The organism is Streptomyces macrosporus (assembly GCF_039533145.1).
Lineage (GTDB): Bacteria > Actinomycetota > Actinomycetes > Streptomycetales > Streptomycetaceae > Streptomyces > Streptomyces macrosporus.
This window is the reverse complement of sequence record NZ_BAAASZ010000031.1, coordinates 1-57,503: the sequence shown is the minus strand read 5'-3', so window position 1 is coordinate 57,503 and position 57,503 is coordinate 1. Positions and strand designations below refer to the sequence as shown.

Annotated in this window: 48 protein-coding genes, 1 pseudogene and 1 riboswitch (1 of these 50 running past the window's edge); of the genes and pseudogenes, 30 read left to right on the top strand and 19 right to left on the bottom strand. The window is 72.8% G+C overall.

Going from position 1 to position 57,503, the window contains the following annotated elements:
- The 4 genes in view from hutU to hutI are tightly spaced (at most 56 nt apart) and all read left to right on the top strand, a layout consistent with a single transcriptional unit that may run on beyond the window.
- Nucleotides 1-1,426 carry the 3' portion of a urocanate hydratase gene (gene hutU / locus ABD335_RS22200; RefSeq protein WP_344326352.1) on the top strand. Its footprint begins 281 nt before the window's first position, so only the last 1,426 of its 1,707 coding nucleotides appear in the window; the start codon falls outside the window, past its left edge; its stop codon occupies nt 1,424-1,426.
- Between the two features lie 56 nt (nt 1,427-1,482).
- A complete protein-coding gene (locus ABD335_RS22195) occupies nt 1,483-2,673 on the top strand; it encodes an allantoate amidohydrolase (RefSeq protein ID WP_344326859.1) in 1,191 nt (396 codons plus the stop codon).
- Nucleotides 2,664-4,061: a formimidoylglutamate deiminase gene (locus ABD335_RS22190; protein WP_344326349.1), complete on the top strand. Its 1,398-nt coding sequence runs from the start codon at nt 2,664-2,666 to the stop codon at nt 4,059-4,061. The genes ABD335_RS22195 and ABD335_RS22190 overlap by 10 nt, the downstream gene beginning before the upstream one ends.
- Nucleotides 4,061-5,275 carry an imidazolonepropionase gene (gene hutI / locus ABD335_RS22185; protein WP_344326347.1) on the top strand — a complete coding sequence of 405 codons (1,215 nt, stop codon included), beginning with the start codon at nt 4,061-4,063 and terminating at the stop codon, nt 5,273-5,275. Before ABD335_RS22190 ends, hutI begins: the two co-directional genes overlap by 1 nt.
- A gap of 117 nt (nt 5,276-5,392) precedes the next feature.
- Here hutI and ABD335_RS22180 read toward each other — a convergent pair whose 3' ends face one another.
- Nucleotides 5,393-6,319 carry an RNA polymerase sigma factor SigF gene (locus tag ABD335_RS22180; protein ID WP_344326345.1) on the bottom strand — a complete coding sequence of 309 codons (927 nt, stop codon included), beginning with the start codon at nt 6,317-6,319 and terminating at the stop codon, nt 5,393-5,395.
- Nucleotides 6,320-6,566: 247 nt separating this feature from the next.
- Between ABD335_RS22180 and ABD335_RS22175 the strand changes: the two genes are divergently transcribed.
- The gene (locus ABD335_RS22175) at nt 6,567-6,950 is read left to right on the top strand and encodes an STAS domain-containing protein (protein ID WP_344326343.1); all 384 of its coding nucleotides are present in this window, start codon (nt 6,567-6,569) and stop codon (nt 6,948-6,950) included.
- A gap of 186 nt (nt 6,951-7,136) precedes the next feature.
- Nucleotides 7,137-7,652, top strand: a complete 516-nt coding sequence (locus tag ABD335_RS22170; RefSeq protein ID WP_344326340.1) for an ATP-binding protein — start codon at nt 7,137-7,139, stop codon at nt 7,650-7,652.
- Between the two features lie 248 nt (nt 7,653-7,900).
- Here the strand turns inward: ABD335_RS22170 and ABD335_RS22165 are convergent, their stop codons facing one another.
- Nucleotides 7,901-9,400, bottom strand: a complete 1,500-nt coding sequence (locus tag ABD335_RS22165) for a peptide MFS transporter (protein ID WP_344326339.1) — start codon at nt 9,398-9,400, stop codon at nt 7,901-7,903.
- Nucleotides 9,401-9,814: 414 nt separating this feature from the next.
- Here ABD335_RS22165 and ABD335_RS22160 point away from each other — a divergent pair, with 414 nt between their 5' ends.
- Together ABD335_RS22160 and ABD335_RS22155 are read left to right on the top strand one after the other, a co-directional pair.
- The gene (locus ABD335_RS22160; protein ID WP_344326337.1) at nt 9,815-10,492 is read left to right on the top strand and encodes a response regulator transcription factor; all 678 of its coding nucleotides are present in this window, start codon (nt 9,815-9,817) and stop codon (nt 10,490-10,492) included.
- A 45-nt stretch (nt 10,493-10,537) separates the two neighbouring features.
- The gene (locus ABD335_RS22155) at nt 10,538-11,824 is read left to right on the top strand and encodes an ATP-binding protein (protein WP_344326334.1); all 1,287 of its coding nucleotides are present in this window, start codon (nt 10,538-10,540) and stop codon (nt 11,822-11,824) included.
- On the opposite strand, the gene ABD335_RS22150 is transcribed toward ABD335_RS22155, so the two are convergent.
- Complete coding sequence (locus ABD335_RS22150; protein ID WP_344326332.1) at nt 11,753-12,256, bottom strand: GtrA family protein; 504 nt, start codon at nt 12,254-12,256, stop codon at nt 11,753-11,755. The genes ABD335_RS22155 and ABD335_RS22150 overlap by 72 nt on opposite strands.
- A 147-nt stretch (nt 12,257-12,403) precedes the next feature.
- On the opposite strand from ABD335_RS22150, the gene ABD335_RS22145 reads away from it, so the two are divergent.
- The 4 genes from ABD335_RS22145 to ABD335_RS22130 all read left to right on the top strand — a co-directional run bounded on the left by ABD335_RS22145 (nt 12,404) and on the right by ABD335_RS22130 (nt 17,042).
- Nucleotides 12,404-13,543: a 5-(carboxyamino)imidazole ribonucleotide synthase gene (locus ABD335_RS22145; protein WP_344326330.1), complete on the top strand. Its 1,140-nt coding sequence runs from the start codon at nt 12,404-12,406 to the stop codon at nt 13,541-13,543.
- On the top strand, nt 13,540-14,091 hold the full coding sequence (purE, locus tag ABD335_RS22140) for a 5-(carboxyamino)imidazole ribonucleotide mutase (RefSeq protein WP_344326327.1): 552 nt from the start codon (nt 13,540-13,542) through the stop codon (nt 14,089-14,091). Before ABD335_RS22145 ends, purE begins: the two co-directional genes overlap by 4 nt.
- Before the next feature lies 1 nt (nt 14,092).
- On the top strand, nt 14,093-15,289 hold the full coding sequence (locus tag ABD335_RS22135) for a dipeptidase (RefSeq protein ID WP_344326325.1): 1,197 nt from the start codon (nt 14,093-14,095) through the stop codon (nt 15,287-15,289).
- Between the two features lie 324 nt (nt 15,290-15,613).
- Nucleotides 15,614-15,783: riboswitch (cyclic di-AMP (ydaO/yuaA leader) on the top strand.
- A gap of 5 nt (nt 15,784-15,788) precedes the next feature.
- Nucleotides 15,789-17,042, top strand: a complete 1,254-nt coding sequence (locus tag ABD335_RS22130; protein ID WP_344326324.1) for a transglycosylase family protein — start codon at nt 15,789-15,791, stop codon at nt 17,040-17,042.
- Between the two features lie 154 nt (nt 17,043-17,196).
- Here the strand turns inward: ABD335_RS22130 and ABD335_RS22125 are convergent, their stop codons facing one another.
- Nucleotides 17,197-17,580: a VOC family protein gene (locus tag ABD335_RS22125; protein ID WP_344326321.1), complete on the bottom strand. Its 384-nt coding sequence runs from the start codon at nt 17,578-17,580 to the stop codon at nt 17,197-17,199.
- A gap of 110 nt (nt 17,581-17,690) precedes the next feature.
- On the opposite strand from ABD335_RS22125, the gene ABD335_RS22120 reads away from it, so the two are divergent.
- Nucleotides 17,691-18,254, top strand: a complete 564-nt coding sequence (locus tag ABD335_RS22120; RefSeq protein WP_344326319.1) for a CGNR zinc finger domain-containing protein — start codon at nt 17,691-17,693, stop codon at nt 18,252-18,254.
- A gap of 214 nt (nt 18,255-18,468) precedes the next feature.
- Here ABD335_RS22120 and ABD335_RS22115 read toward each other — a convergent pair whose 3' ends face one another.
- Nucleotides 18,469-19,809, bottom strand: coding sequence for a UDP-glucose dehydrogenase family protein (locus tag ABD335_RS22115; RefSeq protein WP_344326316.1), 1,341 nt, complete (start codon nt 19,807-19,809; stop codon nt 18,469-18,471).
- A gap of 169 nt (nt 19,810-19,978) precedes the next feature.
- On the opposite strand from ABD335_RS22115, the gene ABD335_RS22110 reads away from it, so the two are divergent.
- Nucleotides 19,979-21,157: an acyl-CoA dehydrogenase gene (locus ABD335_RS22110; protein WP_344326314.1), complete on the top strand. Its 1,179-nt coding sequence runs from the start codon at nt 19,979-19,981 to the stop codon at nt 21,155-21,157.
- 175 nt (nt 21,158-21,332) lie between these two features.
- Here ABD335_RS22110 and ABD335_RS22105 read toward each other — a convergent pair whose 3' ends face one another.
- Nucleotides 21,333-22,514 carry an LCP family protein gene (locus ABD335_RS22105; protein ID WP_425583710.1) on the bottom strand — a complete coding sequence of 394 codons (1,182 nt, stop codon included), beginning with the start codon at nt 22,512-22,514 and terminating at the stop codon, nt 21,333-21,335.
- Between the two features lie 121 nt (nt 22,515-22,635).
- On the opposite strand from ABD335_RS22105, the gene ABD335_RS22100 reads away from it, so the two are divergent.
- Entirely contained in the window at nt 22,636-23,187 is a 552-nt protein-coding gene (locus ABD335_RS22100) for an acyl-CoA thioesterase (protein WP_344326312.1), read from the top strand.
- A 51-nt stretch (nt 23,188-23,238) separates the two neighbouring features.
- Here ABD335_RS22100 and ABD335_RS22095 read toward each other — a convergent pair whose 3' ends face one another.
- Nucleotides 23,239-24,846 carry an LCP family protein gene (locus tag ABD335_RS22095; protein ID WP_425583709.1) on the bottom strand — a complete coding sequence of 536 codons (1,608 nt, stop codon included), beginning with the start codon at nt 24,844-24,846 and terminating at the stop codon, nt 23,239-23,241.
- 147 nt (nt 24,847-24,993) lie between these two features.
- Between ABD335_RS22095 and ABD335_RS22090 the strand changes: the two genes are divergently transcribed.
- Nucleotides 24,994-26,046 carry a glycosyltransferase family 2 protein gene (locus ABD335_RS22090; RefSeq protein ID WP_344326309.1) on the top strand — a complete coding sequence of 351 codons (1,053 nt, stop codon included), beginning with the start codon at nt 24,994-24,996 and terminating at the stop codon, nt 26,044-26,046.
- Between the two features lie 259 nt (nt 26,047-26,305).
- Here the strand turns inward: ABD335_RS22090 and ABD335_RS22085 are convergent, their stop codons facing one another.
- The 7 genes and pseudogenes from ABD335_RS22085 to ABD335_RS22055 form a co-directional block, all read right to left on the bottom strand.
- A complete protein-coding gene (locus ABD335_RS22085) occupies nt 26,306-26,578 on the bottom strand; it encodes a hypothetical protein (protein ID WP_344326307.1) in 273 nt (90 codons plus the stop codon).
- A 74-nt stretch (nt 26,579-26,652) separates the two neighbouring features.
- Entirely contained in the window at nt 26,653-27,072 is a 420-nt protein-coding gene (locus tag ABD335_RS22080; protein WP_425583715.1) for a spore-associated protein, read from the bottom strand.
- A 145-nt stretch (nt 27,073-27,217) separates the two neighbouring features.
- Nucleotides 27,218-27,340 (bottom strand): annotated as a pseudogene (locus ABD335_RS22075) (IS5/IS1182 family transposase); the annotation flags it as partial.
- 347 nt (nt 27,341-27,687) lie between these two features.
- Entirely contained in the window at nt 27,688-29,412 is a 1,725-nt protein-coding gene (locus tag ABD335_RS22070; RefSeq protein WP_344326303.1) for an LCP family protein, read from the bottom strand.
- Between the two features lie 37 nt (nt 29,413-29,449).
- Entirely contained in the window at nt 29,450-31,285 is a 1,836-nt protein-coding gene (locus ABD335_RS22065; RefSeq protein ID WP_344326301.1) for an LCP family protein, read from the bottom strand.
- Between the two features lie 233 nt (nt 31,286-31,518).
- Nucleotides 31,519-32,754: an LCP family protein gene (locus ABD335_RS22060; RefSeq protein ID WP_425583708.1), complete on the bottom strand. Its 1,236-nt coding sequence runs from the start codon at nt 32,752-32,754 to the stop codon at nt 31,519-31,521.
- Between the two features lie 194 nt (nt 32,755-32,948).
- The gene (locus tag ABD335_RS22055) at nt 32,949-33,719 is read right to left on the bottom strand and encodes a TIGR03089 family protein (RefSeq protein WP_344326298.1); all 771 of its coding nucleotides are present in this window, start codon (nt 33,717-33,719) and stop codon (nt 32,949-32,951) included.
- Nucleotides 33,720-33,856: 137 nt separating this feature from the next.
- Here ABD335_RS22055 and ABD335_RS22050 point away from each other — a divergent pair, with 137 nt between their 5' ends.
- The gene (locus ABD335_RS22050) at nt 33,857-35,251 is read left to right on the top strand and encodes a peptidoglycan recognition protein family protein (RefSeq protein ID WP_344326297.1); all 1,395 of its coding nucleotides are present in this window, start codon (nt 33,857-33,859) and stop codon (nt 35,249-35,251) included.
- Nucleotides 35,252-35,427: 176 nt separating this feature from the next.
- The gene (locus tag ABD335_RS22045; RefSeq protein ID WP_344326296.1) at nt 35,428-36,378 is read left to right on the top strand and encodes a DNA-3-methyladenine glycosylase family protein; all 951 of its coding nucleotides are present in this window, start codon (nt 35,428-35,430) and stop codon (nt 36,376-36,378) included.
- A 21-nt stretch (nt 36,379-36,399) separates the two neighbouring features.
- Here the strand turns inward: ABD335_RS22045 and ABD335_RS22040 are convergent, their stop codons facing one another.
- From ABD335_RS22040 to ABD335_RS22030, 3 genes are all read right to left on the bottom strand, one after another.
- Nucleotides 36,400-37,764, bottom strand: a complete 1,365-nt coding sequence (locus ABD335_RS22040) for a coenzyme F420-0:L-glutamate ligase (protein ID WP_344326295.1) — start codon at nt 37,762-37,764, stop codon at nt 36,400-36,402.
- Complete coding sequence (gene cofD / locus ABD335_RS22035) at nt 37,761-38,723, bottom strand: 2-phospho-L-lactate transferase (protein ID WP_344326294.1); 963 nt, start codon at nt 38,721-38,723, stop codon at nt 37,761-37,763. Before cofD ends, ABD335_RS22040 begins: the two co-directional genes overlap by 4 nt.
- A 94-nt stretch (nt 38,724-38,817) precedes the next feature.
- Complete coding sequence (locus ABD335_RS22030; RefSeq protein WP_344326293.1) at nt 38,818-39,339, bottom strand: cysteine dioxygenase; 522 nt, start codon at nt 39,337-39,339, stop codon at nt 38,818-38,820.
- Between the two features lie 692 nt (nt 39,340-40,031).
- Here ABD335_RS22030 and ABD335_RS22025 point away from each other — a divergent pair.
- From ABD335_RS22025 to ABD335_RS22015, 3 genes are all read left to right on the top strand, one after another.
- Nucleotides 40,032-40,295: a WhiB family transcriptional regulator gene (locus ABD335_RS22025; protein ID WP_003950432.1), complete on the top strand. Its 264-nt coding sequence runs from the start codon at nt 40,032-40,034 to the stop codon at nt 40,293-40,295.
- 342 nt (nt 40,296-40,637) lie between these two features.
- Complete coding sequence (locus ABD335_RS22020) at nt 40,638-44,423, top strand: glycosyltransferase (RefSeq protein WP_344326244.1); 3,786 nt, start codon at nt 40,638-40,640, stop codon at nt 44,421-44,423.
- On the top strand, nt 44,420-45,958 hold the full coding sequence (locus tag ABD335_RS22015; protein WP_344326242.1) for a DUF5719 family protein: 1,539 nt from the start codon (nt 44,420-44,422) through the stop codon (nt 45,956-45,958). The genes ABD335_RS22020 and ABD335_RS22015 overlap by 4 nt, the downstream gene beginning before the upstream one ends.
- Nucleotides 45,959-46,053: 95 nt before the next feature.
- Here the strand turns inward: ABD335_RS22015 and ABD335_RS22010 are convergent, their stop codons facing one another.
- Entirely contained in the window at nt 46,054-46,521 is a 468-nt protein-coding gene (locus tag ABD335_RS22010; RefSeq protein ID WP_425583707.1) for a metallopeptidase family protein, read from the bottom strand.
- Nucleotides 46,522-46,865: 344 nt separating this feature from the next.
- Between ABD335_RS22010 and ABD335_RS22005 the strand changes: the two genes are divergently transcribed.
- From ABD335_RS22005 to ABD335_RS21970, 8 genes are all read left to right on the top strand, one after another.
- Complete coding sequence (locus ABD335_RS22005; protein WP_344326238.1) at nt 46,866-47,258, top strand: DUF3499 domain-containing protein; 393 nt, start codon at nt 46,866-46,868, stop codon at nt 47,256-47,258.
- Nucleotides 47,259-47,310: 52 nt separating this feature from the next.
- Nucleotides 47,311-48,672 (top strand): phosphomannomutase/phosphoglucomutase, encoded by a 1,362-nt coding sequence (locus ABD335_RS22000; protein WP_344326236.1) that lies wholly within the window; start codon nt 47,311-47,313, stop codon nt 48,670-48,672.
- Between the two features lie 133 nt (nt 48,673-48,805).
- Complete coding sequence (locus tag ABD335_RS21995) at nt 48,806-48,976, top strand: Trm112 family protein (protein ID WP_344326235.1); 171 nt, start codon at nt 48,806-48,808, stop codon at nt 48,974-48,976.
- A gap of 27 nt (nt 48,977-49,003) precedes the next feature.
- Nucleotides 49,004-50,173 carry an SIS domain-containing protein gene (locus ABD335_RS21990; RefSeq protein WP_344326233.1) on the top strand — a complete coding sequence of 390 codons (1,170 nt, stop codon included), beginning with the start codon at nt 49,004-49,006 and terminating at the stop codon, nt 50,171-50,173.
- A 62-nt stretch (nt 50,174-50,235) separates the two neighbouring features.
- Nucleotides 50,236-51,471, top strand: coding sequence for a mannose-6-phosphate isomerase, class I (manA, locus tag ABD335_RS21985; protein ID WP_344326231.1), 1,236 nt, complete (start codon nt 50,236-50,238; stop codon nt 51,469-51,471).
- A 58-nt stretch (nt 51,472-51,529) separates the two neighbouring features.
- Nucleotides 51,530-52,495, top strand: a complete 966-nt coding sequence (locus tag ABD335_RS21980; protein ID WP_344326229.1) for a cation diffusion facilitator family transporter — start codon at nt 51,530-51,532, stop codon at nt 52,493-52,495.
- A gap of 432 nt (nt 52,496-52,927) precedes the next feature.
- The gene (gene ahcY / locus ABD335_RS21975; RefSeq protein ID WP_344326227.1) at nt 52,928-54,397 is read left to right on the top strand and encodes an adenosylhomocysteinase; all 1,470 of its coding nucleotides are present in this window, start codon (nt 52,928-52,930) and stop codon (nt 54,395-54,397) included.
- An 84-nt stretch (nt 54,398-54,481) separates the two neighbouring features.
- Complete coding sequence (locus tag ABD335_RS21970; protein ID WP_344326225.1) at nt 54,482-55,096, top strand: hypothetical protein; 615 nt, start codon at nt 54,482-54,484, stop codon at nt 55,094-55,096.
- Nucleotides 55,097-55,100: 4 nt separating this feature from the next.
- Here ABD335_RS21970 and ABD335_RS21965 read toward each other — a convergent pair whose 3' ends face one another.
- Complete coding sequence (locus tag ABD335_RS21965) at nt 55,101-56,060, bottom strand: RDD family protein (protein ID WP_344326223.1); 960 nt, start codon at nt 56,058-56,060, stop codon at nt 55,101-55,103.
- A gap of 132 nt (nt 56,061-56,192) precedes the next feature.
- Between ABD335_RS21965 and ABD335_RS21960 the strand changes: the two genes are divergently transcribed.
- Nucleotides 56,193-57,200: a stage II sporulation protein M gene (locus tag ABD335_RS21960; RefSeq protein ID WP_344326221.1), complete on the top strand. Its 1,008-nt coding sequence runs from the start codon at nt 56,193-56,195 to the stop codon at nt 57,198-57,200.
- Nucleotides 57,201-57,503 lie beyond the last annotated feature (303 nt).

Sequence of the window (57,503 nt, the reverse complement as noted above, 5' to 3'; positions counted from 1 at the left end):
GTGGGCGCCGCGCGTGCTCATCGCCAACTCCAACCTGGTGGGCGACTGGGCCACCTGGGAGGAGTTCCGTCGCCTGGAGGCCCTCGGGCTCACCATGTACGGCCAGATGACGGCCGGGTCCTGGATCTACATCGGCACCCAGGGCATCCTCCAGGGCACCTACGAGACCTTCGCCGCCGTCGCCGCCAAGCGCTTCGGCGGCTCCCTGACCGGGACGATCACCCTCACCGCCGGACTCGGCGGCATGGGCGGCGCCCAGCCGCTCGCGGTCACCATGAACGGCGGCGTCGCGCTCTGCGTCGACTGCGATCCGCGCGCCATCGAGCGCCGCATCGAACACCGCTACCTCGACGTGCGCGCCGACTCCCTCGACCACGCCCTGACCCTCGCCACCGAGGCCCGCGACGCCCGTCGTCCGCTGTCGATCGGCGTGCTGGGCAACGCCGCCGACGTGGTGCCCCGCCTGCTGGAGATGGGCGCGCCCGTCGACATCGTCACCGACCAGACCTCCGCCCACGACCCGCTGAGCTACCTGCCGCTGGGCGTCGACTTCGCGGACATGGCCTCCTACGCGGCCGAGAAGCCCGCCGACTTCACCGCGCGGGCGCGGGAGTCGATGGCCCGTCACGTGGAGGCCATGGTCGGCTTCATGGACGCCGGCGCCGAGGTCTTCGACTACGGCAACTCCATCCGCGGCGAGGCGAGGCTCGCCGGGTACGAGCGGGCCTTCGCCTTCCCCGGCTTCGTGCCCGCCTACATCCGACCGCTGTTCTGCGAGGGCAAGGGCCCCTTCCGGTGGGCCGCGCTGTCCGGCGACCCGAAGGACATCGCGGCCACCGACCGCGCCGTCCTCGACCTCTTCCCCGAGAACGAGTCCCTGGCCCGCTGGATCCGGCTGGCCGGGGAGCGCGTGCGGTTCCAGGGCCTGCCCGCCCGCATCTGCTGGCTCGGCTACGGAGAGCGGGACAAGGCGGGGGAGCGCTTCAACGACATGGTGGCCTCCGGCGAGCTGGCCGCCCCGATCGTCATCGGCCGCGACCACCTGGACTGCGGCTCGGTGGCCTCCCCCTACCGCGAGACCGAGGCCATGCTCGACGGCTCCGACGCCATCGCCGACTGGCCGCTGCTCAACGCCATGGTGAACGTGGCCTCCGGCGCCTCCTGGGTCTCCATCCACCACGGCGGCGGCGTCGGCATGGGTCGCTCGATCCACGCCGGCCAGGTCACCGTCGCCGACGGCACGCCGCTGGCCGCCGAGAAGATCCGCCGGGTGCTCGTCAACGACCCGGGCACGGGCGTCATCCGCCACGTCGACGCCGGATACGAACGCGCCGAGGAGGTCGCCGCCGAGCGCGGCGTCCGCGTCCCCATGCGCGAGGACGGGCCGGGCGGGGACGGGACGGGCGGGGACGGGAGCGCCGCGTGACCCCCGCACCGGCCTCCGCCCCCGCGCCGTGGCGGCGGGGCGCCTCCTTCCACGCGATGTGGCGGGACCTGCTGCCCATCGGACGGTCCCCCGGCGGGGGCTACCGGCGCCACGCCTGGACCGACGCGGACGCCGAGTGCCGCGCCTGGTTCCGGGAACAGGCCGTCGCGCGCGGCCTGGCGTACGAGGTGGACCGCAACGGCAACCAGTGGGCCTGGCTCGGCGACGGGGCCGCCGGGGACGCCGTGGTGACCGGCTCCCACCTGGACTCCGTGCCCGACGGCGGCGCCTTCGACGGCCCCCTCGGCGTGGTCTCGGCCTTCGCCGCCCTCGACGACCTCCACGAGCGGGACGCGCGTCCCACCCGCCCGCTGGCCGTCGTCAACTTCGTCGACGAGGAGGGCGCCCGCTTCGGCCTCGCCTGCGTCGGCTCCCGGCTGACCACCGGCGGGCTCACCGCGGAGCGGGCCCGCGCACTGCGGGACGCCGAGGGCACCAGCCTGCCCCGGGCCATGGAGCGCGCCGGACACGACCCCGACGCCATCGGCGCCGACCCCGAACGGCTCGCCCGCGTCGGCGCGTTCGTCGAACTCCACATCGAGCAGGGCCGCAACCTCGCCGTCGCCCCCGGCGACCACCCGGTGGGCGTCGCCTCCGCGATCTGGCCGCACGGCCGGTGGCGGTTCGACTTCCACGGCGAGGCCAACCACGCCGGGACCACCCGCCTGGAGGACCGCCGCGACCCGATGCTGACCTACGCCAACACCGTGCTGGCCGCCCGGAAGAAGGCCCGGCTGGCCGGGGCGCTGGCCACCTTCGGCAAGGTCGCCGTCGAACCGGGCGGCGTCAACGCCATCGCCTCCCTGGTCCGCGGCTGGCTCGACTCCCGCGCCCCCGACGAGGAGACCCTCGCCGCCGTGGTCGCCGAGATCGAGCGCGCGGCCGTCGAACGCGGGACGCGCGACGGGGTGCGCGTCACGGTCACCCGCGAGTCCTTCACCCCCGTCGTGGAGTTCGCCCACGACCTGCGCGACCGTCTGGCCCGCCTGCTCGGCGGCGCGCCCGTCCTGCCCACCGGGGCGGGCCACGACGCGGGCATCCTGTCCACCGCCGTCCCCACCGCCATGCTCTACGTGCGCAACCCCACCGGCGTCTCGCACTCGCCCGCCGAGTTCGCCGAGGAGGACGACTGCGCCGCCGGAGTGCGGGCACTCGCCGACGTACTGGAGGACCTGGCATGCCGGTGACCCCGACGCACCCGACGGCCCCCGCGCCGCCCGGGGCCGTGTACTGGGCCGAACACGCCTGGATCGGCGGCACCGTCGAGCCGGGCGCGGTGATCGAGACGGCCGGCGGCCGGATCGCCGCCGTCCGCACCGGGGTGCCCGTCCCGCCGCCCGGGGCCGAGCCGCTGCGCGGCCTGACCGTGCCCGGACTGGCCAACGCCCACTCCCACGCCTTCCACCGCGCCCTGCGCGGCACCGTCCAGATCGGCTCCGGGACGTTCTGGACCTGGCGCCGGGTGATGTACTCCGTCGCCGACCGCCTCACCCCCGAGAGCTACTTCGCCCTGGCCCGGGCCACGTACGCCGAGATGGCGCTGGCCGGCATCACCTGCGTGGGCGAGTTCCACTACCTCCACCACGCCCCCGGCGGCGTGCCCTACGACGACCCCAACGCCATGGGGCACGCCCTGATCGCGGCCGCCGGCGAGGCCGGCATCCGCATCACCCTCCTGGACACCTGCTACCTGGCCTCCGGCATCCTCAGCGCGCGCCGCGGCAAGGCCCCCGACCGCCACCAGCTCCGCTTCAGCGACGGCGACGCCACCGCCTGGGCCGAGCGGGCCTCCGCCCTGGAGGCGGCGAAGGCGGACCACGTCCGGGTCGGCGCGGCGATCCACTCCGTGCGGGCCGTGCCCGCCGCCGAGATGGGCACCGTCGCCGAGTGGGCCCGGGAGCGGGGCGCGCCCCTGCACGTCCACCTCTCCGAGCAGCCCGCCGAGAACGACGCCTGCCTGGCCGTCCACGGCCGCACCCCCGCCCGGCTCCTGGCCGACCACGGCGTGCTGGGCCCCGACACCACCGCCGTCCACGCCACCCACCTCACCGACACCGACATCGCCCTCCTCGGCGAGACCCGCACCCGGGTGTGCGTGTGCCCCACCACCGAACGCGACCTCGCCGACGGCATCGGCCCGGCCGTCGACCTGATGCACGTCGGCTCGCCGCTGTGCCTGGGCAGCGACAGCCACGCCGTGATCGACCTGCTGGAGGAGGCCCGCGCCCTGGAGTTGGACGAGCGGCTGCGCAGCCGCGCCCGCGGCCACTGGACCGCCGCCCAACTGCTGCGCTTCGCGGGAGAGTCCGGCCACGCCGCCCTGGGCTGGCCCGAGGCCGGGCGGCTGGAGGCCGGTCGGCTCGCCGACTTCACCACGATCGCCCTGGACTCGGTGCGCACCGCGGGCCCCCCGCCCCGGCTGGCGGCCCAGTCCGCCGTGTTCGCGGCGACCGCCGCCGACGTACGCCACACGGTCGTCGGCGGTCGCCATGTGGTGCGCGACGGAGTACACCAGAGCGTGCCGGACGTCCCCGCGGCCCTGGCGGACGCCATCCAGCAAGGAGCAGCCCGCTGATGACCACCACCACGACCGCCCCCCTCGCCGCCGCCACCAGCACCCTGGTCACCAACATCGCCACCCTGGTCACCAACGACCACGACGCCGTCGAGGACGCCGAGGACGGCCTCCTCGGACTGGTCCGGGACGCGGCCGTCGTCATCGCCGGCGACCGCGTCGCCTGGGTCGGCGCGGCGGACCGGGCGCCCGCCGCCGACAACCGCGTCGACGCGGGCGGCCGGACGCTGCTGCCCGGCTTCGTCGACTCCCACTCCCACCTGCTCTTCGCCGGCGACCGCGGCGAGGAGTTCGCCGCCCGCATGTCCGGCCGCCCCTACACCGCGGGCGGCATCCGCACCACCGTCGAGGCCACTCGCGCCGCCCCGGACGAGCGGCTCGCCGCGAACCTCGTCCGCCACGTCCGCGAGGCGCTGCGCCAGGGCACCACCACCCTGGAGACCAAGTCGGGCTACGGCCTCACCGTCGAGGACGAGGCCCGCGCGCTGCGGATCGCCGAGGAGCACGTGGACGAGGTCACCTACCTCGGCGCCCACGTCGTCCCGCCCGAGTACGCCGACGACCCGGCCGGCTACGTCGACCTCGTCACCGGCCCGATGCTGGACGCCTGCGCCCTGCACGCCCGCTGGGTGGACGTCTTCTGCGAGCGGGGCGCCTTCGACGGCGACCAGGCCCGCGCGATCCTCACCGCCGGGATGGCCCGCGGACTCGTCCCGCGCGTCCACGCGGGCCAGCTCGGCCCCGGCCCCGGCGTCCGGCTCGCCGTCGAACTCGACGCGGCCTCCGCCGACCACTGCACCCACCTGACCGACGCCGACGTCGACGCCCTGGCGAACAGCCGCACGGTCGCCACCCTGCTGCCCGGCTGCGACTTCTCCACCCGCGCGCCCTACCCCGACGCGCGCCGCCTGCTGGACGCGGGCGTCACCGTCGCGCTGTCCACCGACTGCAACCCGGGCTCGTCGTACACCAGTTCCATGCCCTTCTGCGTGGCCCTCGCCGTCCGGGAGCTGGGGATGACGCCCGACGAGGCCGTCTGGGCCGCCACCGCGGGCGGTGCCGCCGCCCTGCGCCGCATCGACATCGGGCGCGTGACGCCCGGCGCGCGCGCCGACCTCGTGCTCCTGGACGCCCCCTCGCACGTCCATCTGGCCTACCGGCCCGGCGTCCCGCTGGTGGCGGCCGTCTGGCAGCGCGGCACGCGCGTGCTGTGACTTTTCTCATGGTCCGGTCCCGCGGTCCGACCGCGGGGGCGGCCCGGGAACGGCCCGGGCCGCCCCGGCAGGTGCCGGGGCGGCCCGATGGGTCGGTGCGCGGGGCGCCGGCGGGGATCACTCCTCGACCAGCAACCCCTTGCGGAGTTTGCCCAGCGTCCGCGAGAGCAGACGGGAGACATGCATCTGGGAGATCCCCAGTTCCTCGCCGATCTCGGACTGGGTCATGTTCGCCACGAAGCGCAGGGAGAGGATTCTGCGGTCGCGCGGCGAGAGCTCGGCGATCAGCGGCTTGAGGGACTCCACGTACTCGATGCCCTCCAGCCCGTGGTCCTCGTAGCCGATGCGGTCCGCGAGGGCGCCCTCCGTCTCGTCCTCCTCGGGCTGGGCGTCGAGCGAGCTGGCGGTGTAGGCGTTGCTGGCCGCCATCCCCTCGATCACCTCGTCCCGGGAGATGCCCAGCCGGTCGGCGAGTTCGCCGACGGTGGGGGAGCGGTCGAGCTGCTGCGCGAGCTCGTCGCCGGCCTTGGCCAGGTCCAGGCGGAGCTCCTGGAGGCGGCGCGGGACGCGCACGGACCAGGAGGTGTCGCGGAAGAAGCGCTTGATCTCTCCGACGATCGTCGGCATCGCGAAGGTCGGGAACTCGACCCCGCGTCCGATCTCGAAGCGGTCGATCGCCTTGATCAGCCCGATGGTGCCGACCTGGACGATGTCCTCCATGGGTTCGCTGCGGGAGCGGAACCGGGCGGCGGCGAACTTCACCAGGGCGAGATTGAGCTCGACGAGGGTGTTGCGGACGTACGCGTACTCGTGCGTGCCCTCCTGCAGCGTCGCCAGACGCTCGAAGAGGGTCTTGGACAGGGCTCGCGCATCCAGCGGCCCCACCTCGTCGTACGGCGGGATGTCGGGGAGCCGGAGCCGGTCGGAAAGGCGCTCGGCCTGTTCCGGGCTCACCTCCGGAAGCCCGCTCCCGGTGTGTTCGGGCGAGACGATCGACGACGCGGTGGGCGATTCGTCGAGCCGGGGTGACATGGTGTCCTCCATCGTTCTCGGCATATGGCTGCCGAAGCCGTTCCTGCACTACGGGGTGCGGCGCCTCCAAAGCCGACGTGTTTTCGGGGTTTCTCCTACGCCTACCTGCTCCCACGGGAACATGGCAAGTGGTGGTTGTCCGAATATGACCCAATGTGCTGGTTGTGCGGCTACCGGTTGCGGCGGTAAAGGCGTAGGGTTCGAACGTCCATCTTCTGACGGCAGTGATCGGCCACTCGACGAAAGTGAAGGGGTGTGCATGGACCGCGGGATGCCCGGCAGCACCAGCCACCGGGGCCGGCTGACGGTCGACGTGGAGCGCCATGGCGCGAGTCTGGTGGTGACGCCGGACGGCGAACTCGACCACCACACCGCCGATCTGCTGCGCGAACCGCTGGAGGGCGCGCTCGAGGACGGCTGCAAGCTGGTCGTCGTGGACTGCTCGCGACTGGAGTTCTGCGACTCCACCGGTCTCAACGTCCTCCTGGGCGCCAGGCTGAAGGCCGAGGCCGCCGGCGGCGGGATCCACCTGGCCGGAATGCGACCGGTCGTGGCGCGTGTGTTCGAGATCACAGGTGCCGACGGTGTGTTCGCCCTGCACGAAACCCTGGCCGACGCCCTGAAGGAAACGGCACAGTCCTAGGGGCTTCCCTTCCGTCCGCGCCCCGGTGGCGTGACCGGAGCGTTACACGGAGAACACGGTTCCACCGGAATCCAGTGGTGTTCTCGCGGCGCGGCCGGGCAGGAGAGTCCTGAAATGCCTCCGAAGCAGTTGTCCGCAGATCGAGCGAGAACCGACGAATTGGTCAATCGGTGAGGTGAAGCACTGATGAGCACCACCCGACCGCAACCGGCGGGCGATCGCGGCCCGGAGCCGGAGGGCACGGCCGCGACCGCAGCCGCACCGGTCGGTCAGGTGCGCGAGATGCGCCAGGTTCGAAGGCTGCGACTCATGGGGGCCAGTGGCGCCGTGCCGCGCGCCCGTGACTTCACCCGTCAGGCCCTGCACGACTGGGGCTGGCTGCCCGCGGCCACCGCCGAACAGCGCGCCGCCGCCGAGGACGCCCTGCTCGTCGTCTCCGAACTGGTGACGAACGCCTGCCTGCACGCGGACGGTCCCGAGGAGGTGCGGATAGGCTTCGGCCCCAAGCTGCTGCGGATCGAGGTCGCCGACCGGGGCACGGGCCTTCCCTCGCCCCGCACCCCGCACCGGCCCGGACGTCCCGGCGGCCACGGGATGTTCATCGTCCAGCGTCTCTGCCTGGACTGGGGCGTGGTCCGCAACCCCGACGGAACGCCCGGGAAGACGGTCTGGGCGGAACTGGCCGGGCCGGACGCCGACTGAGCCGCCCTCGCCACCGGAGCGTCCACGATCCTCACCGCCGGGTCCCGCCAGGGGCTCGGCGCAGTCGTGTCCAGGGGAGACGGCGGGGCCGTCGAGGCGGTCCGGCGCCCGCGCGGAGGCCGAACCGGGAACGAGCCGGAAACGAGTCGGGCCCCGGTCCCGTCACGGGACCGGGGCCCGACTCGTTTCCGGCTCGCCCGCGGGGCCGGACAGGGCGAAAGGCCCCGCGGGCGGCGCCCCCGCGGGTGCTACCGCACGCCGCCCATCAGGGCGCGGATGTGCTTCCCGGCGGTCATGAAGGCGAAGCCCGCGACCACGGCGATGACGCCCCACATCGTGTAGTAGGCCGCGTCGCCCATCGGCTCGTTGAGCTGGGTGGCCCAGCCGTTGAGGGCGTTGCCGGTGGCGGTGGCGAGGAACCACAGGCCCATGATCTGGCCGACGAACTGCTTCGGGGCCAGCTTGGTCGACAGGGACAGGCCCACCGGCGACAGGCACAGCTCGCCGATCGTCTGGAGCAGGTACACGCCCAGCAGCCAGAAGACGGTGACCTTGCCGGTCTCGCTGTTCGCCGCCGCGGCGCCCGCCAGGCCCATCAGGCCGAAGGAACCGCCGATGAGCAGCATGGCCAGCGAGAACTTCATCGGGGCGCTGGGCTCGCGGTTGCGCTTGGCCAGCCAGACCCACAGGCTCGCGAAGAGCGGCGCCAGGACGATGATCATGAACGGGTTGACCGACTGGAACCAGGAGGCCGGGAACTCCCAGCCGCCGATCATGCGGTCGGTGTCGTTGTCCGCGAAGATCGTCAGCAGCGAGCCGGACTGGTCGTAGATCATCCAGAACAGCACGGCGGTGACGAAGAACCACACGAACGCCTTGACGCGCGGCCGGTCCTCGCCGGTCAGCTCCGGGTTCCGGTACATCGAGACGAAGTACAGGATCGGCACGACGACGCCGAGGACGGCCAGGAAGTTCACCACGTGCTCGATGTCGTAGGTGCCCAGGGCCAGGTCCACCAGCAGCGCGGCGACGGCCAGGCCGGTCCACAGCGCGGCCTTGCGCAGCACGGAGCGCTTCTCCTCCGGCGAGGCCGGGGTGCCGGGGTGCCGGCCGACGTCGCCGAGGTGCCGACCGCCCAGGACGTACTGGACGACGGCCAGGGTCATGCCGATGCCGGCGGCGGCGAAGCCCAGGTGCCAGTTGACGTTCTCGCCGAGGTAGCCGACCACCAGCGGCGCGAACAGGCCGCCGATGTTGATCGACATGTAGAAGATGGTGAAGCCGGCGTCGCGGCGGGCGCTGGGCTGCCCCTCGTAGAGGCCGCCGACCATGGCCGAGATGTTCGGCTTGAGCAGGCCGGTGCCGACGGCGATCAGGGCCAGGCCGATGAAGAACGCCACGTCGGACGGGATCGCCAGCGTGTAGTGGCCCGCCGCGATGATGATGCCGCCCACCAGGACGGCCTTGCGGGCCCCCCAGAGTCGGTCGGCCACCCAGCCGCCGGGCATGGCGGCCATGTACACGACGGCGTTGTAGACGCCGTAGATCGCCGCGGCGAGGGCCTCACGGTCGGCGAGCGGACCGTCGAGGACGCCCGCGATCAGGTAGAGGACGAGGATGGCGCGCATTCCGTACCAGGAGAAGCGCTCCCACATCTCCGTCATGAAGAGTGTGGCCAGACCGCGGGGGTGGCCGAAGAAGGTCTTGTCGGACGGACCGACGGAGTCCTTCGTCAGACTGGACGCCATGGTGGTGGTTCCTTGCTCGGTCGGGACGCGTGCGATGTGGTGCACACGCGCCCGAGGCGGTTGGTCGGCCCCGGTCCCGCGCCCCCACCCCTCGCGCGTCCGGCCCTGACCGACAGGTGCTTGGGCGTTGCCATGCGACCGGGGCCCGGACGGGCCGGCGACCCGGCCCGCGGGAGCCCGTGCGGGGCTCCTCGGCCTCTTCAGCAAGGAGGCCCCTGACGCGATGCGTATGCGTCAAAGGCCGCCGCTCCTGGACAAACGCCAGGGGTCAGGGTACGACACCCCGTGTCGGGCGCCCGAGGGGTACCCGGGGAGAGGAGGCGCATTTCACACCGGCACCGGGAACGCCGGCCGGGTTCGCGCGAGTCCCGCACACATCTCCGGAGGCACCCCCGCGAGGTCTACCATCAGGCCATGACCCGAGTACTGCTCGCCGAGGACGACGCCTCCATCTCGGAGCCGCTGGCCCGTGCCCTCCGCCGCGAAGGGTACGAGGTCGAGGTGCGCGAGGACGGTCCCAGCGCCCTGGAGACCGGACAGCACGGAGAGGTCGACCTGCTCGTGCTGGACCTCGGTCTGCCCGGCATGGACGGCCTGGAGGTCTGCCGCCGGCTGCGCACCGAGGGGCACACGTTCCCGGTCCTGGTGCTGACCGCCCGCGCCGACGAGGTGGACACCGTCGTCGGTCTGGACGCCGGCGCCGACGACTACGTCACCAAGCCGTTCCGCCTCGCCGAGCTGCTCGCCCGGGTGCGGGCCCTGCTGCGGCGGGGCGCCGTCGAGCCCGCCCAGCCCACCGCGACCCACGGCGTGCGCATCGACGTCGAGTCGCACCGGGCCTGGATGGGCGACGAGGAGCTCCAGCTCACGGCGAAGGAGTTCGACCTGCTGCGGGTGCTGGTGCGCGACGCGGGCCGCGTGGTCACCCGCGAACAGCTCATGCGCGAGGTGTGGGACACCACCTGGTGGTCGTCGACCAAGACCCTCGACATGCACATCTCCTGGCTGCGGAAGAAACTCGGTGACGACGCGGCCAACCCCCGCTACATCGCCACGGTCCGCGGCGTCGGCTTCCGCTTCGAGAAGGACTGACCGGCCCCGGGGGCCCCGAAGACCTGGAAGGGCTGACGCCGAGCCGTGCGCAGACGTCTGATCAACTCCACGCTCGCCGTGGTCCTCGTCGTGATCGCCGTCTTCGGGGTCTCGCTGGTCATCGTCGAGACCCGCACCATCGAGGAGAGCGCCCACGAGAGCGTCCGGTCCGACGCCGCGCGGCTGGTCTCGGTCGTCGAGAGCCGCGTCGTCGCCAAGGAGCGGGTGACCGCCGAGACCATGCGCTCCCAGGTGCCCGGGGACCGCCACGTCCGCATCGAGCTGCCCGGACGGAGCCCCATCGAGCTGGGCGAACGCCCCGGGGGCGACACCATCGAGGGGCGCGCGACCGGCTCGGGAGGCGTGTCCGTCACCGTCCGGCTCCCCAGCAGCACGGTCCGTGCCGAGGTGGCCCGGACCCTGTTGATCATCCTCGCGGTGGCGCTGCTCGCGGTGATCGCGGCGGTGTTCCTGGCCGTCCGGCAGGCCCGTCGGGTCGCGGCCCCGCTCACCGACCTCGCCGAGACCGCCGAGCGGCTCGGCTCCGGCGACCCCCGCCCCCGGCACCGCCGCTACGGGGTGCCCGAGCTGGACCGGGTGGCGGACGTGCTGGACGCCAGCGCCGAGCGGATCGCCCGGATGCTCACCGCCGAGCGACGACTGGCCGCGGACGCCTCCCACCAGCTCCGCACGCCGCTGACGGCGCTGTCCATGCGGCTGGAGGAGATCGTCACGGCGGCCGACGCCGCCGACGCCGCGCCGACCACCGACAAGGAGGCCACCGCCACCATCCGCGAGGAGGCGATGATCGGCCTGGCCCAGGTGGAGCGGCTGACCGACGTGGTGCAGCGGCTGCTGACCAACTCGCGCGACCCCCGCTCGGGCTCCGCCGTGGGCTTCGACCTGGACGAGGTGGTCAAGCAGCAGATCGAGGAGTGGCGCCCGGCGTACCGCAAGGCCGGCCGGGCCGTCGTCCGCTCCGGCCGGCAGGGCCTGCGGGCGGTGGGCACCCCGGGCGCGGTGGCACAGGTGCTCGCCACGCTGATCGAGAACGCCCTGATGCACGGTGACGGTACGGTCGCCCTGCGCACCCGCATCGCCGGCAACCAGGTGGTGGTCGAGGTCACGGACGAGGGGCCGGGCGTCGATCCGTCGCTGGGCGCCCGCGTCTTCGAGCGCACGGTCAGCGGGCGCAACTCCACGGGCCTGGGGCTGGCCGTCGCCCGCGACCTGGCGGAGGCGGACGGCGGACGGTTGGAGCTACTTCAGCAGCACCCGCCGGTCTTCGCGCTTTTTCTCAGCCGGGACGTCGAGGGCCCGGCCGCCGGCTGAGCCGCCGCGGAAGACCCAGGTGCGGTAGGACCAGAAGCGGAAGACCGTGGCGATGCCCATGCCCACGACGTTCTTGGCGATGTTGTCGGCGAGCGGCGAGGTGAAGCCCAGGGCGTAGTGCGAGACGGCCAGGGCGCCGTTCTCGATCACCAGGCCGACGCCGCTGAACAGCAGGAAGAGACCCGCCTCCCGGGACATCCGGCTCTTGTCGCTGTGCCGGTACGTCCAGTAGCGGTTGCCCAGGTAGTTGGTGCCGATGGCGACCGCCGTCGCCATCACCCCCGACCGCACCGGGGCCAGGCCCAGTCCGTGGAGGCAGAGGTTGAAGACGGCGACGTTGACGAGGAAGCCCAGGGCGCCCACCGTGCCGAACTTGGCGGCCTCGCGGCGGAGCCGCCGGAGGCGGACGCGCAGTGTGTGCCGTTCGTCCATGGAGATCCCCATAGAGATCCGCTGCCCCGTTCCGCCGGCCCGCGCCGGCCGTCTGTCGGCTTCCGTGGCTCGCCATGCTATCCGTGGCGCCGGCCGCGGCCCTACGCCGGACGGAGTACCCCCGGGCCCGGCCGATAGGCTACGACTGTGACATTTCCTGTGATCGGCATGGTCGGCGGCGGTCAGCTCGCGCGGATGACCCACGAGGCGGGCATCCCCCTCGGGGTCAGGTTCAGGCTGCTCAGTGACACTCCACAGGACTCCGCCGCCCAAGTGGTCCGCGACGTCGTCGTCGGCGACTACCGCGACCTGGACACGCTGCGTGACTTCGCCCGGGGCTGCGACGTGATCACGTTCGACCACGAGCACGTCCCGACCGAGCATCTGCGCGTCCTGGAAGCGGAGGGCATCCCCGTGCGGCCCGGTCCCGACGCGCTGGTGCACGCGCAGGACAAGGGCGTGATGCGGGCGCGTCTCACCGAGATCGGCATCCCCTGCCCCCGGCACCGCATCGTGGCGGACCCGGCGGACGTGGCGCGCTTCGCGGCCGAGACCGGCGGCTGGCCGGTCGTCCTCAAGACCGTCCGCGGCGGCTACGACGGCAAGGGCGTGTGGGTGGTGCGCTCCGAGGAGGAGGCGGCCGCCCCGTTCCGCGCGGGCGTGGCGGTGCTGGCCGAGGAGAAGGTCGACTTCGTCCGCGAGCTGGCGGCCAACGTGGTCCGCTCCCCGCACGGCCAGGCCGTGGCGTACCCGGTGGTGGAGTCCATCCAGGTGAACGGCGTCTGCGACACCGTGATCGCCCCGGCGCCCGACCTGTCGCCCGAGCTGTCCGGCCAGGCCCAGGAGCTGGCGCTGACGGTGGCGAGGGAGCTGGGCGTCGTCGGGCACCTGGCGGTCGAGCTGTTCGAGACCGGCGACGGCCGCATCCTGGTCAACGAGCTGGCCATGCGCCCCCACAACAGCGGCCACTGGACCCAGGACGGCGCGGTCACCTCGCAGTTCGCCAACCACCTGCGGGCCGTGCTCGACCTCCCGCTCGGCGACCCGCGCCCGCGCGAGCCGTGGACGGTGATGGTCAACGTGCTCGGCGGCGACTACCCCGACATGTACCAGGGCTACCTCCACTGCATGGCCCGCGACCCGCGGCTGAAGATCCACATGTACGGCAAGGACGTGAAGCCCGGCCGCAAGGTGGGCCACGTCACCACCTACGGCGACGATCTGGCGGACGTCCGCGAGCGCGCCGCCCACGCCGCCGCCTACCTGCGAGGGACCATCACCGAATGAGCAACGCCCCCCGTTCCGGTTCCGCCCCCGTCGTGGGCATCGTCATGGGCTCCGACTCCGACTGGCCCGTCATGGAGGCCGCGGCCAAGGCCCTGGAGGAGTTCGAGGTCCCCCACGAGGTGGACGTGGTCTCCGCGCACCGGATGCCGCACGAGATGATCGCCTACGGCGACCGGGCCGCGGACCGCGGCCTGAAGGCGATCATCGCGGGCGCCGGAGGAGCGGCCCACCTGCCGGGCATGCTGGCCTCCGTCACCCCGCTGCCGGTGATCGGCGTTCCGGTGCCGCTGGAGCACCTGGACGGCATGGACTCCCTGCTGTCCATCGTCCAGATGCCCGCCGGGGTCCCCGTCGCCACGGTCTCGATCGGCGGCGCCCGCAACGCCGGACTGCTCGCCGTGCGGATGCTGGCGGCCCACGACCCGGCCCTGCGGGAGCGGATGGAGCGCTTCCAGGCGGAGCTGAAGAAGCAGGCCGAGGAGAAGGGGCGCCGGCTGCGGGCCAAGGTCGCCGCGGGCGACGCGGGCTTCGGCTTCGGGGGGCGGTGAGATGGCCCGCACCGGGGAGACGCTGGAGCGGGCCCGCGCGCTGCTGGCCGCCCACCCCGTCGTCGACGGCCACAACGACCTGCCGTGGGCGCTGCGCGAGCAGGTCGCCTACGACCTCGACCGGCGCGACATCGCGAGCGACCAGTCGGCCCATCTGCACACCGACATCCCGCGGTTGCGGGCGGGCGGGGTGGGGGCGCAGTTCTGGTCCGTCTACGTGCGCACGGACCTGACGGGCGACGCCGCCGTCAGCGCCTGCCTGGAACAGATCGACGTGGTGCGGCGGCTGGCCGACCGTTACCCGGACGACCTGCGGCTCGCCTTCACGGCCGACGACATGGAGGCGGCGCGCGCCGAGGGCCGCATCGCCTCGCTGATGGGCGCCGAGGGCGGCCACTCCATCAACAACTCCCTGGCCACGCTGCGCGCCCTGTACCGCCTGGGCGTGCGCTACATGACGCTCACCCACAACGACACCATCGACTGGGCGGACTCGGCCACCGACGCCCCCCGCCACGACGGCCTGACCCGCTTCGGCGAGGAGGTCGTACGGGAGATGAACCGGCTGGGGATGCTGGTGGACCTCTCGCACGTGGCGCCGGCCACCATGCGCGACGCGCTGCGGGTCTCCACGGCGCCCGTGATCTTCTCGCACTCCTCCGCCCGCGCGGTCTGCGACCACCCGCGGAACGTCCCCGACGACGTGCTGGAGGGGCTGGCGGCCAACGGCGGTGTGGCCATGGCCACATTCGTGCCGAAGTTCGTCCTCCCCGCCGCCGTCGCCTGGACCGAGGCCGCCGACGAGAACATGCGCGCCCACGGCCTGCATCCCCTGGACGGCACCGAGAGGGGCCGGGAGGTCCAACGGGCCTTCGAGGAGGCCCATCCGCGCCCGGTCGCCACGGCGGCGACGGTCGCCGACCATCTGGACCACATGCGCGAGGTCGCGGGCATCGACCACATCGGCATCGGCGGCGACTTCGACGGCACGGCCTTCACCCCGTCCGATCTGAGCGATGTGTCCGGATATCCGAATCTGGTGGCCGAGTTGCTGGACCGTCACTGGTCCGAGGCCGACCTGGCCAAGCTGACCTGGGGCAACGCGGTGCGGGTGCTCCGCGACGCGGAGGCCGTCGCGCGGGACGAGCAGGCCCGGCGCGGCCCCTCGATCGCCACCATCGAACAGCTCGACGGATGACGCCGAACCCCCTTCGGTGACGTAACTCACGAGCGGGATCTCCGAGCCCGTCGCACTCCGTGCGGCCGGAGATCCCGCTCGGTCATATCCGCTGGTCATGGGCCGGTGTTGACGGAATGTCAGCGCGGCGGAATGTCGCCCTCGGAGACGGATTCGTCGCGCAGGGTCACAAATGAGACGTAGGCAATAGCAGCGAAACGGGCTTCCTGTGACCCATCGGCTTGTTGCGGCGGAAACGTTGTGTTTACGGTTCTGGCCGCGCCGTACGAACGTGCGGCGGCTCGCTGTCGGTACGCCGAATCCTGCCGACGGCAGCGGGCTGGACCATCCACACCGCCATCGGCAGGAGCGGGGGACCCAAGGTAAGCGCCGGACCGTGTCCGCACGGGACGGCTTGGGGTGAAGCCGTGTCACGACCCGACGTCGTGGCCCACACGGCCGGGCAACTCCAGCCCGAACCCGACAGCTCACCTCGCAGGCGTAGGAGAGGAGCCCCCTTATGTCCGCACGCGGACGTCATCGTCGTGCCCGCGCCGGCCGCCTCACCCGCCTGTCCCTGGCCATCTCGGTGGGCAGCGCCGGTGTGGCCCTGCCCCTGATCGCCGCCGGCAACGCCAACGCCGCCTCCGTCGACACCTGGGACCGCGTCGCCCAGTGCGAGAGCACGGGCAACTGGAGCATCAACACCGGCAACGGCTTCTACGGCGGTCTGCAGTTCACCCAGAGCACCTGGGAGGCCTTCGGCGGCACCCAGTACGCCCCGCGCGCAGACCTGGCCACCAAGGACCAGCAGATAGCCATCGCCGAGAAGGTCCTGGAGGGTCAGGGCCCGGGCGCTTGGCCGGTCTGCTCGGTCAAGGCCGGTCTGACCAAGGGCGGCCCCGCTCCCGCCGTCTCCCCCGACGGGAAGAGCGAGGCGAACGAGCAGCAGGCTCCGGCCGCCCAGGAGCAGCAGGCTCCCAAGGCCGAGCCCAAGGCCGAGGAGCAGGCCCAGCCGGAGCGCGCCGACCGCACCGAGCGGGCCGAGTCGACCGCCAAGACCACCTCCTACAAGGTCGTCAACGGCGACACCCTGTTCAAGATCGCCCGTGCCCACGACATCGCGGGCGGCTGGCAGGAGGTCTACGAGGACAACCGCCAGGTCATCGGCGACGACCCCAACCTGATCTACCCGGGCCAGAAGCTCTCCCTGGGCGGCGTCGCCGTCCAGCAGAAGGCCGCCGCCAAGCCGGAGGCCAAGCCGGAGGCCAAGGCCGAGCAGAAGGTGGAGAAGGCCGAGACCAACTCCCAGCCCGCGCAGCAGTCGATCGAGCGGGCCGACCGGAGCGCCGGCGCGTCCACCGACGTCTCCAGCGGCTACACCGCCCCGGTGAACGCCACCCCGTCCGGCTCCTACAAGGCCGCGGGCGCCCGCTGGTCCAACGGCCACACGGGTGAGGACTTCCCCGCCGCCTCCGGCACTCCGGTGAAGGCCGTCACCAACGGCACCGTGGTCTCCGCCGGTTGGGGCGGTGCCTACGGCAACCAGGTCGTCATCCGGCACGACGACGGCCGCTACAGCCAGTACGGCCACCTGTCCTCGATCTCGGTCGGCACCGGCCAGAAGGTCACCGTCGGCCAGCAGATCGGCGCGGTCGGCTCCACCGGCAACAGCACCGGCCCGCACCTGCACTTCGAGGTGCGCACCGGCGCCGGCTACGGCACGGACATCGACCCCCTGGCCTACCTGCGGGCCAACGGCGTCAACATCTGAGCCGTGCCACACGGCCCGACACGGGCCGCGTGACCCCTCCCCTGGGACGGCAAGAGGCGGGCGGGGCGCGGAGTGTGAACACTCCGCGCCCCGCCCGCCTCGTCCGTTCGCGGGGCGTCCGCGACCCGTTCGCGGCCCTTCCCGCGTGACGCGGTCAGTCGACGCAGAGACAGAAGGGGTGCCCCGCCGGGTCCAGGTAGACCCGGAAGTCGCGCTTGCCGCCGTCGTCGCCCTCGACGAGCCTCGCCCCCAGCTCCAGCGCCTCCCGCTCGGCCGCGTCCAACTCCTCCCTCGGCACGTAGAAGTCGAAGTGGAACTGCTGCGAGTGCTCGGCGCTCGGCCACTGGGGCGGCACGTGGCCGGGGGCCTCCTGGAAGGCCAGCGTCCGGCCCCGCAGCGCGCCCGAGTCGAACGTCACCTCGACCCAGCGGCCCTCGCCCTCGACCCTCCCGCCCAACATGCGCGCGTAGAACTCGGCGAGCTTCCCCGGCTCCGGGCAGTCCAGTACGACGACGGTCTTCAGTGTGGTGATGGCCATGGTGCTCCTCCTGTGTCGTGGTTTCCGCGTTCCCGTCTTCGTTACCTCTTAAGGGCTCCAACCAGTAACGAGTTACCTCATGATGGCCCTCCGGCGGTAACGTGGCAAGGGTGGAACAGCCGGAGGACCGGGATCCCACGCCGCCGGGGCTCCGCCTGGTACGGGATCTGATCAACACCCTGAACGTGGAGGCGGGCACCGACGCCCTCGCCACCGCGGACGGTCTCGCCGCGTTCGCGCACGACCACGGGTTGACCGGGCTCGGACTGGCCAAACGCGACCTTCCGGCCATCGTCGGACTGCGCGAGGGCCTGCGCGCCGCCTGTCTGGCCCACACGGGCGTCCGGATGCCCGAGGAGACGGCGGCCGAGCTGGCCGCGCTGCTGCGCCGCGCACCGCTCACCGTGGCCGTCGACGAGGAGGGGACGGCCACGCTCGAACCCGCCGACGTCCCCCCGGGCGCCGCGGCGTTCACCGCCCGGATCGCCCTCGCCGTGGCCACCGCCGCGGGCGACGGCACCTGGACCCGCCTCAAGGTGTGCGAGGCCCACGACTGCCGCTGGGCGTACTACGACAGGAGCCCGGCCGGCCGCAGGCGCTGGTGCACCATGGCCGTCTGCGGCAGCCGGGCGAAGATGCGGACGTACCGCGCGCGACGGTCGTCCGGAGGGTAGGCCCCGCCCCGCGCGGCCACGGGACCGCCGCCGACGCCGGCGGAGACGTCCGGGGCGCGCGGCGGCACGTCCTCGGCGCGGGGCTCCCGCCCGCGTCGGACGCTCACCGCCCGGCCCCGCTCCCCTCCGATCCGCGGGTGGGCGAGGCCCCCGTCGGACGCGCCTCCTCCGGCACGGACCGACGACCGCGGGCCCGGCCGGCCGTGCGAGGTGTCTAGGCCGTCGGACGGCCCAGGGCGCGGAAGGACCAGCCCGCCTTGCGCCACAGCGCCGGGTCCAGCGTGTTGCGGCCGTCCAGGATGCGCCGCTCGGCCACGACCTCGCCCAACACCTGCGGGTCCAGCTCCCGGAACTCGCGCCACTCCGTCAGGTGCAGCACCACGTTCGCCCCGCGCACCGCCTCCAGCGCGCTGTCGGCGTAGCCCAGGGTGGGGAAGACCCGTCGGGCGTTCTCCATCCCCTTGGGGTCGTAGACCATCACCTGTCCGCCCTGGAGGTGGATCTGCCCGGCGACGTTCAGCGCGGGCGAGTCCCGCACGTCGTCGGAGTCGGGCTTGAAGGTCGCGCCCAGCACCGCCACCCGCTGCCCCAGGAAGGTGCCGCCGACCGTCTCGCGGGCCAGCTCCACCATGTGGGAGCGGCGGCGCATGTTGATCGAGTCGACCTCGCGGAGGAAGGTCAGCGCCTGGTCGGCGCCCAGCTCGCCCGCCCGGGCCATGAACGCGCGGATGTCCTTGGGCAGACAGCCGCCGCCGAAGCCGATGCCGGCGCGCAGGAACTTCCGCCCGATCCGATCGTCGTACCCGATCGCCTCCGCCAGCTTCACCACGTCGCCGCCGGCCGCCTCGCAGACCTCGGCCATGGCGTTGATGAACGAGATCTTGGTCGCGAGGAAGGAATTGGCCGCCGTTTTCACCAGCTCGGCGGTGGGGAAGTCGGTGACGACGAACGGCGAGCCCTCCGACACCGGCTTCGCGTACACCTCGCGCAACAGCTCCTCCGCCCGCTCCGAGCGCACCCCCACCACGATGCGGTCCGGGCGCAGGGTGTCCTCGACGGCGTAGCCCTCGCGCAGGAACTCCGGGTTCCACGCCAGCTCCGCCCCCTCGCCCGCGGGGGCCAGTTCCACCAGCCGCCGCGCCAGCCGGTCCGCGCTGCCCACCGGCACGGTGGACTTGCCGACCACCAGCGCGGGCCGCGTCAGGTGCGGGGCCAGCGAGTCCACCGCGCTGTCCACGTAGGACATGTCACAGGCGTACTCGCCCTGCTTCTGGGGGGTGTTCACACAGATGAAGTGGACGTCGCCGAACGCGCCGACCTCCTCCCAGGAGGTGGTGAAGCGCAGCCGCCCGGTCGACCCCTCCACGCCCGCGACGTGGCGGCGCAGCAGCTCCTCCAGCCCCGGCTCGTAGAACGGCACCCGCCCGGCGGACAGCGTCTCGATCTTCTCGGCCACCACGTCCAGGCCCAGCACCTCGAAGCCCAGTTCGGCCATGGCGGCGGCGTGTGTCACGCCGAGGTAACCGGTGCCGATCACGGTGATTCTGAGGGCCATGGACTGCTCCTGGGAGAAGGGCGAGGTGCTGTCCGCGAGCATAACCGGCCGGTGCCGTGGCCAGTGTCGGCAAAGTCATGTATCCAAGGGAGCCGGGGGAACGGGCCCCGCACTAGAATTGTGTTACTTAACGGTAGTTAGCAGAACCGCATCCAGGGAGTGAGACACCGTGGCGGGATCGACCGATTTCGACCTCTACCGGCCGTCCGAAGAGCACGAGATGCTCCGCGAGTCGGTGCGCTCGCTCGCCGAGGCGAAGATCGCACCCTTCGCCGCCGAGGTGGACGAGCAGGGCCGCTTCCCCCAGGAGGCCCTGGACGCCCTGGTCGCCAACGACCTGCACGCCGTCCACGTGCCCGAGACCTACGGCGGCGCGGGCGCCGACGCCCTCGCGACCGTCATCGTGATCGAGGAGGTCGCCCGCGTCTGCGCCTCCTCCTCCCTGATCCCGGCCGTCAACAAGCTCGGCTCGCTCCCGGTGATCCTCTCCGGCTCCGAGGAGCTGAAGCGGAAGTACCTCGCCCCGCTGGCCAAGGGCGACGCGATGTTCTCCTACTGCCTCTCCGAGCCGGAGGCCGGCTCGGACGCCGCGGGAATGAAGACCCGCGCCGTGCGCGACGGCGACACCTGGGTCCTCAACGGCGTCAAGCGCTGGATCACCAACGCCGGCGTCAGCGAGTACTACACGGTGATGGCCGTCACCGACCCCGAGAAGCGCTCCAAGGGCATCTCGGCCTTCGTCGTGGAGAAGGGCGACGAGGGCGTCTCCTTCGGCGCCCCGGAGAAGAAGCTCGGCATCAAGGGCTCCCCGACCCGCGAGGTCTACTTCGACAACGTCCGCATCCCCGCCGACCGCATGATCGGCGAGGAGGGCACCGGCTTCGCCACCGCGATGAAGACCCTGGACCACACCCGCATCACCATCGCGGCCCAGGCCCTCGGCATCGCCCAGGGCGCCCTCGACTACGCCAAGGGCTACGTCAAGGAGCGCAAGCAGTTCGGCAAGGCCATCGCCGACTTCCAGGGCATCCAGTTCATGCTCGCCGACATGGCGATGAAGCTGGAGGCCGCCCGCCAGCTCACCTACGCCGCCGCCGCCCGCTCCGAGCGCGTCACCCTCGGCGCCGACGGCAGGTCCGAGAGCCTGACCTTCTACGGCGCCGCCGCCAAGTGCTTCGCCTCGGACGTCGCCATGGAGATCACCACGGACGCGGTCCAGCTCCTGGGCGGCTACGGCTACACCCGCGACTACCCGGTCGAGCGGATGATGCGCGACGCCAAGATCACGCAGATCTACGAGGGCACGAACCAGGTCCAGCGGATCGTGATGTCCCGCAACCTGCCGTAAGGCCGCCGCAGGGCGGAGCTTCCCGCGCAGCGGCGCGTGTCCGCGGCTCAGGGGCGTCCTCCGGGGCGCCCCTGAGCCTTTGGGACCCTCGTCCCCGGTGCGCCCCACCCGGGCCTCGGCCGGCCGGAGGACCGGCCGAGGAGGCCGGGTTCGGGACCGGTGGGGAGTCGCGCGCTCAGTCGCCCTTGACCGTGACCTTCTCGCCGTTCTTGAGCTGGTCGACCAGGAGCCTGACCCTCTCCATGTCCCACTTGAGCGAGCCCTGCGGGGCACTGCCGGCGATCGGCATGTTCATCGAGGTGCCCTCGCCGCTCGTGACGCCCTTCATGGCCCAGAACATCGAGGCGAGGTCGAACAGGCCCATGTCCTCGTCCACGATCAGGGTGTCCAGGCCCGCGCTCATCGTCGGGTAGAGCCTGAAGGGGTTGAGGATCGTGGCGGGGGTGGCGGTCTGGTCGGCCAGGGCGGCCAGGAACTTCTGCTGGTTCTTGGTGCGCTCCAGGTCGCTGCCGGCCTCGTAGCGGTTGCGGACGAAGGCCAGGGCCTCGGCGCCGTCGAGCGTCTGACGGCCCTTCTTGAAGTCGGCGCCGGACTTCTCGTCCTTGATGTCGCGGGGGATGTCCATCTCCACGCCGCCGACCGCGTCCACGATCTCGGCGAAGCCGCCGAAGCCTATCTCCGCGTAGTGGTCGATGCGCAGGCCGGTGTTGTACTCGATGGTGCGGACCAGCAGCGTGGCGCCGTCCATGGAGTACGCCGCGTTGAGCTTGCGCGCGCCGGGCGAGGGGAAGTCCTTGCCGCTCTCGGAGCCGGTGAACTCCGGGATGGTGACCCAGGAGTCGCGCGGCAGCGAGATCATCGTGGTCCCCTGGTCGCCGACGTGCAGGAGGATCATCGAGTCGGTGCGCTTGCCGTCGGCCGAGCCGGTGTGCAGCTCCTTCTTCCTCTCGTCGGACAGACCCTCGCGGCTGTCGGAGCCCACGATCAGGTACGTGGTGCCCTCGCCCTCCTCCGGCCGGTCCTTCACGATGCCGAGGTCGACCTCGCGGCGCAGCTTGGAGTCGGCCCAGAAGTAGGTGCCGATCGACCAGACGAGCGCCACGACCAGGAAGGTGATCAGACCGACCTTGATCCGCCGGCCCCAGTCGACGGGGCGGGCACCGCCGCGGCCCGGGTCTCCGTGACCCGTACCGCGCCGGCCCGGACCGCCGTAGCCGGAACCGGCGTAGACCTGGCCGGTGTTGTAACCGGAGTCGTAGCCCGCGTGGCCGCCGTGGCCGCCGTGCTGATGGGTCGGCATGACACGCGTCGGGTCCGGGTGCGGGCGGGCGCTGCCGCCGTTGGGCCAGTCAGTCATGGAAGGCAGTGTGCCCCCTCCGGTCGGGTGAGGCCCAGACAAGGGGACGAAACGGGAGGACGTCTGTTGCAGAGATGATGCATTGCGAGGCGGCTCCGGACGGGCGCTTAGGGTGGAGGGCATGACCACTCACGCCCAGGCTCCCCAGCACGAACTGCCGGGCAAGCCGACATCCGTGTCCCGGATCACACTGTCCCGCATCATGACGGCCAACGACACCAACCTCCTCGGCACCGTCCACGGCGGCGTGATCATGAAACTGGTCGACGACGCGGCGGGCGCGGTGGCCGGGCGGCACTCGGGCGGTCCGGCGGTCACGGCGTCGATGGACGAGATGGTCTTCCTGGAGCCGGTCCGGGTGGGCGATCTGGTCCATGTGAAGGCGCAGGTGAACTGGACGGGCCGGACCTCGATGGAGGTCGGTGTGCGGGTGATGGCCGAGCGCTGGAACGAGTCCACCCCGGCCACCCAGGTCGCCTCGGCCTATCTGGTGTTCACCGCGGTGGACGAGAGCGGCAAGCCGCGGCCCGTGCCGCCGGTGGTCCCCGAGACCGAACGGGACGAGCGGCGTTGGCAGGAGGCGCAGATCCGGCGCACCCACCGGCTCGCCCGCCGTCGGGCCATCAAGGAGCTGCGCGACCGGCGGACGGCGGAGGGCGTGCTCGACGACTAGGCGCGGCGCGGCCGGGCGGAGGCGGGGGCCGACGCGGGGGCCGACGGCGGGTCAGTCGGGGCGCGGGCAGGTGACCTTGTCGCCCGTGACCGCCGGGGCGCTCTTCTCCGGCTTCCGCGGCTCCGCCTCCTCCGACTCCCTCTCCCGCGCCGTCTCCGCCGCCGTCTCCGACTCCGTCGCCGTCCCCGTCTCCGGGGTGTCGGGACGCGGCCGTACCCGCCGCACCCGGTTGTGCTCCGTGCCGACCGTGACCTTCATCACCCGTCCCTGGCCCTCGGTCTCCCGCAGCCGGGCGCCGGGGAGCGCGGCGGCCAGGGCGCGTGCCGAGCGGTCCCACTCGGGGTCGTAGTGGATGACCGTCTCCCGGACGTCCTGCCGTTCGGCGGCGCGCGGGATGCCGGTGGTGTCGAAGCCGGTGGCGCGCAGTTCCCGGTCCACCCAGGCGCCGAGGTTGGCGACGGTGGTGCCGTTCTCGACCTGGACGCGGACGGTCTTCGGGTCCACGTCGACCGGCAGGGGTTCGGCCGGCCGGGACCTTCCCTCCCGGCCGGCCTTCTCGCCGGGCCTCTCCGGGTTCTTCTCGTCCGGGTCCTTCGCGTGCGCCGCCCCGCCGGTCGCCAGCGGACGGTCCTGGCGGAGCGCGGCGAACAGCCTCTCGGCGGCCTCGTGGTCCCAGACCACCGTCGAGCCGATGCCGGGCACGTTGTGGTCGGGGTCGGCGACCGGCACCGAGGCGAACTCCGAGGAGGCGGCCGTGAAGCCGTGCATGGCCCGTCCGAGGGCGATCATCTCGTCGGTGCCGAACTCGGGGTCGGCGCGCATCGAACCGAGCAGGGCGGAGGCGACCCGGTTGAGCCGCGCGGGGTTCATCAGCACGCCGCTCCGGGTGGCCTCGTTGATGACGGAGGCCAGGAAGCGCTGTTGGCGTTTGATGCGGCCGAGGTCGCCGTCGGGGTCGACGTGCCGGGCGCGTACGTACTGCAGGGCCTGGCCGCCGCCCAGCCGGGTGGTGCCGGCCGGCAGGTCGAGGCCGCTGTGGCTGTCGTGCAGCGGCCGTGTGGTGCACACCGGCACCCCGCCGAGGGCGTCGACGGTGCGCATGAAGCTGGTGAAGCCCACTTCCAGGTAGTGGTCGATGCGCACCCCCGTCATCTTCTCGACGGTGCGGACGGTCAGGCTGGGGCCGCCGATCGCGTAGGCGGCGTTGATCTTTCCGGTGCGGTCCGTGCGGTGCTCCCCGGTGGCGGGGTCGGTGTGCTCGGGGAACTCGGTGTAGGAGTCGCGGGGGATGCTCACGACGCTGGCCCGGTCCCGGTCGGCGGAGAGGTGCACGAGCATGATCGTGTCGGTGCAGTTGCAGGGGGTCCCGCCGAGGGAGTACCGCCGTTTCTCCTCCTCGGTGACGGTGTCGCGGTCGTCGGTGCCGACGACCAGGAAGTTGGTGCCGTCGCCGACCGCGGGCCGGTGGCTGAGTCCGCGGAAGGGGTCCACTCGTTCCAGCCGGGTGTCCAGGCGGCTGACCACCGCCTGACCGATGCCGCCGGCCAGCAGCACCATCGCCGAGACGGCCGTGGCCGTCCGCGTTCCCCAGCGGGACAGGACGCTCCGCTTGGGCCGGGGGCGGGCGTGGCGACCGCGCTGACGGGACCGTGCGGGCATCGGAGAACCACCTCCGTGGCGGTGGGGGCCGGGAAGGGGCCAACATAGGCCCATACGATCTACGGACTGCGGCCACACGCCGTCCGAGGCCCGCGGCCCACCCGGCTGCCGTGCAAGACGCTCACCCGTTCGCGGTACCGTGGCCCGGTGACGTCTCCAGCCGAATCCCCCTCCCCGGCCGCGGCGCCGCCCGCGGTCTCCGTGATCATGCCGGTGCTCAACGAGGAGCGGTACCTGCGCAGCTCCGTGCGGCACATCCTGGAGCAGGAGTACGCCGGTGAGCTGGAAGTCGTGATCGCCCTCGGTCCCTCGGAGGACCGCACCGACGAGATCGCCGCCGAACTGGTCCGCGAGGACCCGCGGGTGCGCACGGTGCCCAACCCCAGCGGCCGCACCCCCGCGGGGCTCAACGCCGCCATCGCCGCCTCCCGCCATCCGATCGTGGTGCGCGTGGACGGGCACGGCATGCTCTCGCCGAACTACATCGCGACCGCCGTGCGGCTGCTGGAGGAGACCGGCGCGGCGAACGTCGGCGGCATCATGCACGCCGAGGGCGAGAACGACTGGGAGAAGGCGGTGGCCGCCGCCATGACCTCGCGCATCGGCGTCGGCAACGCGGCGTTCCACACCGGCGGCGAGGCCGGCGAGGCCGAGACGGTCTACCTGGGCGTCTTCCGCCGCGAGGTGCTGGAGCGGCTGGGCGGCTACAACGAGGAGTTCATCCGGGCGCAGGACTGGGAGCTGAACTACCGCATCCGTCAGGACGGCGGGCTGGTCTGGTTCTCGCCGGAGCTGCTGGTCTCCTACCGCCCGCGCCCGAGCATGCGCGCCCTGGCCAAGCAGTACCGCAACTACGGCCGCTGGCGGCACGTGGTGGCCCGCTACCACTCCGGCTCGATCAACCTGCGCTACCTGGCGCCGCCCGCGGCCGTGGTGGCCATCGCGGCGGGCGTGGTGGTGGGCGCGCTGGTCACGCCGTGGGGCCTGGTCGTCCCGGCGGGCTACCTCGCGGCGATCACCGCGGGATCGATTCCGGCGGGCAGGGGGCTGCCGCTGAAGGCGCGGGTGCGGATTCCGCTCGCGCTGGCCACCATGCACATGTCGTGGGGCTGGGGCTTCCTGACCAGCCCGCGCAAGCTGGCGGAGAAGGTGAAGGCCGGCCGGCGGGGCCCGGTGACCACCGTACGGGCGGATACATAGCAGATGAGGTGTGCGGCGCGGCCTTCGTCGATGGGCTGTGGGCGAATCGGCGAAGGCCGCGGGAAGCGGCAGCCTCCGTTGGGAGGCCGTCCGTCAGTAGGAGGCTGTCCCCACGACGGTCATGTCCGACGGCATCTTTGGCGTACGCGGCCAGAACCTTGTCCTTCTCAGGGGGCAGACGATGGCCGGCCGGTGTCGTCCACCGTATGGACCTGCCGGGGGTTCGGCACGGTCGGACCCCGCGAGACTGCTGTGCTGGTCAGCCGCGGTGATCTTTCCAGGTGATGTAGGTGTCCCCGGACTCCTTGCCATAGCGGACGTGGCCGCCCCCGTCCACGCAGGTGGCGCGGGCATACACGTGCGCCGGGCCTGCGTGGAATGTGTACCACCCCTCGTCCTCCCAGGAGGACGATGAAGAGGTCTTCAGCTTGCCCCCGATCCACCGCTGCTCGCCGGTGTTGTTGACCGTCACCGCGCAGTTGTGGCCGTTGGAGGAGCTGTAGGTCAGGTACACCGTTCCGTTGCCGTTCACGCCATCGAGGCCGCCCGGTGCTCAGGACGAGAAGGGTTCACTGACAGCCGACCGACGGAAAGCCGCAGGGCCCGTCAGCCGCAGTGGTCGTCGTAATTGATCTGAGTGTAGTTGGAATTGACTCGCCCGCCCCAGTCGACACAGCTGCCCGGAGCGTACTGATAGACGGGGCCCGCGTAATACTTGTAAAGCCCCGAATCCTCTTCGTTGTATTTCCAAACTGTGTCGTTTCTGGAGATGCGCAGGTTGGCCGACATGACCATTGCGGTGCCCGGATGATTGCTGACGGTCACTACGCAGTTGTAGCCATTGGATCCGTTGTACGTGAGGTATACGGTCCCGTCGGAGACGTTCATGGAATCGATCACGCTGTAGCCGGACCCGCAGGCGCCGTTATAGGAAGCGGCTTGAGCGGTGCCGGTGGTGAGGGCCGTCCCGGCAACCGTGAGGCCGAGGACGGCGGTAACGGAGCCAAGTCTCCTGTAAAAATTCATAATTGACCTCCTGTCAGTTCTGTGGATGATCGTGCCGGTGGAGTGGAGGCCGGGCAACACCTTCTCGTGTGGCATGTGTCACACGACCTGTGTGCCGGTGCGCGGCGCCAGGCAGGAGGACAACGTGCGGCCAGGCCGGCACAACCGGCTCGTCCGCGGCCGGCCTGTCGGTGGGGATCAGCGTTCCGTCGACGATGACGAAGTCTCCCTCGCCCAAGTCCACCAGGGCCTCGTGCAGCCCCGGCGCCCAGGCGGCCAGGACCTCGATGACCAGGCCGTTTCATCCCCGCGGCACAGGATGAAAGAGGTTCGCCATGCTCTTCGGTGGTGTGGGCGTGCGCGCCCATCCGCGTAGTCCCCCCGCTGCTGTGTCCCCCCGCGATGGCTTGGACGAGCTCAGTGGCGGCCACGTCCCGGAAACAGCGGCGCCCGTTGCCGACCCGCACGCCTCGATGCGGTCGGACGCGAGTGTTGGGAACCTTGGCTCCGGAAACTTTTCCGGGCCGTCTTCGCCGGAGGGCATCCGTTCGCCGTCGTCGAGGACGTGGACCGCGCAAGGCGGATCCGTGGTGGCTCTTCGACGGGAGGAGGGCACTGGCCCTTCGGCGCACCTCGTTACCAGGTGAAGCTCCGGTTTACTCGCATACAGGCCTCGGTGTCCCCGCCATTGAGGGCGCGTGCCGATTCCGGTGCCCCGCGGTCCTCCGCCGCCTCCTTCGTCCTGGGGTATGTCACCCCGGCGCGCCAGTCGGCGCCGATCACCAGGGTGATCCCCTCGGCGTCGGCGGAGCGCCGCACGGCCCGCTCGGGCAGTCCGAGGGCCTTGGCGACGGCCAGGGCGTCGCCGCGCCGGTCCTCGTCCGCGTACGACAGGGTGGTGTTCGCCTGGGAGACGGACGTCGGGTCGGCGGTGGCCCGGGTGAAGCCGAGCCGGTGCAGCCGGTCGGTGAGGACGGCGGCGCGGCCGTCGACGGGCGCCAGGGTGGTGGAGCCGGTGCCGTTCCTGACCCGCACCGGGATGCGGTCGCTGGGGGCGGCCGGGTCCTCGGTCCCCTTCTCGGCGCCCTTCTCGGACTTCGCGTCCTTGCCGTCGAGGGCGATGTCGTCGCGGATGAGCGAGAACACCTCCTCGGCCTCGCCGGGCTTGGGCACCACGTAGCTGCCGCCGTCGGAGTACTCCCACGGCATGGTGGCCATGGTGATCCGGTCGGTGGGGACCTGCTTGAGCTCGTTCGCCAGGTCGTAGAGGTCCTTGACGGTGTCGATGCCCTCGTCGACGGTGAGGGCCTTGGTGGCCGCCTCGGCGAGGGACCGCAGCTTGCCCGGATCGGTGAGCTTGGTGCCCGCCTTGAGCCGGCGCACCATCGAGTTCATGTACATGTGCTGGGCCTTGGCCCGGCCGATGTCCGAACCGTCCTCGAAACCGTGCCGGGTGCGCAGCCACTGCAGGGCCTGCTCGCCGGTGACGGTGGTGGTCCCCTTCTTCAGGCGGAGGCCCGACCGCCGGTCGTGGACGTTGGCGTCCACGCAGACGGGGACGCCTCCGACGGCGTCGGCCATGTCCACCACACCCGCGAAGTCGATCATCATGAAGTGGTCGATCGGGATGCCGGTCAGTTCCATCCAGGTGGCGACCGTGCAACCCGGACCGCCGTGCTGGAGACTGGAGTTGATCCTGTCGACGGTCCGGGGGTGGACCGTGCCGTCCTCGGGGTCGGTGCACTCGGGGATGGTGACCTTGGTGTCCCGGGGGATGCTGAGCACCGACATGCTGTCGCGGTCGGCCGAGAGGTGGAGCAGCATCTGCACGTCGGCGAGGGGCTTGCGGTCCGCATCGTCCCGGGCGCCGCCGAGCTCGACGTTCCGCCGGGAGCCGCGGCTGTCGGAGCCCAGCAGCAGGATGTTGACGGGGGACCGGCCGTTGGCGTCCGTGCCGTGCCGGAGCTGCTCGCCGCCGAGGTTGAGGGGCTTCCGGGTGAGGTTGCCGTTGAGGTGCTCGTAGTAGAAGTAGCCGACGCCCGCCGTGCCGAGGATCAGCACCGACAGGCCGAGGGCCGTCCAGCGCAGCACCCGCTTGCCGCGGCGCGGGATCCGGGGCCGGTCGCGCCGCGAACCGTCCGGGCCCTGGGGACCCTTGGGGCCGTGTCCATTCCGGGACGCGGGGGCCGCCGGGCGGTCGGAGCCGGCGCTTTCGCCCGCGGGCGCGTCGGCGTCCGTGCCGTCCCCCTCCGGCCCGTCGTACAGGCTGTCGTTCCAGCCGAAGTCCTCTGCCCGGGGGACGCGCCTGTGCGCTCCCTCGCCCCGTACGGCGCTGTGCCCCAACGGGTTTTCCTCCCCCATGTCGTTCAGTCGGCGCCGAGGGCGCGGTGTACGGGCCTCACCCGGCGCATATCTGCTTGTCGGCTTCCATCTGCGGGATGCCCTCCGGCGCCTTCGTCGGGGCGGCGATGGGAACTCCGGCTCCCTTGAAGTCGGCGCCCAGCGTCAGGGTCATCGGCTCCAGCGGCTCAGCGTCCTCGGTGCCCTGCTTCAGGGCGGAGGCGGGCAGACCCATGAGGTCCGCGAGCTTGCGGGCCTGGTCGGCCTGGTTGGGCGCGAACTCCAGGGTCGTCTTGGCGATCTTCTTCGGCGCGTTGCCGCCGTTGCTGGACTTCAGCACGCCCTGGGAGTTCTGCAGCCAGGTGAGCGTCGTCTGGGCGGCCCCGGCGGTGTCCCCGCCGTTGAGGACCTCGACCCGCACATCGGACGCCGCGGCCCGCTCGCCCTTGAGCAGCGCCTCCTGCTCCTTCTTGGCCTTGTCCTTGGCGGCCTTCTCCTTCTTCTCCACCTCGGTGAGGGAGACGTCGTTCTGCAGCATCGAGAACAGCGGACGCGCCTTGGCTTCGTCGAGGACGACGGTGGCCTTGACCACCTCCGCGGGGTTGTCTTTCACCGGCAGGGTGACGAAGGAGATGTTCTTGGTGTTGATCCCGCTGATTTCCTGACCGAATTGGGTCAGCTTCTTGATGGTGCCTATGCCGGTGTCCACCGTCAGCGCCTTGGTGACGGCCTCGGCCAGTTTCCACATCTTGCCGGGGTCGGTGAGGGTGTCGTTGGACTTGAGCTTGCGGATCATCGAACTCAGGAACTGCTGCTGGACCTTGATGCGGTCCAGGTCGCTGCTGTTGCCGAAGCTCTTCCGGGTACGGACGAAGGCCAGGGCGTCCTCGCCCATGATGGTGCTCTTGCCCGCGGGCAGGTCCAGATGGGACTTGGGGTCCTTGACGGGTTTCTCCAGGCAGACCTCGACGCCGCCGATCGCGGTGGTCAGCGTCTTGACGGCGTTGAAGTCGGCCATCATGAAGTGGTGGACGTCCAGGCCCGTCAGTTCCTTGACGGTCCGCATGGTGCAGCCCGGGTCGCGGCCCTCCTGTCCGAGGCTGTTGTTGAACCGGGTGCCCGGCGTGCCCGGAATGATCTCGGTGGAGCCGTCCGCCTGCTTGGTGGGGCAGTCGGGGATGTCGGTGATCAGGTCCCGGGGGATGCTCAGGACGGTCGCGTTGGTGCGGTCCTCGGAGACGTGGAAGAGGAACGTGGTGTCGGCGTGGCCGCCGCTGCCGTTGTCCCCGTAGCCCTCGTTGCCCTTGCCGGTGCGCTTGTCGGTGCCGATCAGCAGGATGTTGATCGGGCCGCCCTGGCCGAAACCGCCGTCGCCCGCGGTGCCGACGTCGACCGTGCTGATGTTGCCGTTGAAGTGCTGGTAGGTGAAGTAGGCGGCGGCCGAGGTGCCGACGAGCAGGAAGGCCGTCACGCCGCCGGTCCACAGCAGCGCCTTCTTCTTCCGGGACTTCTTCGGCTTGGGCTTGCGCCGGCTGCTCGACCTGCCGCCCGTCGGGCCGTCGCCTCCGGACGGGCCGCCGCCCGGCGGGCCGTCCGCCGCGCGCCTGCGACGCTGCCGCGGCACCTCGCCGCGGGGAGGTGCCGCGCTCCGGCTCGCCGCCCGGGAGCCCGCCGCCCGGGAGCCCGCGGCGCGGGAGCCGGGCGTACGGGGGGTGGAGGAGCCGGACGGCGGGGAAGAGGGGGAAGAGGGGGAATCGGAAGACGACGGCGAGGCGGAGGAAGCTCGCGCTTCGGTGGAAGGCATTCGCAGTCTGTAGTCACCGGTGTTCGGGTCGAACACCCACTGGTCTGCGGGGTCGATGTCACCCGCCCGCCCACGGCTTTGCGCGTCCACGGTTGCCTGGATCCTCCGTCGGTGCCACGCAGCGCCCTTCCCTCGGGGTGTCAAGGCGCCTGGTCAGTCATCGTGCGGTGCGCAGCGGCCTGGACGAGCGCACCGGGTTGCACACACTATCTGGGACAGCCCGGTGGGGAGCACCCCTGTTGGCAAGTTCCCTTCTTCGCCAAACGGGCATTCCGTTTCATTTCTTCAAGCCAATCGGTGTGCTGTTTCTCTCGGGAGCCCGTTCAGCCGCATGGATTTCCGGCCACGGACGTCTGTTGTCCGGACGACGGCGAGGCGGTCGGTTCCGGCAGCCCGGTCCCGGCGTTCGGCGCCGCGAAGCCGGCCTTGGACACGCCCGCCCCGGTCGCCGAGGGGGAGGGGGTGCCCGGAGCGGTCGTCTCCGGGGAGCCGGACTCCGCGTCGGAGGGCTCCGGCTCCGGCACCGGCTCGTCGTTGCGCAACGCCGTGAACAGGCGGTCGGCGTCCGGCTGCACCAACTCGTCGCGGTTGGGGTTGTAGGTGTACGGCTGCCGTGGCGCGGTCATGAACCGCACCCGGTCCGCCGGGACGTCCCGCACGCTGTCCACCAGATCGTAGAGCTCGGAGAGGGAGTCCAGTCCGGGGTCGGCGGTGAGGGAGGACGTCACCGCGTCCAGCACCGAGTAGAGCTTGGACGGGTCCGTCAGGATGCCCTCGTCGTGCACCTTGCGCACCAGCAGGGAGAGGAACTCCTGCTGTCGGGCCATCCGTTGGGTGTCGCTGCCGTCGCCGATGCCCTTGCGGGTGCGGACGTAGCCGAGCGCCTGCTCGCCGTCGAGCGTCTGGGGACCCGCGTCCAGGGTGAGCTGGGCGTCCGGGTCGTCCACCGGCTCGGCCAGGCACACCTCGACGCCGCCGACCGCGTCCACCAGCTTGGTGAAGCCGGTGAAGTCCACCACGACGTGGTGGTCCACGCGGATGCCGGTCAGCTTCTCGACGGTGCGGATCGTGCACCCCGCGCCGCCGAGCTGGAAGGCCCAGTTGAACTGCGCGAACCGCGGCTCGACGGTGGTGCCGTCCGGCCGCTCGCACGCGGGGATCTCCACCATCAGGTCGCGCGGTATCGACACCCCGGTGGCGCTGGAGCGGTCGGCGGACAGGTGCAGCAGGATCGTGGTGTCCGAGCGCTGGGTGCCGCTGTCACGGCCGTACTTGCCGTTGTCGCCACCGCGGTCGTCGGAGCCGATGAGGAGGATGTTCTCCGCCTCGTGCACGACCGCCGCCGGTCGTTCGCTCTCGAAGCGTCGCAACTGGTTGACGGTCTCGACATCCGTGCGGATGTTGCCGTCGAGCTGGGTGTAGAGGGTCCAGACCACCCCGGCCGCCGCCAATACGGCGACCGACGCGCCCAGCGCCGTCCAGCGCAGCCAGCGGCGTCGGGGTCGGAGTGGGAGGTCGGCCGGGTGCGCACCCTCTGGTTCGGTCACGTCTGCGTTCATCCCTCGCGCGGTCGGCGGCGTGTACGCGCACAGGCGTGCGGTCGCCGGTCTCCTGTACAGACACGCGACGGGCGCGCGTGGTTGTACGGGTGGCGCGGGAAAATCCCTTGCGCGACCGGCCGTTGGGCGGTCCGTCCCGGACGCCGGAAATGCTCCGGCGTCCGGGACGGGGTCGGGCGCGCCTTCGGTACGGATCAGCCGGCCTGGTCGGCGACGTGGGTGACGCGTTCGCTCCGCACCCGTTCCTCCAGGGCCGAGGCGTCCAGGCGTTCCGCGTGGCGGCACAGCACGACCGAGCCGCCGGCGGCCAGCGGGGCGAACAGCCCGGCCGACAACCCCTCCCAGGAGTCGTACGGCAGCACCGACAGCAGCCGCGAGTCGGGGCCGAGCCCGCGCGCGGCGGCGTCGGCGCGGGCGCGCTCGACGACCTGCGCGCCGGTCAACTCCTCGCCGCCGACGACCAGCGCGGGCGCGTCCGGGTCGACGGGGGAGTACGGGGTGAAGCGGTCGCCCTGGCCCGGCACCTCGACCGCGTAGTCCCGGAAACCGTCCGGCGCCTGGGGGAAGCGGGCGCCCAGGGGGCGCAGACCGAGCGCGATCCGCTCGCCGGTGCAGGCTCGGGCCTCCTCCAGGGTGTCCGGGCCGCTGACGACGAGGTCGGCGCCCGAGACGGCGTCGGGTCCGCCGGTCAGGTCGGCGACGACCGAGGTGGAGGAGCAGGCGAGCAGCCAGACCGCGGTCTGCCAGTGGGCGGGCAGCAGCAGGGCGAGGCGGTCGCCGGGCTCGGCGGACAGCTCGTCCTGGAGGAGGTTGGACGTCTTCGCCACCCAATTGGCGAGGGTGGCGACGGAGAGTTCGACGCGCTCGCCGGTGGCGTCGTCGTAGAAGGTCACCAGCGGGCGGGCGGCGTCCGCGGCGAGCGCGGATCGCAGCAGGTCGGCGGGGGTGCGATCGGTGGTGTTCATCGGCGCCAGGGTACGCGGGCCGCCCGCCGGGGGACGCCGGGGCGGAGAGGCGTCGACGGGTGGCGAGAGGACCGGAGGGTAACGGTCCGTGACTTCCCGGTTCGACAGGGTTACCACTTTTGCCCAATATCGGCTCTATGCGTGCATTCATTGCGTCCTCGATCGGCGTCGCCTGCGCGGCCGCCGCGGCGCTGCCGCTGTCTCTGCCCACCGGAGTGGCGAGCAGCGCGTCCGCGGCCACCGTGTCCGCTCCCGTCCCCGTGACCTCCCCCCGACTGCCGGGCAGCACCCGGTCACTGCCGCTCGTGCCGCTCACCCCACCCGACGCGACCCCCGCGCCCGACTCGCCCGGCGAGGGCGTGTCCCTGGGCCTTCCGGCGCGCGAGGTCGAGCCCTTCTCGCTGCTCGGCGTGGTCTGGAACGACCCGGAGGAGGAAGTGCACGGCCGCATCCAGGTGCGCACCCGGGCCGTGGGCACCGGCGCCTGGTCGCCCTGGCAGGATCTGGAGGCCCACGCCGACAGACCCGACCCCGACTCGGCCGAGCACAAGGGCGGCAGGCTGCGCGGAGCCACGGCCCCGCTGTGGGTCGGCGACTCCGACGGCGTACAGGTCCGCGTCCTGCCGGAGGAACCCGACGGCTCCGGCGAGCAGACGGGCGGGGAGACGGGCACGGAGGCGGCCACGGAGACGGGACTGCCCGACGGGCTGCGCCTGGACCTGGTCGACCCCGGCGAGGCCCCCACCGACGACCTCACCCCCCAGGCCCGCGCCAGCGACGAGGCCAACGCCGAACTCGCCCCCGTCGGCTCCCACGAGATCCCCGCCCTGGAACAACCGACGTCCCCGGAGGACCCGTCGGCGGCGGACGCCGCACGGAGGCCGACGGTGGACACCGTCGCGGTCGACGAGCCGACCGCCGCCACCCTCGCCCCCATCGGACCGCGCCCGGCCATCGTCACCCGCAGGGGCTGGGGCGCCGACGAGAGCATCCGCGGGTCGTTCCTCTACACCAAGACGGTCAAGGTCGCCTTCGTCCACCACACGGCGGCGAGCAACAACTACTCCTGCTCCCAGGCGCCCGCCATCATCCGGGGCATCTACCGCTACCACGTCAAGAGCAACGGCTGGCGGGACGTCGGCTACAACTTCTTCGTCGACAAGTGCGGAAAGATCTACGAGGGACGCGCCGGCGGCGTGGCCAAGCCGGTGATGGGCGCCCACACCTACGGCTTCAACGCCGACAGCACCGGCATCGCCGTCCTCGGCTCGTACAACACCACCAACCCCTCCACCGCGGCGGTGAACGCCGTCTCCCGCCTGATCGCCTGGAAGCTCGGCCTGCACGGCGGCAACCCGAAGGGCACCGCGGTCCTGACCTCCGGCGGCGGCAAGTACGCCAAGGGCACCAAGGTCAGGTTCAACACCGTCTCCGGACACCGGGACGGCTACGGCACCGGCTGCCCGGGCGACCGGCTCTACGCCAAGCTCGGCACCATCCGGAACAACGCGGCCCGTCTCCAGGGCCGGTAACCCCCCGGGCGGCCCCGCGCTCCCCTGGCTCCCGACCGTGCCGGGCGCCGTGCCTACACTGGCCCGGCCGCCCGGCACGGTGCCGTCGGCGGCCGGGAACGGTCGGGAACGGCCGGGAGCGGAGACGAACCGGTGACAGAAGCGACCCCTTCCGCCGGAGACGGGGACACCCGGCCGTGACCGGTGCCGTGTCCGTCCGCCGCTGGGCCCCGCCGGAGCCCTGGGGGCCGCACGACCTGTTCCACAACCTCCGGGTGCTCCAGCGCGGCCCGTACGACCCCGCCCAGCGCGTGGTCGGCGGCGCGGTCTGGCGGGCCACCCGCACCCCGTGCGGACCGGCCGCCCTGTGCCTCGAACCCGACGCGGGCGCGGGCGAGGTGGTGGCCCGGGCGTGGGGGCCGGGAGCGGAGTGGGCGCTCGACGGCCTGCCGGCCCTCCTCGGCGCCGAGGACGACCCCGCGGCGTTCGTCCCCCGCCACCGGCTCGTCGCGGAGGCGCACCGCCGCCGGCCCGGGCTGCGGCTGGTCCGCACCGGGCTGGTGCTGGAGTCGCTGATCCCCTCGATCCTGGAGCAGAAGATCACCACCGAGGAGGCGCACCGCGCCTGGCGGCGGCTGCTGCGGCGCCACGGCGAGCCCGCGCCGGGCCCGGCCGGGACGCCCTCCGCGGCGATGCCCGAGCCGATGTACGTGATGCCCGAGCCGCGCACCTGGGCGCTGATCCCCTCCTGGGAGTGGCACCGGGCGGGCGTGGACCACAAGCGCTCCTCGACGATCCTGCGCGCGGTCGCCCGCGCCCGCCGCCTCCAGGAGGCGGCGCACATGGACCTGGCGGCGGCCACGGCCCGGCTGACGGCGATCCCCGGCATCGGGCCGTGGACGGCGGCCGAGACGCTCCAGCGCGTCATCGGGGCGGCGGACGCGGTGACGGTCGGGGACCTCCACCTGCCGAGGACCGTGGTCTACGCCCTCACGGGCGAGCGGGACGGCGACGACGAGCGGATGCTGGAACTGCTCGCCCCCTACGCGGGCCAGCGCCACCGCGCCACCCGGCTGATCCTGACCACGGGGCGCGTCCCGCCCCGCCGCGCGCCCCGCTTCCCGCGCGTCGACATCGCACGCCTGTGAGCACCCGGGGCGCGCGGACGGTCAGCGGACGACGGTGAAGTCGTCGGCCGTCCGGCAGGGACGGGGCCTGGGCGGGGCCGCCGCCCGACCGATGGCCACCGCGCCCATCGGGTCCCAGTCGTCCGGGAGGTCCAGCACCTCCCGCACCACGTCCCGGCAGAACATCGTCGAGGACACCCACGCCGACCCCAGCCCCTCGCCGGCCAGGGCGACCAGGAAGTTCTGCACCCCGGCCCCGGCCGCGACCACGAACATCTCGCGCTCGGCGGCCGACCGCCGCGCGTCCGGGTAGGCGTGCGCCCCGTCGGCCACCAGGCACGGCACCGCCAGATACGGCGCGTTGCGCAGCACGTCGCCGCGCCGGATCCGCTTGGCGATGCTCTCCTCGCTCTTCCCGTCCCGGCGCAGGTCGGCCACCCACGCGTCGCGCATGGCGTCCAGCAGCCGGGTGCGCGACTCCGCCGACTCCAGCAGGACGAAGCGCCAGGGGGTGGTGTGGTGCGGCGCCGGGGCGGTGACCGCCGCGGCCACCGCCCGCCGCACGGCCGCGCCGTCCACCGGCTCGTCGGTGAACTCCCGGACGGTGCGCCGCAGCGTCACCGCCTCCCGGACGGCCTCCGAGGTGCCGAGGCGGAACATGTCGTTCGCCGCGTCGCGGATCAGCGCGCGGGCCCCGGCCGCGTCCGCCCGGGCCGCCTCGTCGTCCTCGTCGCCCTCGTCGGACCGGAACACGTGCCGGCCCAGGCCCCGGACCACCGCGACCGGCAGCCCGTCGGCCTTGCCCTTCACCAGCTCGCCGGCCCCGGCCAGTTCGTCTCCCACCGCCGTGACCGTCACGCCCAGCGGGTTGCCGTACATGTCGGTGCCGCCGCGCAGGTCCTGGAGCACCCGGACCCCGGCGGCGCCGATCGCCACGTCGGTCTGGCCCTCGCGCCAGGGCCGCCCGAAGGTGTCGGTGACCACGACGCCGACCTCGACGCCCAGCGTCTCGCGCAGGCCGTCGCGGATGCGGCGCGCGGAGGCGTCCGGGTCCTCGGGCAGCAACAGCACCGTCCCGGCGGGGGTGTTGGAGGCGTCGACCCCGGCCGCGGCCATCACGAAGCCGTGCCGGCTCTCCACGATCCGCGCCGGACCGCGCCGGGCGACCACCCGTACGGTCTCGGCGTCGATGGCGGCCTCGCGGTCGGCGGCCTCCACCACCCGGCCCTCGGCCTTGCTGACGATCTTCGAGGTGACGACCACCACGTCCCCGTGCGCCAGCCCGGGCAGGCCGGGCGCGGTGGCCGCGTCGCCTATGAGCTTCACCAGGTCGTCGCCGGGCCGCACCTCGGGGATTCCGGGCAGCGCCCAGACCCGGTACGCCGGGGCCTGCGCCGCGCCGCTCACACCCGCACCTCCTCGGCCAGCGCCAGCGCCTCGCCGGCCATCCGGGCGGCGGCGTCGATGTCCGTCATCATCAGCGGCACGGCCCGGCAGCGGATGCCCGCCGCCTCGACCTCGGGCACGGCGTCCGCGTCCACGGTGTCCACCAGCCAGCCGTCCAGCAGGCCCGGCCCGTAGTGCCTGGCCACGGCCGAGGCGGTGGCCTCCACGCCGACGGCGGCCAGCACCTTGTCGGCCATCCCGCGCACCGGGGCGCCGCCGACGATGGGGGACAGGCCCACCACCGGCACGCCGGCGTCGGCGATCGCCTCGCGGATGCCGGGCACGGCGAGGATCGTGCCGATGCTGACCACCGGGTTGGACGGCGGGAAGAGGACGACGTCGGCCCCGGCGATGGCGTCCAGCACGCCCGGTGCCGGCTTGGCCTGCTCGGCGCCGACCGGGACGACCGCCTGCGCGGGGACGGAGGCCCGCAGCCGCACCCAGTACTCCTGGAAGTGCACGGCCTTGCGACCGCCGTCCTCGGTCTCGATCACCACATGGGTCTCGACCCGGTCGTCGGTCATCGGCAGCAGCCGCACCCCCGGCTTCCAGCGCGCGCACAGCGCCTCGGTGACGGCGCTGAGGGGATAACCGGCGTCGATCATCTGGGTGCGGACGATGTGGGTGGCGAAGTCGCGGTCGCCCAGGCCGAACCAGTCCGGCCCGACGCCGTACGCCGTCAGCTCCTCCTTCACCGTGAAGGTCTCGTCGGCGCGGCCCCAGCCCTGCTCCTCGTGGATGCCGCCCCCGAGGGTGTACATCACCGTGTCGAGGTCCGGGCAGACCTTGAGCCCGAAGAGGTGGATGTCGTCCCCGGTGTTGCCGACGACCGTGATCTCGGCGTCGGGCACGGCCGCCCTGAGCCCACGCAGAAAGCGGGCACCACCGATGCCCCCGGCCAGAACCACAATGCGCTGCATGAAGGACAGTCTCTCAGCCGAGGGCCGTCCCCCGAGGGGAAGGCCGGGGCTCGGAGGGACTCTCCGCCGGAGACCGTCCTCTTCGGGCGGGCCGTCAGCCGAGGAACGGAGTCCGAAGCGCGGACGCGTCCGGGTGCGCGGGGGTGCACGCGAGGGCGTGCGGCGGGTGCATCGGCATCTCGGTGAGGCCGGGGAAGTAGACGTGCAGGCTGACGGCCGGTTCGAGCGCGTCGTTGACGACCTCGTGCACGTAGCCGGGCGCGAAGACCCGCTGTGCGCCGGCACCGAGCGCGCGGGTCCCGCGCGTGCTCCGCTCGGTCAACTCGCCGTCGAGGACGGTGAGCACCCCGGAGGAGGGGCCGTGGTCGTGCGGTCCGCTGCCCTGGCCGGGCACCCAGCTCAGCAACCAGACCTCGTAGCCGGGGCCGGTGCGCAGCCGGTGGTACCAGCGGGTGGTGGCGTCGTACCGGACGAGCGGGGCCCAGGCGGCGCGGTCGGCGGCGATCGTACGGGCCAGGCCGGCGAAACCGGCGACGGTGGAGGGATGGGAGGGGACGGGCGGCAGGAGGTGCGGTACGGCGAGCGGGTCGCCGGCGATCTCGACGTCGCTGTTCACGGTCAGGAGTCCTCTGGAGCGAAGGCAGAGCGGGAGGCCCCCGGGGCGGCCGGGAGGCGGTGGAGCGAAGAACGGAGAAGAGGCGGAGAGGCGGAGAGGAGAAGAAGGGGGAGGCGGTGCCTCGACACCCCGACGAGCGCCTCAACGACAGCAACAGCGACAGCGACAGGAGACCCGGGCAGCGCGAAGGGCCCCGCGGCGGCGGGCCGGGTCGAACGCGCGAATCGCTGGCATGAGACCAAGCAGAACGGGTACCCCCTCCCGCTGTCAAACGGATGGCCCGTTTGGCGAGTGGGATTCACCACATCCGGTCCCGGGGGCCGCTGAAAGGTTTATGCGGGCCGGATTCGGACACGTGGCGCAACAGCCGCATGGCCGAGCGTCGTTGCGGATCCGTGATCCAACTGTGATCCACTTCTCTTCGGGGCGTGGAGGGCAACGCGGCCGGAGCCGGCGGCGTCCTTCCGGGTGAGAGGGGGGAGCGAGCGAGATGCCCGATCTGCGTGTCGTAGTTTGTGGTGATTTAAACACTTAATGTAGGGTCTTGGTTCCGCAGAGTGAATAACGGGCCCAATAGCAGATCCCGGCTTGACTCGGGTGGATGCACACACTTGTAATTTCACTCGTGTCGTTCGGCTGGGATCGATAACGACAGCATCACGGGGACGTAAAGACAGACGAGGGGCGCGCGCATGACCGAGCTGTTCGAACAACTGCTGGTCGAAGAGGCGGACGAGGAGCTCGGCTGGCAGGAGCGCGCGTTGTGCGCCCAGACCGACCCCGAGTCCTTCTTTCCCGAGAAGGGGGGCTCGACGAGGGAGGCCAAGAAGGTCTGCCTCGCGTGCGAGGTCCGTTCCGAGTGCCTGGAGTACGCCCTCGCCAACGACGAACGCTTCGGCATCTGGGGCGGCCTCTCCGAGCGCGAACGCCGCCGCCTGAAGAAGGCCGCCGTCTGACGGTCCGCCGGTTCCTCCGGCGTCGGGCCGGCCGCGCCGGCTCCCCGGTCGGCCGTCCGAGCGCTCGGCGCTCGACCTCCTGACGAACCGACACACAACGCCGCACGGTTCCCATAACGTTCCGGTCCGCCCCCCGCCCGCCCGCGGGGGGCGGACCGCTGTTCGGGGGCCGTCCCGCGGGACCCCGAACGGCGGGCCGCGTTCAGCCATTAGTGTGGGGGGCCGTCCACGACGCGACCGCCGCCCGTGCGGCGCCCGCGTCCGGCTCAGTCCACTGCCAGTTCCACGCAGCAGCCTTCCGGGGGGCGACCCCCGGACCCCGGCCGGAGGGCCCCTACCCCGATGTCCGTGCACAGCCACCCGGCGGCCCAGTACGAGGCGGCCACAGCAGCGTTCGGTTCTCCCCAGCCAGGGGCGTTCGGTTCCACCCAGCCACCGGAGTTCCCGCGGCACGTCGTCACCGCCGTGCTCGTCGCACACGACGGCGAGCGCTGGCTGCCCGACGCGCTGGCCGGGCTCCTGGGCCAGGAGCGGCCGGTGCAGAACGTCGTCGCCGCCGACACCGGCAGTGCCGACGACTCCGCCCGGCTGCTCGCCGAGGCCCTCGGCCCCGACCGCGTCCTGCACCTCGCCCGCCGCACCGGATTCGGCGCGGCCGTCGAGGAGGCGGTCCGCACCGCGCCCGTCCCGGGCCCCGACGACCTGCCGTACCTCAAGCGGCCCAGCGGCTGGGACCCGGTCACCCGGACCTGGCGCGACGACGCCTACGACATGCCCGAACTGCCCCACGGCGAGCCCGTCCAGTGGCTGTGGCTGCTGCACGACGACTGCGCGCCCGAACCGGACGCCCTCGCCGAGCTGCTGCGGGTCGCCGACTCCAGCCGCTCGGCCGCCGTCGTCGGGCCCAAGCTGCGCAGTTGGTACAACCGCCGCCAGTTGCTGGAGGTCGGCGTCTCCATCGCCCACAGCGGGCGCCGCTGGACCGGCCTGGACCGGCGCGAACAGGACCAGGGCCAGTACGACCAGGTACGGCAGGTGCTGTCCGTCTCCACCGCCGGCATGCTCATACGCCGCGACGTCTTCGAGGAGCTCGGCGGCTTCGACCGGCGTCTGCCGCTGATGCGCGACGACGTGGACCTGTGCTGGCGGGCCCAGGCCGCCGGCCACCGCGTGCTGGTCGCGCCGGACGCCGTCGTGCGGCACGCCGAGGCCGCCGCCCGCGAACGGCGGCCCATCGACTGCATGGGACGCTCGGTCGCCGGCCCTCACCGGGTGGACAAGGCGGGCGCGGTCTACACGCTGCTCGTCAACACCCCCGGCAAGCTGCTGCCCTGGGTCCTGCTGCGGCTGGTGCTGGGCACCCTGCTGCGGATGCTGGCCTATCTGGTCGGCAAGGTGCCCGGCCAGGCGCTCGACGAGTTCACCGGGCTCGTGGGCGTCCTGCTGCGCCCCGGCCTCGTCCTCGGCGCCCGGCGCAGACGCGGCAAACCCGTCGTGAGCCACTCCGACCTGCGCCCTCTCTTCCCACCGCCCGGCGCGACCGTACGGGCCACCGTCGAACAGGTCGCGAGCAACTTCGCCGGACGCTCCGACCCCGACCTCTCCTCCGGCGGACGGCACGGCGCCGTCGAGACCGGTCCCGGGGACGAGGACGCGGACTTCCTCGACGTCGAGCAGTTCGCCCGGCTGAAGCGGATCGCCCGCAAGCCGGCGCCCGTGCTCTTCGCCGTCCTCCTCCTCGCCTCCCTGGTGGCCTGCCGCAACCTGCTGGGCGGCGGCGCGCTGGCGGGCGGCGCCCTGCTGCCCGCGCCCGGTGACGTCGCCGACCTGTGGGCACGCCACCTGGAGTCCTGGCAGCCGGTCGGCGTCGGCGGCGCCGAGTCCGCGCCGCCGTACCTGGCGGTCCTCGCCACGCTCGCCACGGTGTTCCTCGGCAGCACCGGGTTCACCCTCACCCTGCTGCTGGTCTGCTCGGTGCCGCTGGCCGGGCTCACCGCGTACTTCGCCTCCCGGCCGCTGGTCTCCTCCCGGCTGCTGCGCGCCTGGGGCAGCGTCGCCTACGCCTTCCTCCCCGCCGTCACCGGAGCCCTGGCGGGCGGCCGGCTCGGCACCGCCGTCCTCGCCGTCACCCTGCCGCCGATGGCCCGCGCGGCGGTCGCCGCGGCAGGGCTCTCCGAGGAGGGCCGAGCGCACAAACCGGGGTGGCGGCCGGCGTGGGCGTGCGCGCTGCTGCTCACCCTCACCGCCGCCTTCACCCCCGTGGTCTGGCCGATCGCCGTCGTGCTCACGCTGGCCGTCGTGGCCCTGCGGGTGCGGCAGGGCGCCCACGCGGCGGCGTACGCCGTCCGCGGCGCCGTGCTGCTGGTGGTCCCGATGGTGCTGCTCGCGCCGTGGTCCCTGGAACTGCTCGCCAACCCCTCGGCCTTCCTGAGCGAGGCCGGGCTGCCGTACGGCGAGGGCACCGCCTCCGCCACCGGACTGCTCGCCCTCGACCCCGGCGGGCCGGGCACCGTGGGCGGGATGCTGTTCGTCGGCGTGGTGGCGGCCGCGCTCGCCGCGCTGCTGCGCACCGAGCGGCGGACGGCGATCGTCGCCGCCTGGTCCGCCGCCCTGGTCGGCCTGCTCTTCGCCGTCCTCGCCGGCGGCTCCGGCTGGGCCGGTCCCGCCACCCTCGTCTACGGGCTGGCGCTGCTGGCCGCCGCCGCGGTCGGCGCCGAGGGCGCGTACGCCCGGGTCGCCGCGCAGAGCTTCGGCTGGCGGCAGCCCGTCGCCGCGCTCATCGCCGTCGCGGCCGCCGCGGCACCGCTGGTGGCGGCCGTCGCCTGGATGACGGCCGGCGCGGACGGGCCGCTGGAGCGGCGCAGCCCGGTGCAGGTGCCGGCGTTCGTCGCGGAGGAGAGCAACACCCGCGACCAGCCGCGCACCCTCGTCCTCGACGGCGAGAGCGACGGTGCGGACGACGGTGCGAACACCGTCTCCGGCGGCGCCTCCCGGGTCTCCTACACCCTCGTCCGAGGCTCCGGCGCCCGCCTGGGCGACGGCGACGTGGCCCGCGCGCTCGGAGACGACCGACGGCTGGGCGAGGTGGTCGGCAACCTGGTCGCGGGCTCCGGCGCCGACCAGACCAGCCAACTCGGCGGCTACGCCGTCCGCTACGTCCTGGTGCGCGACGGCGCGCCCCGGGAGATCGCCCGAGTGCTGGACGCGACGCCGGGCCTGACCCGGCTGAGCCAGCAGGACGGCGGCGCGCTGTGGCGGGTGGACGCCCAGGTCGCCCGGATCACCGTCGTCCCCGGCGCGTCCGAGGACGGCGCGTCCGCCGGCGAGGCGGACGAGCCGGTGACCGTCGCGTCCGGGCCGGTCGAGGCCCACGCCGACGTCCCCGCCGGTCCCGCCGGCCGGGTGCTGCGGATCGCCGACGCGGCCGACCCGGGCTGGCAGGCCACGCTCGACGGACGCGCGCTGAAGCCGGTCACCGTGGACGGCTGGGCGCAGGGCTTCGAACTGCCCGCCGAGGGCGGCCGGTTGGACCTGACGTACGAGACCTCCGCCGCGCACACCGCATGGGTGTGGACGCAGGGCTTCCTGGCGCTGGTCGTGCTGGTGATGGCGCTGCCGGGGCGGCGCCGCGAGGTCGACGACGACCTGCCGGAGGCCGAGACCGTGCCCGCGCGGCCGGTCGAGGGCGAGGGCCGGCGGGCGCGCAGGCTGCGGGCGGCCCAGGAGGCCGCCGGCGGTCCGCCGCCGACCGCGCCGGAGTCGGAGCCGGAGGCCCTGCCCGAGCCGGCCCCCGAGCCCGAGTCCGAACCCCGGCCGCAGCCCCAGCCCCAGCCGCAGGCCCAGGACCCGTACGCGTCCCAGCAGGGCTACGGCGGCTGGCAGGAGCAGCAGTACGCCGGCCAGACCGACCCGTACGGCCAGGGCGGACAGCCCCAGGCCCGGCCCTCCTACGACGGCTACGGCCACCAGAGCGGCGGCTACGGCACGCAGGACGGCTACGGCCACGGTCAGGACGGCTACGGTCAAGGCGGCTACGACCAGGGCGGTTACGACCAGAGCGGCTACGGCGACGGCTACGGCACCCGGCAGGACGGCACCACGTACGGCAACAGGAGCGACCGCCCATGAACCGCACCGCCTACTCCCTGATCGGCGTGGCCACCGCGCTGGCCGCCGTCACCGGTCTCGCCTCGCTGACCGTCCCCTCCGACGACTCCGCCGCGCCCGCGTCCGCGGCCCGGCTCCCGGTGGAGCGCTCCACGCTGGTGTGCCCCCAGCCGACCTCCTCGGAGATCGGCGAGACGACGTACACCGCCTTCACCCCCGAGGGCGCCGCCGAGCGCGAGTCCGCGGGGAAGGGCACGGCCGGACTGCTGCCCGCCGCGAGCACCCTGGAGGGCGGCGGGCAACAGGGCGGCAAGGACGGCGCGAAGGCGGAGAAGCCCGAGCCGGTCGCGCCGCTGAAGGAGCCCGGCACACCGGTCGTCGTCGAGACCGACCGCACCGGCTCCCCCGCGCTCACCGGCTCGGCCGACGGCCGTCTCGCCCCCGGCTGGACGGTCCAGCAGACCACCCTCGTCACCGCGGGCACCGGCCGCGGGCTGCTGGGCCTGTCGTGCACGGTCCCCGACACCGAGTTCTGGTTCCCCGGCGCCAGCACCGCCGACGACCGCCACGACTACATCCACCTCACCAACCCCGACGACAGCCCGGCCGTGGTCGACCTGGAGCTGTACGGCAAGGACGGCTCGGTGCGGACCGACAGCGGCCAGGGCATCAACGTCCCCGCCCGCTCCACGGTCCCCGTGCTGCTCTCCACGCTGTCGCGGGAGCCGGTGACCAACGTGGTCCTGCACGTCGTGGCGCGCAGCGGCCGGATCGGCGCCCAGGTGCAGTCCCTGGACGACAAGCTCGGCGGCGACTGGCTGCCGGCCTCCGCCCGGTCCCGCGACGGCCTGGTGCTGCCCGGCATCCCGGCCGACGCCACCGGCGTCCGCCTGGTCGTCTTCGCGCCCGGTGAGGAGGACGCCGACCTGAAGGTGCAGTTGGCGACCCCCACCGGCACGATCACCCCGGCCGGCCAGGAGACCCTCCACGTCAGGAGCGGGACGACCGTCGCCGTGGACCTCGACGACCTCACCCGGGGCGAGGCGGGCTCGCTGCTGCTGAGCCCGGCCGAGAAGGACGGGGGAGCGCCGGTGGTGGCGGCCGCGCGAGTGCTGCGCGGCAAGGGCGACCGGCAGGAGATGGCGTTCGTCCCCGCCACCGCGCCGATCCAGGAGCGCGCGTCCGCCGCCGGCAGCGACGCCGCGGCGGCGAAGGGGAAGGACGCGGGGACGGTGCTGTCCCTGGCGGCGCCGGGCAAGGCCGCGAAGGTGCGGGTGACGGCCTCGGCGGGCAGCGCCGGCGGCGAGCCGGTGAGCCGGACGTACACCCTCAAGGCCGGCACCACGACGGCCGTGGACGACCTGCGGCCGGAGGGCGGCGAGGGGCGCTACGCGCTCACCGTCGAGAGGCTCTCGGGCGGGCCGGTGTACGCGGCGCGGACGCTGGGGGTGTCGGAGGACGGCATTCCGATGTTCACCGTGCAGACGCTCCCGGACGACCGGGGCACGGTGGCGGTGCCCGAGGCCGGCCAGGACCTGTCCGTCCTGCTCGACTGAGACGGAACCGAGACGGACCGGAACGGAAGGACCGGCCGGAAGGATCGGGAAGGACCGGGAAGAACCGACGGCCCGGGGCGCTCCGCCCCGGGCCGTCAGTCCTGTCCGTACCGTGGGTCGATCGACTCCGGGGCCAGCCCGAGGAGTTCGGCGACCTGCTCCACGACGACCTCGTGGACGAGCAGCGCCCGGTCGTCGCGCGTCTTGGACCGCAGTTCGATGGGGCGCCGGTAGACGATGACGCGGTCGGGGCGGCCGTCCCGCGCCGGCGCGTGGCGGCCGAGCGGCACGCTGTCCGGACCGTCGCCCCACAGACCGCCCCAGCCGTCGGCGTCCGGCTGGGCGGGCGGCACCTCCTGCACCACGAACTCGACCCCGGCCAACTGCGGCCACTTCCGCTCCAGCCGGTCCGCGGAGTCGCGCACCAGGTCGTCGAAGGCGTCGGCGCGGCTCATGGCGAGGGGGACCTGGGGCGGCGCGATGGGGCCGCGCATGCCACGCCCGTGGCGATCCCGGCGACGCGGTCGCGGGTCGGGTCGGCGAGGCGGTACGGGGTTGCTCATCATCTTGAGAGTAGCCCTCCGGAGGCGGCCGGGGACCGGTGACGACACGGCGCGATCCCGCACGCGGCGGCGCACGGGAGACAGGCGTCCACAGACGGTCGATTCCGAATTCCCACGGAGCGGTTTCGGTCATTCCTTCGATCGAAGATCGCTCGTCGATGACGGTATCCGAACGAAGAGATAACGGCTCCGCTGTCCGGCCCATACCGGGACTTTTCCGTCACGTGGCAGGTCAGCCGTGTCGCGGCCGGCGCGCACGGTCCCGGGGAACCGGCACGACACAACCGGGTGACCTCTCGGAGAGTCGTCGCGGCCCGCTCAAGAGTGCGGTACCGTCCAACGTTGTGAGCCCTGTACGTCGCTGTTCGCGCACCGCGTGCGGCCGCCCTGCCGTGGCGACGCTGACGTACGTCTACGCGGACTCGACCGCCGTCCTCGGCCCCCTCGCCACCTACGCCGAGCCCCACTGCTACGACCTCTGCTCGGAGCACTCGGAGCGGCTGACCGCCCCGCGCGGCTGGGAGGTCGTCCGCCTCGCCGTGGACACCGGCCCCGCGCGTCCCAGCGGTGACGACCTGGAGGCCCTGGCCAACGCCGTGCGCGAGGCCGCCCGCACCCCCCAGCGCAGGACCACCGCCCCCGCCGAACCGTCCGGCCCCGGCGGCACGCGCGACCGGGACCTGATGGAGGTGGCCAGACGCGGCCACCTGAGGGTGCTGCGCTCCCCCGAGAATTGATCCATCCCGGTTACATTTGGGCCGTCACCAGATACTCCAGAAGGGGTGGACTGTGCCTGATCTGTCGCAGATCGTGAAGGCGTACGACGTACGCGGCGTGGTGCCGGACCAGTGGGACGAGAGCCTCGCCGAACTGTTCGGCGCCGCGTTCGTGCAGGTCACGGGCGCCGAAGCGATCGTGGTCGGCCACGACATGCGTCCCTCCTCGCCGGGCCTGTCACGGGCCTTCGCGCGAGGGGCGGCCGCCCGAGGCGTCGACGTCACCGAGATCGGGCTCTGCTCGACCGACCAGCTCTACTTCGCCAGCGGCCGACTGGACCTGCCGGGCGCGATGTTCACCGCGAGCCACAACCCCGCCCGGTACAACGGCATCAAGATGTGCCGCGCGGGCGCCGCCCCGGTCGGCCAGGACACCGGACTGGCCGAGATCCGCGCCCTGGTGGAGGAGTGGGCCGACTCCGGAGCCCCCGAACCCGTGGAGAACCAGGGGACGATCACCCAGCGGGACGTCCTCGCCGACTACGCCGCCCACCTCCGCTCCCTGGTGGACCTCACCGCCATCCGCCCCCTGAAGGTCGTGGTGGACGCGGGCAACGGCATGGGCGGCCACACCGTCCCGACGGTCCTGAAGGGCCTGCCGATCGAGCTGGACGCGATGTACTTCGAGCTCGACGGCACCTTCCCCAACCACGAGGCCAACCCGCTGGACCCGGCCAACATCGTCGACCTCCAGGCCCGGGTGCGGGAGACCGGCGCCGACATCGGACTGGCCTTCGACGGCGACGCCGACCGCTGCTTCGTCGTCGACGAGCGGGGCGAGCCGGTCTCGCCGTCGGCCGTCACCGCCCTGGTCGCCGCCCGCGAGCTGGCCAAGGCGCCCGGCTCCACGGTGATCCACAACTGCATCACCTCCTGGTCGGTGCCCGAGGTCGTCAAGGAGTCGGGCGGCACCCCCGTGCGCACCCGGGTGGGCCACTCCTTCATCAAGGCGGAGATGGCGCGGACCGGCGCGATCTTCGGCGGCGAGCACTCGGCGCACTACTACTTCCGCGACTTCTGGAACGCCGACACCGGCATGCTCGCCGCCCTCCACGTCCTGGCCGCGCTCGGCGGGCAGGAGGGCACCCTGTCGGAGCTGGTCGCCCAGTACGACCGCTACGCCTCCTCCGGCGAGATCAACAGCACCGTCGACGACCAGGCCGCCCGCGCCGCCGCGGTCAAGGCCGCCTACGAAGGCCGCGCGGGGCTGGAACTGGACGAACTGGACGGCCTGACGGTCACCTCGCCCGGCGACTGGTGGTTCAACCTCCGCCCCTCCAACACCGAGCCGCTGCTGCGTCTGAACGTCGAGGCGCGCGACGCCGAGACCGTCGCCAAGGTCCGCGACGAGGTCCTGGCCATCGTCCGCGGCTGACCGCCCGCACCGCCCGGTCCGCCGGGAGCCGCACGCCACCCCCGGGTGTCCGCACCACGACACCCGCGGGTGGCGTGTCGCGCTCCGGCGGTACGCTGACCGCACAACCGCACTGCCTCGAAGGGACGCACCCATGCCGCTCGAAGCCGGTCTTCTGGAGATCCTCGCCTGCCCGGCGTGCCACGCCCCCCTCCGCGAGGAGGGCGACGAGCTGATCTGCGGCAGCGACGAGTGCGGACTCGCCTACCCCATCCGAGACGGCATCCCCGTCCTCCTCGTCGACGAGGCACGCCGCCCCGCCTGACCGCCCCGGCGACCGGAGAGGCCGCACATGCTGGACGAGACCCTGCTCGACGCCCCCGAGGCCCTGGCCGGCGCCGACACCCACGGCCTGCTGCGCGGAGCCGCCGCATCCGGTGCCCGTGTCCGCACGGCCCTCCGGCACGCCATCGAGGCGGGCCTGACCGACCTGCGCCCCGAGGGGCGCCCCCGCGCGATCCTCGTCGCGGGCACCGGCCCCGCCGTCTCCTGTGTCGCCGACCTCCTCGGGGCCTTCGGCAACGGCGCCGTCCCCGTCACGCTGCTCCGCCCCACCGGCCCCCTCGCCTCCCCCGGCGCCCTGCGCTGGACGCTGCCCGGCTGGGCCGGACCGCTGGACCTGCTGCTGCTCGCCACTCCCGACGGCACCGAGGCCGGCCTGACCGGACTCGTCGAGCAGGCGTACCGCCGCGGCTGCACCGTGGTCTCCGTCGGACCCGACGAGGCCCCGCTGACCGAGGCGACCGTCCAGGCCCGCGGCCTCGCCGTGCCCCTCGCCGCCGCACCGGGCCAACGGTACGAGGGGCCCGACCCCCGCGACGCGTACGAGCAGCCGCGTCAGGCCCCGCTCGCCGCCCCCGGCGTCCTGTGGGCGCTGCTCACCCCGCTCCTCGCCCTGGCCGACCGGCTGGGCCTGGCCGCCGCCGAACCCGCCGGCCTCCACGCGCTCGCCGACCGGCTCGACCGGGTCGCCGAGCGCTGCGGCCCCGCCGCCGCCACCTACAACAACCCGGCCAAGACCCTGGCCACCGAGTTCTCCGGCGCCCTCCCGCTGCTGTGGAGCGAGGGCGCCATCGCCGCCGCCGCGGCCCGCCACTGCGCCACCACCCTCACCGCGCTCGCCGGCCGCCCGGCCCTGGCCGCCGAACTGCCCGAGGCGATGACCTCGCACGGCGCGCTGCTGGACGGAACGCTCACCGGCGACGACACGGACGACTTCTTCCGCGACCGCGTGGAGGAGCCGGAGTCGCTGCACACCCGGATCGTGCTGCTGCGCGAGGGCGCCCCGACGGCCGACTCCGCCGCCGTCGCCGCCCGCGACCTGGCGTACGGGCACGGCACCCCCATCAGCGAACTGGAACCGACCGAGAACAGCAGCCCGCTGGAGACCGCGGCCGAACTGCTGGCCACCCTGGACTTCGCCGCCGTCTACCTCTCGCTCGCCGTCGGCGAGCGGCCCTGACGAGCCCGGACGGCGGACCCGGAACGAACCGGACGAGCACCCGACCAAGGACACCACCCGGCATGGACCTCCTCGCCAACACCGTGCGCCCCTACGCCTGGGGCTCCACCACCGCCATCCCCGAACTGCTCGGCACCGAGCCGACCGGTGAACCACAGGCCGAGCTGTGGATGGGGGCGCACCCCGGAGCACCGTCGCGGATCGACCGCGGAGCGGGCGAGACCCCCCTGTCGGAGGTGATCGAGGCCGATCCCGAGGGCGAACTGGGCGCGGAGACCGTACGCGCCTTCGGACCCCGCCTGCCGTTCCTGCTGAAGGTCCTCGCCGCGGCCTCGCCGCTCTCCCTCCAGGTGCACCCCGACCTCGTCCAGGCCAAGGAGGGGTTCGCCGACGAGGAGGAGCGCGGCATCCCGGTCGACGCCCCGCACCGCAACTACAAGGACGCCAACCACAAGCCCGAGCTCATCTGCGCCCTGACCCCCTTCACCGGGCTGTGCGGCTTCCGCCGTCCCGCCGAGACCGCCGAACTGCTGGACGCCCTGGACGTCGACCGGCTCAAGCCGTACGCGGACATCCTGCGCGCCCGGCCCGAGGACGAGGCGCTGAGCGAGGTCCTGACCGCCGTCCTGTCGGCCGAGCGGGAGGCGATGGCCGAGACCGTCGACGCCGCGGCCGAGGCCGCCCGGCGACTCGGCTCCGGAGACGGACCCCACGCCCCGGACCACGCCGTCTACGCGGGCATCGCGGACCACTACCCCGGCGACCCGGGCGTACTGGCGGCGATGCTGCTCAACGTCGTGCGCCTGGAGCCGGGGGAGGCCCTCTACCTGGGCGCCGGCGTCCCGCACGCCTACCTCGACGGCCTCGGCGTCGAGCTGATGGCCAACTCCGACAACGTGCTGCGCTGCGGCCTCACCCCCAAGCACGTGGACGTGCCCGAACTGCTGCGCGTCGTCCGCTTCGAGCCGGCCGAACCGGAGGTGCTGCGGCCGGAGGCGACGCCCGACGGCGAGGAGGTGTACGCGACGCCCGTCGACGAGTTCCGGCTCTCCCGCCACGTCCTGGCGCCGGGGTCCGCGCCGCGCGCCCTGGACGACCGCGTCCCCCAGATCCTGCTGTGCACGGACGGGGAGATCACCCTGCGACGGACGGACGGCGGGACGGACGCCGGAACGGACGGCGGGCCGGGAGGCGCCGAACTCGTCCTCGGAAAGGGCCGCTCGGCCTTCGTCCGGGCAGGAGAAGGTGTGGAGATCTCCGGCGGCGGTACGCTCTTCCGCGCGACCGTGGCGGTGTAGCCGCGGACGCGACACGAGCCCGCTGTCCCCACCGTCCTTCCAGGAGAGTCACCCTTTCATGAGTGCATCAGGCGGAACCAAGGCGATCGTCGCCGCGCTGGGCGCCAACCTGTCCATTGCCGCGGCCAAGTTCGTGGCGTTCGCCTTCAGCGGCTCCTCGTCGATGCTCGCGGAGGGCGTCCACTCCGTGGCCGACTCGGGCAACCAGGCGCTGCTGCTGCTCGGCCGCAAGCGGTCGGAGCGGAAGGCGAGCGAGGAGCACCCCTTCGGGTACGGGCGCGAGCGCTACATCTACGCCTTCCTCGTCTCCATCGTCCTGTTCAGCGTCGGCGGTCTCTTCGCGGTCTACGAGGGCTACGAGAAGATCAAGCACCCGCACGAGCTGGACCACTGGTACTGGCCGGTGGGCGTCCTGGTCTTCGCGATCATCGCCGAGACGTTCTCCTTCCGCACGGCCATCAAGGAGTCCAACGAGATCCGCGGCACGCAGTCGTGGACGGCGTTCGTCCGACGGGCCAAGGCGCCCGAGCTGCCGGTCGTGCTGCTGGAGGACCTGGGCGCCCTGGTCGGTCTGATCCTGGCCCTGCTCGGCGTCGGACTGGCGCTGTTGACCGGCGACCCGATCTGGGACGGCATCGGCACCATCTGCATCGGCGTGCTGCTCATCCTCATCGCGATCGTCCTGGCCGTCGAGACCAAGTCCCTGCTGCTGGGCGAGGCGGCGGACCCGGCCTCGCTGGGCAGGATCCGCGAGGCGATCGTCGACGGCGAGCGGGTCACCCGCATCATCCACATGCGCACGCTCCACCTCGGCCCGGAGGAGCTGCTGGTCGCCGCCAAGATCGCGGTGGAGAGGCACGAGTCCGCGGCGGACGTCGCCCGCGCGATCGACGAGGCCGAGAGCCGCATCCGCGAGGCGGTCCCGATCGCCCGCGTGATCTACCTGGAGCCGGACATCTACCGGACGGAGACCGCCGGCGGCGACGGCACCGCGGGCGAGGCCGGCGAGGCCAAGGCGCTCTGACCACGGGACTCCACGGGATCCCACGGAACCCCGTGGGATCCCGTCGGACGCCGTGGAACCTCGCGTGACCTCGTGGAACGGAGAGGCCGGAGACCGACGGGACGGGCGGCGGTCACCGTGCGGGCCATGGCCGGAACCCTCCGCCCGGCCGCCCCGTTCCCGCCCTGCGCCGACCGGGTGACGCGCCGAGCGTGTAAATTCGATGGGGCACAGACGTCGCTGCTGATGGCGGTCGGGCGGTCCCCACGGACCGGCCGAGGGAGAGAGGGCCTCCGACGGACTGCGCTGCGGTCAGGGGACACGTGCGTCCGCATGGTACGCACGAGCCGGTGGCACACGACGGCACGGAGCCGTGTGCCCGCCCCGCGCCTGTCCGCTGCCGCAGACCAGCCAGCCGAACCACCTCGACCGACATCCGAGGAGCAGCTCGTCATGACGACGACCGACGCACCGACCGACACCGTCCGGGACTTCAAGGTCGCGGACCTCTCCCTGGCCGAGTTCGGCCGCAAGGAGATCACGCTCGCCGAGCACGAGATGCCCGGCCTGATGGCGATCCGCCGGGAGTACGCCGAGCAGCAGCCGCTGAAGGGCGCCCGGATCACCGGGTCGCTGCACATGACGGTGCAGACCGCCGTCCTCATCGAGACCCTGGTGGCGCTGGGCGCCCGGGTGCGCTGGGCGTCGTGCAACATCTTCTCCACCCAGGACCACGCCGCCGCGGCGATCGCCGTCGGCCCCGACGGCACTCCCGACAACCCCAAGGGCGTGCCCGTCTTCGCCTGGAAGGGCGAGACGCTGGAGGAGTACTGGTGGTGCACCGAGCAGGCGCTGACCTGGCCGGACGCCCCCAGCGGCGGGCCCAACATGATCCTGGACGACGGCGGTGACGCCACGCTCCTGGTCCACAAGGGCGTGGAGTACGAGAAGGCCGGCGCCGTCCCCGACGTGTCCACCGCCGAGAGCGAGGAGCACCGGGTCATCCTGGAGCTCCTGGGCCGCACGCTGCGCGAGAACCCGCGCAAGTGGACGGCCCTCGCCTCGGAGATCCGCGGCGTGACGGAGGAGACCACCACCGGCGTCCACCGCCTGTACGAGATGCAGCGCGAGGGCTCCCTGCTGTTCCCGGCGATCAACGTCAACGACTCGGTGACGAAGTCGAAGTTCGACAACAAGTACGGCTGCCGCCACTCGCTGATCGACGGCATCAACCGGGCCACCGACGTGCTGATCGGCGGCAAGACCGCCGTGGTCTGCGGCTACGGCGACGTCGGCAAGGGCTGCGCGGAGTCGCTGCGCGGCCAGGGCGCCCGGGTGATCGTCACCGAGATCGACCCGATCTGCGCCCTCCAGGCGGCGATGGACGGCTACCAGGTCGCCACCCTGGAGGACGTGGTGGAGACCGCCGACATCTTCATCACCGCGACCGGCAACAGGGACATCATCCTGGCCGAGCACATGCAGCGGATGAAGCACCAGGCGATCGTGGGCAACATCGGCCACTTCGACAACGAGATCGACATGGCCGGCCTGGCGAAGATCCCCGGCATCGTCAAGGACGAGGTCAAGCCGCAGGTCCACACCTGGACCTTCCCCGACGGAAAGTCGATCATCGTGCTCTCCGAGGGTCGGCTGCTGAACCTGGGCAACGCCACCGGACACCCCTCGTTCGTGATGTCCAACAGCTTCGCCAACCAGACCATCGCCCAGATCGAGCTGTTCACCAAGACCGACGCCTACCCGGTCGGGGTGTACGTGCTGCCCAAGCACCTGGACGAGAAGGTCGCCCGTCTCCACCTGGAGGCCCTCGGCGCCAAGCTCACCACCCTGCGCCCGGAGCAGGCCGACTACATCGGCGTCCCGGTGGAGGGCCCCTTCAAGCCGGACCACTACCGCTACTGACCGGGTACGCCCCGGACGGCAGCCCAGCGACAGGCGTCAGGCCCCCGCTCCCACGGCGGGGGCCTGACCCGTGAAGGACCACCGATGCCCCGCGGCCGCTACTCCCTCCACGACCCGTACGACCACACCCCCCTCGGCGAGGAACACTTCCAGTGCGCCCCCGGCCCCACCGGCTGGCGCTACGTCTCGCGGATCACCGACCCCGCCGGCGACCACGCGGGCTCCGTCGACCTCACCCTGGACGACCTCGGCCGCCCTCTCCGCCTCGAACTCCGCACCACCGACTGGCAGGTCCGCGGCGGCGTCCTCGACGGCGTGACGTGGGTCCGCACCGATCCGACCGGCGAGCACGCGCAGGAGGGCCACGCGCCCGCCCACGCCTTCACCGGAGCGTCCCCCGCCTTCCTCGTCGCCGTGGCCCGACTGCTGCGCCCCGCTCCCGGCGCGCCCGCCACCCGCGTCCGACTCGTCGCGTTCACACCCCCCGTCCTCGCCCCGCGCACCCTCGACCGGACCTGGGCACTGCGGAACAGCGAAGCACACCCCACCGACAGCGGCCCCCTGGTCGTGGACCACTACCGGGTGGGCGACCCGGAGACGGGCGAGGAGCACTCCGTCCACATCGCCGGGGACGTCGTCCTGGCGGCGCCCGGGATCGAACTCGAGGACCTGGAGTCCCCGCCCTCGGTGTTCACCTGACCCCTCAGGCGGGCGGCACGAAACCGGTGCGCCGCTCCTCCGCCTCCGGACCGTCCGACTCCGAGCCACCGGCCCGCGGCGGCCGCGGTACGGGCGGAGGCGTGAGGGGGGAAGCGGCGGGCGCGCTTCCCTGCGGCGACGGTGACGGTGACGGCGGGGGGAACGACGGCGGTGAGAACGGGGACGGCGGCGGAGCCGCGGGCGCGCCCTCCGGCCGCGTCCCGAAGGCCCGCTGCGCGTCACGCCCCTGCCGCTCGGCCACCACACCCGACAGGTACGCGGCCGGCGGCATGCCCTCCGGCATCGGCGTCCCCGTGAAGGACGCCACGTCGGTCGCCAGCCGCTGGGCCATCGACCAGCTCACCTGCGGGTCCAGCTGGTCCACCCGCAGCAGGTACTGCCGGACGGCCAGCCACAGCCCCTCCGGCACCCGCGACAGGTCCAGCTCCGTGAAGTGCGCGGCCACCCACGGCGGCGGAGGCGGCACCGGCGTCGGCCGCGGCACCGGGATCCGCTCCCGCACCACCAGCGTCCCGGCGAACACGTCGCCCAGCCGCCGCCCCCGCGCGGACACCAGCGAGGCGATACACGCCACGACGCCCACCGACATCTGGATCTCGACGAAGCCCAGCGCCCCGCGGACCAGCGCGTGCCGGAACCGGATCGGACCGCCGTCCTCCCGCACCACCCGCAGTCCGCACACCAGCTTCCCCAGCGAACGGCCGTGGCTGAGCGTCTCGACCGCGACCGGCCCGCCCATCAGCACCAGCACCAGCAGCGCCACGGCCACCGCCGCCGTGGCCGCCTCGTCCAGCGAGCCGGTGGCCGACAGCAGCGCCATCGACAGCGCGAGGTAGACGCTCCAGAGCACGACGAGATCGATGAAGACGGCCAGGGCCCGGCTCGGCAGCCGCGCGGGCCGTAGCCCGAGCACCACCGCGTCACCCGTCACGAGCTGACTCACCCGGTACGCCTCCTCGCCCTAGCCGCATCCCCGTACGTCGCGTACGCCGGGTACCGAACAGTCTGCCGCCAGGCGTCGGCCAACCGCCAAGCAGCCCGGGAACGGCCGGCGGCCATCTGCGAAGCTCTCCCCATGGACCTCGATGTCTTCGTCACCGCCCACCGGGCCGAGTGGGACCGCCTGGAGGAGCTCCTGCGCCGCCGGCGCCGTCTCACCGGAGCCGAGGCCGACGAGCTCGTCGCCCTCTACCAGCGCACGTCCACCCACCTGTCGCTCGTCCAGTCCAGCGCGCCCGACCCCGCGCTGACCGGCCGGCTGACCTCGCTCGTCGCCCGCGCCCGCAGCGCGGTCACCGGCGCCCGCCGCTCCACCTGGAAGGACATGGGGCGGTTCTTCACCGTCGGTTTCCCGGCCGCCGTCTACCGCGCCCGGCACTGGTGGATACCCACGGCCCTGCTGTCCACGCTGGTCGCCGCCGTCATCGGCTGGTGGATCGGCGTCCACCCCGAGGTCCAGGCCGCCATCGCGGCTCCGGAGGAACTGCGCGAGCTGACCCGCCCCGGCGGCCAGTACGAGACGTACTACTCCAGCCACCCGGCGGCCTCCTTCGCGGCCCAGGTGTGGACGAACAACGCCCAGGCCGCGGCGATCTGCCTGATCTTCGGCGCCTTCCTCGGAATACCGGTGCTGTGGGTGCTGTTCCAGAACATGCTGAACATCGGGATCGGCATCGGTCTGATGGCCTCGGCGGGCCGTCTCGACACCTTCCTCGGCCTGATCCTCCCGCACGGTCTGCTCGAACTGACCGCCGTCTTCGTCGCGGCCGGCACGGGTCTCCGCCTGGGCTGGACGGTCGTCGACCCGGGTCCGCGCAGCCGCCGGGCGGCTCTGGCGGAGGAAGGACGCGCGGCCATCGGCATGGCCCTCGGCCTCGCCGCGGTGCTCTTCGTCTCCGGTGTCGTCGAGGGCTTCGTGACCCCTTCCGGACTGCCCACCTGGGCGCGGATCGCGATCGGAGTCGTCGTCGAGCTGGCCTTCCTGGTCTACGTCTACGTGCTGGGAGCCCGGGCCGTACGGGCGGGTGAGCTGGGCGACGTCGAGGCCGCGGACCGTCCGGCGGAGATCCCCACGGCGGCCTGACCGGGGCCGGATGTGCATTCGGGCCCCCAGACCTGCTACGGTTCTGATCGTTCCGAGGCGCCCCTTGACGGGGAGGCCTCGGGGGCGTAGAGTTCAGAAGTTGCCCGGGGGTGGAAGCCCCGAGGGCAGGCAGATGAACATCATCTCGCCCCGGCCGCGAGTCCGAGGACTCCGGCGGAGCACTCCGAATTCCTCTTGGAGAACGCGAAGTCGATTTCAATCGGCCAAAGCGAGTCTGCTAGAGTCGGAGACACCGAAAGGGAAGCGCCCGGAGGGGCCCCGGAGAGGGGTCGCGAAGGAAGC

Coding starts and splice junctions, on each gene's coding strand:
- ABD335_RS22195 (WP_344326859.1), top strand. CDS start 1,483: ATGTGGCGGGACCTGCTGCCCATCGGACGGTCCCCCGGCGGGGGCTAC.
- ABD335_RS22190 (WP_344326349.1), top strand. CDS start 2,664: ATGCCGGTGACCCCGACGCACCCGACGGCCCCCGCGCCGCCCGGGGCC.
- hutI (WP_344326347.1), top strand. CDS start 4,061: ATGACCACCACCACGACCGCCCCCCTCGCCGCCGCCACCAGCACCCTG.
- ABD335_RS22180 (WP_344326345.1), bottom strand. CDS start 6,319: ATGGAGGACACCATGTCACCCCGGCTCGACGAATCGCCCACCGCGTCG.
- ABD335_RS22175 (WP_344326343.1), top strand. CDS start 6,567: ATGGACCGCGGGATGCCCGGCAGCACCAGCCACCGGGGCCGGCTGACG.
- ABD335_RS22170 (WP_344326340.1), top strand. CDS start 7,137: ATGAGCACCACCCGACCGCAACCGGCGGGCGATCGCGGCCCGGAGCCG.
- ABD335_RS22165 (WP_344326339.1), bottom strand. CDS start 9,400: ATGGCGTCCAGTCTGACGAAGGACTCCGTCGGTCCGTCCGACAAGACC.
- ABD335_RS22160 (WP_344326337.1), top strand. CDS start 9,815: ATGACCCGAGTACTGCTCGCCGAGGACGACGCCTCCATCTCGGAGCCG.
- ABD335_RS22150 (WP_344326332.1), bottom strand. CDS start 12,256: ATGGACGAACGGCACACACTGCGCGTCCGCCTCCGGCGGCTCCGCCGC.
- purE (WP_344326327.1), top strand. CDS start 13,540: ATGAGCAACGCCCCCCGTTCCGGTTCCGCCCCCGTCGTGGGCATCGTC.
- ABD335_RS22135 (WP_344326325.1), top strand. CDS start 14,093: ATGGCCCGCACCGGGGAGACGCTGGAGCGGGCCCGCGCGCTGCTGGCC.
- ABD335_RS22130 (WP_344326324.1), top strand. CDS start 15,789: ATGTCCGCACGCGGACGTCATCGTCGTGCCCGCGCCGGCCGCCTCACC.
- ABD335_RS22125 (WP_344326321.1), bottom strand. CDS start 17,580: ATGGCCATCACCACACTGAAGACCGTCGTCGTACTGGACTGCCCGGAG.
- ABD335_RS22115 (WP_344326316.1), bottom strand. CDS start 19,809: ATGGCCCTCAGAATCACCGTGATCGGCACCGGTTACCTCGGCGTGACA.
- ABD335_RS22105 (WP_425583710.1), bottom strand. CDS start 22,514: ATGACTGACTGGCCCAACGGCGGCAGCGCCCGCCCGCACCCGGACCCG.
- ABD335_RS22100 (WP_344326312.1), top strand. CDS start 22,636: ATGACCACTCACGCCCAGGCTCCCCAGCACGAACTGCCGGGCAAGCCG.
- ABD335_RS22095 (WP_425583709.1), bottom strand. CDS start 24,846: ATGCCCGCACGGTCCCGTCAGCGCGGTCGCCACGCCCGCCCCCGGCCC.
- ABD335_RS22080 (WP_425583715.1), bottom strand. CDS start 27,072: ATGAATTTTTACAGGAGACTTGGCTCCGTTACCGCCGTCCTCGGCCTC.
- ABD335_RS22070 (WP_344326303.1), bottom strand. CDS start 29,412: ATGGGGGAGGAAAACCCGTTGGGGCACAGCGCCGTACGGGGCGAGGGA.
- ABD335_RS22060 (WP_425583708.1), bottom strand. CDS start 32,754: ATGAACGCAGACGTGACCGAACCAGAGGGTGCGCACCCGGCCGACCTC.
- ABD335_RS22055 (WP_344326298.1), bottom strand. CDS start 33,719: ATGAACACCACCGATCGCACCCCCGCCGACCTGCTGCGATCCGCGCTC.
- ABD335_RS22050 (WP_344326297.1), top strand. CDS start 33,857: ATGCGTGCATTCATTGCGTCCTCGATCGGCGTCGCCTGCGCGGCCGCC.
- cofD (WP_344326294.1), bottom strand. CDS start 38,723: ATGCAGCGCATTGTGGTTCTGGCCGGGGGCATCGGTGGTGCCCGCTTT.
- ABD335_RS22025 (WP_003950432.1), top strand. CDS start 40,032: ATGACCGAGCTGTTCGAACAACTGCTGGTCGAAGAGGCGGACGAGGAG.
- ABD335_RS22020 (WP_344326244.1), top strand. CDS start 40,638: ATGTCCGTGCACAGCCACCCGGCGGCCCAGTACGAGGCGGCCACAGCA.
- ABD335_RS22015 (WP_344326242.1), top strand. CDS start 44,420: ATGAACCGCACCGCCTACTCCCTGATCGGCGTGGCCACCGCGCTGGCC.
- ABD335_RS22010 (WP_425583707.1), bottom strand. CDS start 46,521: ATGAGCAACCCCGTACCGCCTCGCCGACCCGACCCGCGACCGCGTCGC.
- ABD335_RS21995 (WP_344326235.1), top strand. CDS start 48,806: ATGCCGCTCGAAGCCGGTCTTCTGGAGATCCTCGCCTGCCCGGCGTGC.
- ABD335_RS21990 (WP_344326233.1), top strand. CDS start 49,004: ATGCTGGACGAGACCCTGCTCGACGCCCCCGAGGCCCTGGCCGGCGCC.
- manA (WP_344326231.1), top strand. CDS start 50,236: ATGGACCTCCTCGCCAACACCGTGCGCCCCTACGCCTGGGGCTCCACC.
- ABD335_RS21980 (WP_344326229.1), top strand. CDS start 51,530: ATGAGTGCATCAGGCGGAACCAAGGCGATCGTCGCCGCGCTGGGCGCC.
- ahcY (WP_344326227.1), top strand. CDS start 52,928: ATGACGACGACCGACGCACCGACCGACACCGTCCGGGACTTCAAGGTC.
- ABD335_RS21970 (WP_344326225.1), top strand. CDS start 54,482: ATGCCCCGCGGCCGCTACTCCCTCCACGACCCGTACGACCACACCCCC.
- ABD335_RS21960 (WP_344326221.1), top strand. CDS start 56,193: ATGGACCTCGATGTCTTCGTCACCGCCCACCGGGCCGAGTGGGACCGC.